The following is a 57172-nucleotide window of genomic DNA, read 5'->3' as shown; positions in this document are numbered from 1 at the left end:
GGCGCGAAGTAGCAGCCGCGGTCGAGCATGCCGTGGAAGAAGGTGTTGAAGGCCTTCGTGTCGGCCTTCATCACGTCGGCGAAGCCCTGCGGGCGCTCCGGGAGGAAGTAGATGCCGAACATGCCGCCGACGGAATCGGCGCAGAAGGGCACGCCCGCTTCCTTCGCCGCGGCCGTGAGGCCGGTGACGAGGCGGGCGGTCTGGGCGCCGAGGCGGTCGTAGAAGCCCGGGGCCTGGATCTTCTTCAAGGTGGCCATGCCGCAGGCGACCGCGACGGGGTTGCCCGAGAGCGTGCCCGCCTGATAGACCGGGCCGCACGGGGCGATCTTCTCCATGATGTCGCGACGGCCGCCGAAGGCCGCGACCGGCATGCCGCCGCCGATCACCTTGCCGAACATCGTGATGTCAGGGGTCACGTTGAAGAGCGACTGGGCGCCCTTCAAAGCAACGCGGAAGCCCGTCATCACCTCGTCGACGATCAGGAGCGCGCCGTACTGCGTGCACAGACGCCTCATCGTGTCGATGAACTCCTGCGTGCCGCGCACGAGGTTCATGTTGCCCGCGAACGCCTCGACGATCACGCAGGCGATCTCGTCGCCGTACTTCTTGAAGGCGTCCTCGAGCTGCTGCGGGTTGTTGTACTCGAGCACGAGCGTGTGCTCGGTCACCGAGGCGGGAACGCCGGCGGAGGAGGGATTGCCGAAGGTGAGAAGACCGGAGCCGGCCTTGACGAGCAGAGCGTCGGAGTGGCCGTGGTAGCAGCCCTCGAACTTGATGATGCGGTTGCGACCCGTGAAGCCGCGCGCGAGGCGGATGGCGGACATGCCGGCCTCGGTGCCGGAACTCACGAGGCGCACTTCCTCCATCGCGGGGATGAGGCGGGTGAGCTCCTCGGCGATCTCGACCTCGGCGCGCGTGGCGGCGCCGAAGGAGAGGCCGCGGTCAACGGCGGCGTGCACGGCCTCGACGACCTCGGGGTCGTTGTGGCCGAGGATCATCGGGCCCCAGGAGCAGACGTAGTCGATGAAGCGCTTGTCTTCGGCGTCCCACATGTAGGGACCCTGGGCGCGCTCGATGAAGCGCGGGGCGCCGCCCACCGAACCGAAGGCGCGGACGGGCGAGTTGACGCCGCCGGGGATGACTTTCTGTGCGCGTTCGATGAGCGCCTGGTTGCGATCCATGCTTGAAACTCCTGGAAGGATGATTGGCGGAACAAAGCCGGGGAAGCGGCGGGAAGCCGTCACCCGGGTCCGGCGAGGAAAATTCTGTGTCAGGCGCGATTCTAAGGAGCGACGGATTAGCAGAACGTTAAAAGGGCGGCCTGAAGGCCGCCCTCTGAGGAAAAATGCGTCGGATTCTGCGTGTCCGGGGTCAGAACGCGAGGCCGAGGCCGATCGTGAAGGAGGTCGGCATCGAGCGGAGCGTGTAGTCGGACGCGCGGTCGGGCGTGACGCCCTTGAAGCGCGCCCAGTGCGTGTCCATCGAGCCCGTGATGAAGAGGTTGTCGAGCGCAGCCCAGGTGAAGCCTAGCGTCGTGGAGGGGTGCACGCTCGAGTCGCTGCCGGTGACGCTCTTGCCCCAGGACCAGCCGAAGCCGGCGCCGCCGAAGAGGCGGAAGCGACTCGTCACGTCGAGGTTGTAGGCGACGGTGAGCGACCACGTCTCGAAGCGAACGCCCTCGGTGCCGCCCCGCACGGCGCGGTCGATCAAGTGCTTCGAGCGAGAGTACTTGATGTCGGTCTGCCAGTTTCTGCCCGAGTAGTGGCGGATGCCGACGCCCCAGACCGGGCCGTTGCCGATCTTCGAGGGCGAATATTCCTCGCCGTTGTCGGTGTATTGCCCACCCCAGGAGCCGTAGACGAGCGTGGGGGACTTCACCCACGGGCTCGAGGCCGGCAGAGGCATCTTCCTGCTCTCCGTGTCATCCGTGGTGATGGACGTGTAGAAGAAGAGCACGTTAGTGAACGGAATAAAGGTGCCGTAGAACGAGATGTTGTCCGTGCCGATCTTCGCCACCGGAAGCGGCCCGCCGAACGGGATCCAGCCGTAGTCGCCGCGGGCGGTGATGCCGACGAGATAGCCCGCGCCCACGTGGAGGCCCGTGCTGCCCAAGGGCCAGCGGGCCACCCACTGGTAGCCCACCATCGGCTCAAAGCGGTAGTTCGAGTCCACGAAGCTGATCGCGAAGAACATGCGCTCGTTGCCGCGGTCATCGATCACCTGGCGCGCGATGCCGACGCCCATCGGCCATTCGTTTTCCTCGGCCCTGTCAGGCCAGTCCCAGGCGACGTGGTTCGTGTAGGTCGGGATCACGAGCATGGTCTGCCCGTCCATGATCTTCGCCGCGCCTTCCTTGGTGTCGCTCCAGAAGCTCGCCCAGTCGCCCGGACGGTCGGCGGAGGATCGTGCAAGGCCTGCGGGCGTGGTGTCGATGATTTCGGTCCAGACGCTCGCCTCGGCAGGGAGGGCGGCGGCGAGAAGCGCTGCGGAGACGGCGGCTCCGAGGGAGTGGATGCTGCGCATGATGGGAAGAACTTGAGGTCGATTCTGTGTAATTGGAATTCGCGGCGCACGAAGGTGCACCGCCATGGCCTCAATGGTATCTCTAAAGCGCATCCGGATTGCTCGGAATGAAGGATGCGAGTAAAGCTGCGCTCCCGGAGCGCGCGGCTCCCCGCGCGGTCTTCGGCGACGGCCGTGTCACAGGACTCCGCAGGGTTCGGCCAGGCAGCCTTGTTGGAATTCGAAGGGTTCCGGAGGCCGCCGGGGAGGAGAAAAATGCGCTGAAATCGGCGCTTCGCGTCAGAACGCGAGGCCGAGGCCGATCGTGAAGGAGGTCGGCATCGAGCGGAGTGTGTAGCCCGAGCCCCGGTCAGGCGTCACGCCTTTGAAGCGCGCCCAGTGGGTGTCCATCGAGCCCGTGATGAAGAGGTTGTCGAGCACCGCCCAGGTGAAGCCGAGCGTCGTGGTTGGGTGGACGCTCGAGTCGCTCCCGGTGAGGCTCTTCGCCTCGGACCAGCCGAAGCCGGCGCCGCCGAAGAGGCGGAAGCGGCTCGTCATGTCGAGGTTGTAGGCGACGGTGAGCGACCACGTCTCGAACCGAACGCCCTCGGTGCCGCCCCGCACTGAGCGGTCAATGTTGTGCTTCGAGCGCGAGTACTTCACGTCTGTCTGCCAGTTCCGGCCCGAGTAGTGGCGCAGGCCCACGCCCCAGACCGGGCCGTTCCCGATCTTCGAGGGCGAATACTCCTCGCCGTTGTCCACATACTGCCCTCCCGAGGAGCCGTAGAGGAGGGTGGGGGACTTCACCCAGGGGCTCGAGGCGGGCAGAGGCATCTTCCGGCTCTCCGAGTCGTCCGTGGTGATGGTCGTGTAGAAGAAGAGAACGTTCGAGATCGGAATGAAGGTGCCGTAGAAGGAGACGCTGTCCGTGCCGATCTTGGCGACGGGAAGCGGTCCCGCGACGGGGATCCAGCTGGAGTCGCCGCGGGCGGTGATGCCGACCAGATACCCCGCGCCCACGTGGAGGCCCGAGGCGCCGAGCGGCCAGCGCGCGACCCACTGGTAGCCCACCATCGGCTCGGGGCGGTAGTTCGAGTCGACGAAGTTGATGAGGAAAAGCAGGCGCTCGTTGCCGCGGTCATCGATCACCTCGCGAGCGAGGCCCATGCCCATCGGCCAGCCGTTTTCCTCAGCGCGGTCTTCCCAGTCCCAGGCGACGTGGTTCGTGTAGGTCGGGATCACCAGCGTGGTCTTTCCGTTCTCCATGATCATCCTGGCGCCTTCCACCGTGTCGCTCCAGAAGCTCGCCCAGTCGCCCGGGCGGTCAGCGGAGGATTTCACGAGGCCTGCGGGCGTCGTGTCGATGATTTCGGTCCAGACACTGGCTTGGGCCGCAGAGGCGGTGAGAAGCGCTGCGGAGACGGCGGCTCCGACGGTGAAAATGCTGCGCATGATGAGCGAACAACCGTTCAGTTGGGAATGGGGTTGCCATTCTCGCACATTGCGGCGCTCGCGGGAGATCCTGCAGACGGTATTCGAAACTGCCGCCGGGTTGCTCCGAAAGGCCGATGTGAGTAAAGTTGCGCTCCTGCAGCGCGCAGTTCCCCGGGCGGTCGTCGGCGACAGCAATGTCGCGGGAGGAAAGTCCGGACTCCGCAGGGCACCGTAGGAGGTAACACCTCTCCGCCGAAAGGCGCGGATCAGAGCAACAGAGACGAGCCGGCTTCGGGCCGGGTGAAACGGGCAATCTCTACGGGGAGCAACATCAAATAGGCAGCCGACGGACCGGCCCGGTCCGGCTGCGGGTAGATGGCTTGAGGCGGCGCGTGAGCGCCGTCCTAGACGAATGGCCGCCGACGGGGAGTCCGCTTCCCGCCGACAGAATCCGGCTTACACGGGAACCCACCGCGCTGCACACCCCTCTTCCTCTTCTCAGGCCTCAGTCCCTGCGCGTTTACAGGGGACTTCCACCGGCCTTTAACGTGCCCTGGCCCGCCCTCATCCCTGCGGATGAGCCACCCCGGGCACGACCTTACGCAACTGTTTGCAAATTCGGCGGTCCCGGATCGCTCGAATATGTCACTGCCTGTGCCCGGGTGTGGGAAAATATGGGATTAAGTGGGAAAGTTTCTCCCTCTCCAGCGTTTCTTCAGCTTCCCCATCGGTATCCCGGAACGATGTTCCAAGGCACGTCCAACATCCTGCTCGACGACAAGGGGCGCCTCGCACTGCCGAGGCACCTGCGCGGCGAGATCGAGGCCCGCGGCGGCACGCTCGTCGCCACGCGGCATCCCGACGGCTGCCTTGTGCTCTATCCCCGGGAGGCCTGGACGCCGAGGCGCGAGAAGCTACTCGCGCTCCCCTGGAGCGCACGCGGCTTCGTGCGTCTCGTGCTCGGGAGCGCCGTGGAACTCAAACCCGACGCCGCCGGACGTGTGCTGATCCCGTCGGAGCTGCGCGAGGCAGCCGGACTCGGACGCGAATGCGCGCTCGTCGGTCTCGGAGAGCATTTCGAGCTCTGGGACCGCGCGCGTCTGCGCGAGAACGAGGCCGAGGCGCTCGCGGCCGGCGTGGACGCGGGGGACTTCACCTTCTGAAAACGACTGCCTTCCCTGCGGGGGAAGGCCGCTCACAAAAATTTCGATCACCCTCATCGCCCCGAAATGTCCGTCTTCGTTCATCTGCCCGTACTTCGCCAGGAAGCCCCGGAAGCGCTCGTCGCGCGTCCGGACGGGCTCTATGTGGACGGAACCTTCGGGCGCGGCGGGCACAGCCGCCTGATCCTCGGGCGGCTCTCGCCCGAGGGGCGCCTCATCGCCTTTGACCGCGATCCGGAGGCGATCGCGGCCTCGCGCGAGATCACCGATCCGCGCTTCTCGATCATCCACGCGCCCTTCTCCTCGATGAGGGAAAAGCTCGCCGAAACCGGCATCACGCAGGTTGACGGCGTCTTCCTCGACATCGGCGTCTCGTCGCCGCAGATCGATGACCCGCAGCGCGGGTTCTCGTTCCGCTTCGACGGGCCCCTTGACATGCGCATGGACACCACGACGGGCGAGACCGCGGCCGAGTGGCTCGCGCGCGCGGACGCGGGCGAGATCACGCGGGTGCTCGCCGACTACGGCGAGGAGAAGTTCGCGCGTCGCATTGCTCAGGCCATCGTCGAGCGCCGGAAGACGGCACCGCTCGCGACCACCTCCGAGCTCGCGAAGCTCGTCGAGGCGACGGTGCCGCGCAACCGCCGCGATGCGATGCAGCATCCCGCGACGCGCACCTTCCAGGCGATCCGCATCGAGGTGAACCACGAGCTCGACGAGCTCGAGCGTGCGCTCGCCGCCGCGAGCGCGATCCTCGCGCCCGCCGGCCGCCTCGCCGTGATCAGCTTCCATTCGCTCGAGGACCGCATCGTGAAGAGGTTCCTCGATCGTGCGGCGCACCCCGAGCGCGCCATCGATCCGAGGCTCCCGATGCCCGCGGGCTTCAACGCCGAGCCCTGGTTCGAGGCGCCCCGCCGCATCCTCCCCTCGAAGGAGGAGGCCGAAACGAATCCGCGCGCCCGCTCGTCGGTGCTGCGCGTCGCCGTGCGCACGGCGCGTCCCTGGGAGGACGCGCCGGGGGAGGTCCGGTGACGACCGTATCGCGCAAGGAACTCGGCTGGGCCGCCTTCATGGGCACCGTGCTCGTGGGGAGCGCCTTCATGCTTGTGCAGCTGCACTGCCAGGCGAGGCAGCTCTATGTCGAGCACGAGCATGAGCTCGACATCCACCGCAGGCTTCTCGATGACAAGGCCGACCTCGAGATGAAGGTCCGCCGCGCGTCTCTGCCCGGAAACATTGGCGCGGGCGCGGCGATGCTCGACCTCGAGGGCGTCACGGCCGTGAACACGGTGACGCTCGTCGAGCAGGCCGACGGCAGCATCGACTTCCTGCCGGAGACCCGCCGCCAGCTCGATGAGTTCCTCGCCGCCGAGGCCGGGGACGACGCGGACGGCAAGGGGGAGAGGAAATGACGGAACGTGAACGCACGGCCGCCGACCGCATCCTCTCGGTGCTCCGCAACATCGTCATCGATGCGATTGACTTCGTCTTCTCGGGCGTCGAGCGCGCCTGGGACGTGGTGAAGGCCTTCGCGCAGCGCGACAGCTCCGCGCGCGAGGCCGCGCCCGCGAGCGCGGCGAGCCCGCTCATCGTGATCCAGATCCCGCGCAAGCGCACCTACTGGGCCTTCGGCCTCATCACGTTCTTCTTCCTCTGCCTCATCGGCCGCGCCTTCTGGCTGCAGGTCGTCTCGAACGAGTTCCTGCAGGACGAGGGCGAGAAGCGCTATGCGCGCACGCTCACGATTTCGGGCGTGCGCGGCGAGATCCTCGACCGCAACGGCGTCGTGCTCGCCGCGAGCCAGCCCGTGCGCAGCATCTGGGCCGACCCGACCTTCACGAAGAAGGTGCCTGCGGAGGACCTGAAGAAGCTCGCCGAAGCCCTCGGCATGAATCTCAGGACACTGCGCGGGAAGCTCAACAACGCCTCCTCGCCCCAGTTCGTCTACCTCGCCCGCGGCTGCGACGTCCGCACCGCCGAGGAGGTCCGCGGCCTCGGGATCCCGGGCGTGGGCATCTCGCCCGAGGTACTCCGCGCGTACCCGGACGGCCCCGTGACGGCCCACGTGATCGGTTTCACGGGCCGCAATGACCACGGCCAGGAAGGGATCGAGCTCGCGAGCGACCGCGTTCTCTCCGGCAGCCCCGGCGCGCGCCGCGTGATCCGCGACCCGAAGGGCCGCATCATCGACGACATCTGGCAGAAGGAGGCCGTCCCGGGGAAGGACGTCACGCTCTCGATCGATTCGCGCGTGCAGTTCCTCGCCTACCAGTCGCTCGCCGCGCAGGTCGAGAAGACCGGGGCGCTTGCCGGCGCCGTCGTCGTCGCCGACGTCGAGACGGGCGAGGTGCTTGCGCTCGCGAACGTCCCGACCTACGACCCGAACGACCGCTCGACGATGCTCTTCGAGCAGATGCGCAACCGCGTGCTCACCGACCAGTTCGAGCCGGGCTCGACGATGAAGCCCTTCGCGATCGCGAAGGCGCTGGACATGGGCCTCGTCGATCCGACGACCACCGTGCAGACCGCTCCCGGCAAGCTCACGATCAACGACCGCACGATCGGCGACACGCATGACTACGGGCTCCTCACGGTGAGCGAGATCGTCGCGAAGTCCTCGAACATCGGCACCGCGAAGATCGCGCTCGAGATGACGCCGCAGACGCTCTGGGACATGTACGCCGCGCTCGGCTTCGGTCAGGCGCCGCGCATCGGCTTCCCCGGCGCGACCGCGGGGCGTCTCAGGCCCGCGAAGTCCTGGCGCCCGATCGAGCAGGCGACGATTTCCTACGGCCACGGCGTGAGCGTCTCGCTCATGCAGCTCGTGCGCGCCTACACGGCGATCGCGCGCGACGGCGACGTGATCGACCTCACGCTCTACAAGAGAAAGCTCGGCGAGACGGTCACGGGCGAGCGCGTCTTCAAGGGCGAGACCGCGCGCCGCATCCGCGCCATGATGATGAAGACCGTGGGCACGGGCGGCACCGCGAGCCGCGTCAGGGTCGAGGGCTACACGGTCGCGGGAAAAACCGGAACGGCCAACAAGGTGAAGAACGGCCGCTACACGAAGGACACCGTGGCAAGCTTCGTCGGCATCGTGCCGGCGGTGAACCCGAGGTTCATCGTCGCGGTGATGATCGACGAGCCGACGAAGGGCAGCCGCTACGGCGGAACCGTGGCGGGCCCCGTCTTCAGCGAGGTCGCGGAGGGCGCTCTGCGCACGCTGATGGTGACGCCCGACGAGGACCATCTTTCAGGCGGAGGCGGCTTCCTCGCCAGGATCAGGAATTAATTGGAAAGAGGCGCGGCGCGGCCCGGAGAACCCGGGGCGCGCCTCGTGCGTCAGGGACGCCGCGCCGAATTCAGGAACGAAGAGAACCGAGAAGAGATACGAATGGACATGACGAACGAAAAGGTCGCCGAGTGGATGCTCTCCCTCGTGCATGAGGGAGCGAAGCTGAGGCTCGACAGCCGCGAGGTGCTCCCGGGCGACATCTTCTGCGCCATCCCCGGCACGAAGGCCGACGGACGCACCTTCATCCGCGTCGCGGAGGCCCGCGGCGCCGCGGGCGTGATCTACGAGACGGACGGCTCGGCGCGCGCCGAGCACTATCCGCTCGCCTCCCTCGGCGTGGCGAACCTGCACGAGCGGCTCGGCGCCATCGCGGCGCTCTTCTACGGCGACCCGTCGGCGAAGCTCATGGGCGTCGCGGTCACGGGCACGAACGGAAAGACCACCACGACGACGTGGCTCAGCCAGCTCCTCACGAAGCTCGGCGCCCCCTGCGGTGTGATCGGCACGGTCGGCAATTTCTTCAACGGAAAGCGCATCCCGGGCCCGCATCTCACCACCCCCGACGCGATCTCGCTCGAGGGCATCTACGCGCAGCTCGTCGCCGAGGGCGCGAAGGCCTTCGCCGTCGAGGCGAGCTCGGAGGGGCTGCTCCAGGGGCGTCTCTCGGGATCGCACATCCGCGTGGGCATGTTCACGAACCTCTCGCGCGACCATCTCGACTTCCATCACACGATGGAGGCCTATGCCGACGCCAAGGCGATTCTCTTCTCCTGGCCCGGCATGGAGGCCGCGGTCGTGAACGCCGCCGACCCGGTGTCGGTGCGCTTCGCCGCCCTCGCACGAAAGAACGGCACCGCCGTCTGGGTGTGCGGCCGCGAGGGCGCGGCGCGCGCCTTCGCCGAGAAGGAGGGCGCCGCGCACTGGCTTGACGCCCGCGCGATCCGCCCGGCGGGCCACGGACAGGCGTTCACGCTCTCGATTGACGGGCAGGACCATGAGGTGAGCTTCCCCGCCATCGGCACCTTCAACGTCGACAACGTGATCGAGGTCATCGCGTCCGCGGTCGCGCTGGGCTTTGACGCCGCCGAGACCGTGCGCCACGTCGCCGCTCTTGAGCCCCCGCCCGGGCGCATGCAGCCCGTGGCCGCCGAAGGGATGCCGCTCGGCATCGTGGACTTCTGCCACACGCCGGACGCCCTTGAGAAGACGATCGAGAGCCTCATCCCGGGCGTGCGCGCCCGCGGGGGCCGTCTCTGGACGGTCTTCGGCTGCGGCGGCGACCGCGATTCCGGCAAGCGCCCGATCATGGGCGGCATCGCGGCCCGTCTCGCGGACGAGGTCGTGATCACGAGCGACAACCCCAGGACGGAGGATCCCGAGGCGATCGTCGCCGCGATCGCGGCGGGCTGCGCGGGCGCGAAGAACGTCCGCACGATCACGGACCGCCGCGAGGCCATTCACCGCGCGGTGCTCGAGGCCGCTCCCGAGGACCTGATCCTCGTGGCGGGCAAGGGCCACGAGAGCGAGCAGATTCTCGCCGACGGCCCGCACCATTTCCTTGACGCCGAGGTGCTCCGCGAGGCCTTCAACGAACGCCGCGCGTCGCTCTTCCGTGCCCGCTCCTGAGCGGGGCGGCTTCATTCCCGCAGGAAAAGGACAGGAAGAAAGAAATGCAACAGGTCGAAACGCTCGGCTGGATCGCCGAGGCCCTGGGCGGAATGCTTCTTCAGGTCGTCGCGCCCGAGGGCGCGATGGCGCGCTTGTGGTCGCGCATCACGACGGACTCCCGCGCGGCCGCGCCGGGCGACGTGTTCGTGGCGCTCAAAGGCGAGAAGTTCGACGCCCATGACTTCGCCGCGGGCGCGGCGCGGCAGGGCGCCGTCGCCGTCGTCTGCGAGCGCGAGGTCCCCGGCGTCGCCGAGGCCGGTGCCGTGCAGTTTGTCGTGAAGGACTCGCTCGCCGCCTACGGCCGCATCGCGCAGGTCTGGCGCGCCCGCTTCTCGCTCGCGCTCACCGCCGTGGTGGGAAGCAACGGAAAGACCACGACCACCCAGATGGTGGCCGCGATCCTCGCCGAACGCTGGGGCGAGGGGCGCTTCCATGCGACCCGGGGGAACTTCAACAACGCCGTGGGCGTGCCGAGGACGCTTCTCGGGCTCGCCTTCGAGCACCGTGCGGCCGTCATCGAGGCCGGCATGAACCACCGCGGGGAGATGGCTCCGCTCGCAGACATGATCCGCCCGACGATCGTTCTGGTGACGAACGCGCAGCGCGAGCACCAGGCGAACCTCGAGACCGTGGCCGAGTGCGCCTTCGAGAACGGACTCATGATCACCGCGCTCCCCGAGGGCGGGTGGGCGGTCTATCCCGCCGACGACCCGAGCGCGGACGTGTGGCAGTCGCTCGCGCTCGCGCGAGGCGTGCGCACGGTGACCTATTCCTTCGACCCCGCGGTCGCCGCCGACTGGCAGGGCACCTTTGAGAAGGGCGTCCTCACCGCGACGGGCCCGCAGGGACAGAAGCTCTCGATCGCCCTCTCGATCGCGGGCGAGCACAACGCGAGAAACGCCTTGGGCGCCGCCGCCGCGTGCCTCGCGCAGGGCATCGGCATCGACGTCATCGAGCGGGCGCTCGCCGCCTTCCGGGCGCTTCCCGGCCGCGGCGCGCGCGAGACCGTGAAGTCCTCGGTCGGTGAGTTCACGCTCATCGATGATGCTTACAACTGCAATCCCGACAGCGCCGTCGCGTCTGTGAAAATGCTTGGGATGGAGACCGCTCCGCGCATCTTCCTCTTCGGCGACATGGCCGAGCTCGGCGACCGAGCTCCGCTCTGGCACGCCGAGGTCGGTGCGGCCGCGAAGGCCGCGGGCGTCGACATCCTCTGGACGGCGGGGCCGCTTTCGCGCAACGCCGCTCAGGCGTTCGGCGGCGACGGCGGCCGGGCGTTCGACAAGCGCGATGAACTTGTGGCCGCCCTGCGGGAGCTTCCGCTCGCAGGCGCGACCGTGACCGTCAAGGCGAGCAATTCATCGGGCTTCTCGAAGGTCGTCGCGGCGCTCCGTGCTCTCTGACAAAAGAAAAATTTTTATAAAGCTGACAAACAATCATGCTGCTTGAACTTTTCCGCTCGCTCTCGTCGAGCTGGTCCGCTTTCGGCGTCTTCAACTACCTGACGCTGCGCGCGATGCTCGCCTGCCTCACGGCGCTCGCGATCGGCTTCGCCTTCGGGCCCTGGATGATCCGGGAGCTGAAGAAGCTCCACTTCGGCCAGGCCGTGCGCACGGACGGCCCGAAGACGCACCTCGTGAAGGAGGGAACGCCGACGATGGGCGGCGCGCTGATTCTTCTCGGCATCACCGTGTCGACCCTCCTCTGGGCCGACCTCTCGAACCGCTTCATCTGGGTCGTGCTCTTCGTCACGCTCGGCTTCGGCGCCATCGGCTGGATCGATGACTATCGCAAGGTCGTCTACCACAACCCGCGCGGCATGAGCGCGCGCGAGAAGTTCGGCTGGCAGTCCGTGATCGGCGTGATCGCGGCCTTCTACCTCGCCTTCGCGCTCGCCGTCGAGCCGGGCGGCACGCTCGCCGAGGCGGCCTCGAACTGGTACGCCGACCGCTTCCCGCTCGATCTCTCGAGGAACCTCCACCTGCTCGTGCCCTTCTTCAAGGACATCATGCTGCCCTTCGGGCTGATCGGCTTCCTCGTCTTCACCTACATCGTGATCGTGGGCTCGAGCAATGCGGTCAACCTCACCGACGGCCTCGACGGCCTCGCGATCCTGCCGACGGTCTTGGTCGGCGCCGCGCTCGGCATCTTCGCCTACGTCTGCGGTCGCCCGGACTTCTCGAACTACCTCCTCATTCCGTTCATCCCGGGCGCGGGCGAACTCGTCGTGATCGCCGGCGCTCTGATCGGCGCGGGCCTCGCCTTCCTCTGGTACAACGCGCACCCCGCGCAGGTCTTCATGGGTGACGTGGGCGCGCTCGCGCTCGGCGGCTGTCTCGGCACCATGGCGGTCGTCACCCGCCAGGAGATCGCGCTCGCGATCATGGGCGGCGTCTTCGTCGCGGAGACGCTCTCCGTGATGATCCAGACCACGTACTTCAGGCTCTCCCACGGCAAGCGCGTCTTCCTGATGGCCCCGATCCACCATCACTTTGAGCTGAAGGGCTGGAAGGAGACGCAGGTCGTCACCCGCTTCTGGATCATCACCTTCATTCTCGTGATCGTCGGTCTCTCGACCCTCAAGATCCGCTGATGAAGGCCTGTTTTCACTGAGTACAAGTTTTTTTGGGACAAGTTCGAATGCTCGAAGCTGAGGATCTCGCCTACCGTGAACTTCATGCGGCCGAAGGGGCCGGGCGCCGCGCGCTCGTCGTGGGGCTCGGCGCCTCGGGACGCGCCGCCGCCGCCTATCTCGTGCGGCAGGGCTGGACCGTCGAGGTTTGGGACACCCGCGCGACGGTGGCCGGCTCGGACGCCTTTCGCGAATCCAACCCCGCGGTGACGGTTCATCTCGGGGGACTCCCGCAGACCGTTCCCGAGGGCGTTGACCTCGTCGTGATGTCGCCCGGCATCTCGCCCCTCTTCGGCGCCGCGGCGCCGCTCTGCGCGTCGGCGCGCGAGGCCGGCGTCCCGGTCGCGGGTGAGATCGAGCTCTTCGCGCAGCACCTGGCGCACCTGCGGGCGACGAAGGGCTATGAACCCAAGGTCGTCGCCATCACGGGCACGAACGGAAAGACCACGACCACGTCCTTGACCGCCCGGCTCGTCGCCGGCTCGGGCCGCACGGTGGTCGCCGCGGGCAACATCGGTCCCAATGCCATCGCGGAACTCACGCGCGCCGAGGACGCGAGGGAACTCCCTGACGTCTGGGTGCTCGAGCTCTCGAGCTTCCAGCTTGAGACCACGCACACGCTCTTCTGCGACGCGGCGGCGCTTCTGAACATCACCGAGGACCACATCGACTGGCACGGGTCTCTCGAAGTGTATGCGGCCGCCAAGGCCCGCATCTTCTCGCCCGGCACCGTGCGCGTCGTGAACCGCGAGGATCCGCTCGCGCTCGAGTGGGGCACGAAGGGCGCCCTGGAGACGGACCGCATCTGCTCCTTCGGCGGCGGCATCCCGAGGAAGAAGGGCGAGTTCGGCCTCGACATGGCCGCGCACGCCTCGCAGGGCTGGTGGCTCGCCGCCTTGGACGAGTACGAGATCGAGGTGCTCTACCTCCCCGAGCAGGAACTGAAGATCCGCGGCCGCCACAACACGATGAACGCGCTCGCCGCGCTCGCGCTCACGGCCGCGATCGGCATCGAGCGGCAGTCGGTGCTTGTGCCGCTGCGCACCTACACGGGCGAGCCGCACCGCGTCGAGCTCGTGCGCACCGTCGCGGGCCGCGACTTCATCGATGACTCCAAGGGCACGAACGTCGGCGCCGTCGCGGCGGCCGTCACCGGTCTCGCCGGCCAGGGCCGCCGCATCCGCATCCTGATGGGCGGCGACGGCAAGGGTCAGGACTTCGGGCCGCTCGCCGAGGTGCTCAAGGGCCGTGCCGACGCCGTCGCGCTCATCGGCAAGGACGCCGACCCGATCGGCGAGGCGATCGCGCCCGCCGGGGCCGAGATGAGGAAGTTCCCGACGCTCGAGGCGGCCGTCGACTGGCTCTGGGAGGGAAGCGCCGAGGGCGACATCATTCTGCTCTCGCCCGCCTGCGCCTCCTGGGACATGTTCCGTGACTACGCCGAGCGCAGCGCCCGCTTCAAGGCCTGCGCCGAGGCGATCGCCGCCCGTGAGGGCAAGGAGCCCGAGGCGTGAGTCAGTGGGATGACGACTGGGACGGCACATCATCCGCCGTCCCGGGGCTCAACTGGGAGGTGCTGCTCTGCGTGGCGGCCCTCCTTGCGTTCGGGACGGTGATGGTCTTCTCCGCCACGAGCTCAATCGGCTCGGGGGCTTCGTTCGCGCAGGCGAATATGGGAGAGCTCCGCCGTCACCTGACGAGCATCGCGGTCGCGCTCTGCGCGGGCGCGGTCGTCTATCGCGTGCCGCTCTCGTTCTGGCTGCGCTACTCCAACTGGATCGGCGTCGCCTGTCTGCTGCTTCTCTGTCTCATCTTCGTGCCCGGCGTGGGCAAGAGCGTGAACGGCGCCCGAAGGTGGATCGCCCTCGGCGGCTTTTCGATTCAGGTTTCCGAACTCGTGAAGGTGGGCGCGCTCATCTTCGCCGCGGCCTTCACCGTGAAGCAGCAGAATTTCATGCACTCCTTCTCGAAGGGGTTCCTCCCGATCGCGCTCCCCGTGCTCTGCATCGCGTACCTGCTGATGCAGCAGCCCGACCTCGGCGCGACCGTGGTGATCGCCGCCGAGACGATGGGCGTGCTCTTCCTCGGGGGACTCGCGCTCCAGATCTTCTTCTCGGTGGGCGCGGTCGTGGTCGCGGGCGTGGCGCTGATGATCTACTGGACGCCGTGGAGGCTCTCCCGCGTGCTCGCTTATCTCGACCCCTGGTCGAAGGACTACGTGCTCGGCCAGTCCTACCAGCTCTCGCACTCGCTCATCGCCTTCGGCCGCGGCGAGCTCTTCGGCGTGGGGCTCGGTGGGTCGGTAGAGAAGCTCAACTATCTTCCCGAAGCCCATACGGACTTCATCATGGCCGTGATTGCAGAGGAAACCGGGTTTTGCGGTGTTATCCTCGTGCTCTTCATTTTTTACTGGCTCATCCGCCGGGCGTTTGAGATCGGCCGGCAGTCGATCAAGCTCGAGCGCTACTTCGCGGGACTCCTCGCGCAGGGCGTCGGGCTCTGGTACGGCGTCCAGGTGATCATTAACGTCGGCGTCGCCTCCGGGGCGCTGCCCACGAAGGGACTGACGCTGCCCTTCGTGAGCTTCGGCGGCTCGGCGCTGCTCTCGTCGATGATCGCCATCGGGCTGCTGATGCGGGTGGACCGTGAGAACAAGATTCTGATGCGTGGAGGTCAGGTGTGACTAAGCAGGACAACAATCAGGCACTCGAAACGAACGACAGCCGGGTGCTCGTCATTGTCGCCGCCGGCACGGGCGGTCATGTGATGCCCGGCCTCGCCGTGGCGCGCGTGATGCGCGCACGCGGCTGGAAGATCGAGTGGATCGGCACCACCACCGGCATGGAGGGCGGGCTCGTCGCACGCGAGGAGATCCCGTTTCATCCGCTCAATTTCCAGGGCGTCCGGGGCAAGGGCCTCTCGGGCGCGATCCTCGGGCTCCTCAAGATGGTGAAGGCCATCTGGCAGAGCCGCTCGATCCTCAAAAAGATCCGTCCCGACCTCGTCTTCTCGACGGGCGGCTACGTCGCCGTCCCCGTGGGCTTCGCCGCGCAGAGCATCAAGCGCCCGATCGTGCTGATGAACTGCGACGCCGACATCCTGATGTCGACCAACACGCTCATGCCCTTCACCGACGCGCTCGCCTGCGGGTTCGCGGGCGGCGCGCGCACGTTCGCGGGCCCGAAGGGCCATACGACGGGGAACCCCGTGCGCGCCGAGATCGCCGCCGTGCCCGCTCCCGAGGAGCGCTTCGCCGGCCGCGAGGGCCCCTTGAAGCTCTTCGTCTTCGGCGGCAGCCTCGGTGCCCAGGTTCTGAACGACGTGATCCCCGAGGCGCTCGCCCTCATCCCCGAGGAGAAGCGCCCCGTGGTGCTCCACCAGACGGGCCGCAACCGCGACAAGGAAGTCCGCGAACATTACGAAAAGCTCGGCGTCAAGGCCGAGGTCGTGCCCTTCATCGATGACATGGCCGCGCGCTACCGCGAGAGCGACCTCGTCATCTGCCGCTCGGGCGCGACGAGCTGCTCTGAGCTCTGCGCCGCCGGCGCCGCCGCCGTCCTCGTGCCCTTCATCGCCAAGACGACGCGCCACCAGCTCGGCAACGCCAGGTACCTCGCCGACCGCGGTGCGGCGGTCTTGGTCGAGCAGTCCGGCTTCACCGCGGAGAAGGCCGCAGAACTCATCGGCGGCATGACCCGCGAGAAGGCCCTCGGGATCGCGAAGGCCGCGCGTGCGATCGCCGCGCCCGACGCCGCCGGGAAGGTCGCCGACCTGATCGAGCAGACGCTCGCGGCCCGCATCGCCGCGGCGGCCGCGAAGAAGTGATCCCAAGCGGCTCTCCGGAAAACAAGAACCGAACACACACCGAAGAAGACATTCAAGTGAAGTTTCTCGTCAACCATCTGCATTTCGTAGGCATCGGCGGCGCCGGCATGAGCGGCATCGCCGAGGTGCTCCTCAATCTCGGCTACGTCGTGAGCGGCTCCGACATCGCCCGCACGGCGGTGACCGAGCGTCTCCAGCAGCTCGGAGCGCGCGTCGCCTGCGGCCATGACAAGAAGAACATCCGCGGCGCGGACGCCGTGATCATCTCCTCGGCGGTGAAGGCCGACAATCCGGAGGTGGTCGCCGCCCGCGAGCTCGGCATCCCCGTGGTGCCGCGCGCCGTGATGCTCGCCGAACTGATGCGCCTGAGACGCGGCATCGCGATCGCCGGCGCCCACGGCAAGACCACGACCACCTCGCTCACGGCGTCGCTGCTTGCGGCGGGCGGCCTCGACCCGACCTTCGTGATCGGCGGGAAACTGAACAGCGCGGGCGCCAACGCCCGTCTCGGCACGGGCGAGTTCCTCGTCGCCGAGGCCGACGAGTCCGATGCCTCGTTCCTCAACCTCACTCCGGTGATCTCGGCGGTGACGAACATCGACGAGGATCACATGGACACGTACGGGCACGACTTCGAGAGGCTCAAGAGCGCCTTCGTCGACTTCCTCGAGCGCCTGCCCTTCTACGGCGTCGCGGTGCTCTGCGTCGACGACGAGAACGTCCGCTCGATCCGCCCGCGCGTCACGAAGCCCGTGATCGGCTACGGCCTCTCGCCCGAGGCGACGGTGCGCGCGATCGACATCGAACCCGCGGGCACGCAGATGCGCTTCACGGTGCTCCGCCCCGACCATCCGCCGCTTCCCGTGGTGCTGAACTTGCCCGGTCTGCACAACGTGAGGAACGCCCTCGCCGCGGTCGCGATCGCGACCCTCGCGGGCGTCAAGGACGAGGCGATCCGCCGCGGCCTCGCGGAATTCCGCGGCGTCGGCCGGCGCTTCGCGCAGTGGGGCGAGATCGCCGCGCGCGATGACGAGGGCCGCGTGAAGGGCACCTACACGTTGATCGACGACTACGGCCACCATCCGCATGAGATGGCGGCGACGCTCGCCGCGATCCGCGGCGCCTATCCGGGCCGGCGTGTGATCGTCGCCTTCCAGCCGCACCGCTACACGCGCACCCGCGACTGCTTCGACGCCTTCGTGAAGGTGCTCGAGGACGTCGACGGCCTGGTCCTCGCCGAGGTCTATCCCGCGGGCGAGGCGCCCATCGAGGGCGCCGACAGCGCGCACCTCGCGCAGGCGATCGCCGCGCAGGGCTTCCACAAGCCCGTCGTGGTGCCCGTCGAGGGCGTGCCCGAGGCCATCGCCCAGATCGCGCGCGACGGCGACGTCGTCGTGACGATGGGCGCGGGCTCGATCGGCCGCGTCGCGCCGAAGATCGCCGGCCGCGCCTGACGGACAGGCAGAAGAGAACACATTGAATTCCCCTCGGAACCGTGAGAAGGCACGGAGAGGGGAGCCGCCGTCCGGGAGAAGCGGGCGGCGTGAAGAAGAAAAATTTCAGAAAGGAAGAATCCAAATGGTGAATGAACTGAAGCGCGTCGTCGTCCTCATGGGCGGCATCTCGTCCGAGCGCGAGGTCTCGATTCTCTCGGGCACGGGCGTCACCGAGGCGCTCCGCTCGAAGGGTCTCGAGGTCGAGACCTGGGATCCGGCCACGGACAGCGTGGGCGCGCTCGAGGAGGGCGGCTATGACGCGGCCTTCATCGCGCTCCATGGCAAATTGGGCGAGGACGGCTCCGTGCAGGGCCTGATGAACTGCATCGGCCTCCCCTACACGGGCCCGGGCGTCGCGGCCTCCGCGATCGCGATGGACAAGGAGATGACGAAGACGCTCTGGCGCGACGCCGGCGTCGCCGTCCCCGCGGGCGTCTGCATCACCGCGGCCGATGCGACCGACGAGAAGCTCGCGCAGATCATCCGCGACTTCGGCGCCACGGGTCTCGTGGTCAAGCCCGGCCACGACGGCTCGTCGATCGGCGTCACGAAGCTTGATGCCGGGAAGCTTTCGGTCGAGGTGCTCCGCGAGGCTGTGAAGCACGCCGCGGACTATGACGCCGGCGAGGTGCTCGTCGAGGAGTACATCCGCGGCCGCGAGCTCACGATCGCCCTGGTGGACGGCAAGGCCCTGCCCGTGATCGAAATCATCGCCCCCGAGGGAAGCTACGACTTCCAGAACAAGTACTACACGGACAGCGTGCGCTACGAGTGCCCGGCGAAGTTGACCGACCAAGAGACGCGCGAGCTGCAGGACGCCTGCGAGCGCGGCTTCGCCGCCATAGGCTGCCGCGGCTGGGCGCGCGTCGACGCGATGCAGCGCCCGGACGGCAGCTTCGCGCTCCTCGAGATCAACACCTCGCCCGGCATGACGCCGCACTCGCTCGTTCCGATGGCCGCGCGTGCCACGGGGCTCGACTACGCGGGTCTCTGCATGAAGGTGCTCGGCCTCGCCGAGACGGACTGAGCTTTACTTCCGAAGCTGATCCAGGGGCGAGATGGCTGACGAGGCGCTCATCGCGATCAAACAGGGAGGCGGCGCGCTGCGCCAGATCCCGCTCGGGGAGGACCCGGAGGAGGCGGCCGCCCGGCGACGCGCGGGGGGCCTGAGGCGTTTCCTTGCCTTCCTCCTCGTGGTTCTCCTCGGCTGCGGCATCTGGTACGGCGTCGAGCACATCCCGGAGCTCGAGCGCGTGGACTACGTGAGACTCAAGCGCCTCGAGATGGAGGGCGACACCGCGAAGGTGCCGCTCGTGCGCCTCAAGGAGGCCGTGGAGCCCGTGCTCGAGGGCCGGAGCTTCTTCACGGTGAACCTCGAGGAGGTGCGCACCGCCGCCGAGACGGTGCCGTGGGTGAAGCGCGCCGCCGTGCGGCGCATCTGGCCCGACCGGGTGATCGTGCGGGTGGAGGTCTACGAGGCCGTGGCGCAGTACGAGGACGGGCGCCTCGTGAGCATCGAGGGAAAGCTCTTCGCCGCGAATCCCGACGAGGGCGCGGAGGCGGGGGCGCTCCCGAGCTTCTCGGGCGCCGCCGAGGAAGTGCCGGAGATTCTGCGCCGCTGGCGCCGCTTCTCCTCGCTTTTCTCGGGGCTCCCCTTCCGCATCACGGAGATCGCGCTCTCCGACCGCGGCGGGTGGTCGCTCACGGTGCAGGGGCCCGAGGTGCCGCCCACGCGGATCGAGCTCGGGCGCGACCGCTCCGGCACGGCGCTCGAGGAGCGCCTGCGGCAGGTCGCCGCCGCCTGGCCGAGAATGGTCGAGGTCTTCGGCGGACCGCCCTCGGCGATCGACGCGCGCTACCGCCGGGCGATCTCCGCGAGGAAGACCGACCGCGCGGCGCTCGAGGCGTACCTCGCCGAGAACACCCGCCCGGCGCAGGCGCCGGAGTCCGCGGAAACGACAGGACAGCAGAACGAGGACGGGGATGACGCGGACGACGCCGCGGACTCCGTGAACCAGACAACGGGCGGCGGTAATACCGCGGCCGAGACGAATTCGCAGCGAGCCGAATGAAACAGCAGAGGGAAAGTCAGGAATTCTTCACCGCGCTTGACGTGGGCTCGGACAGGGTGATCTGTCTCGTGGCCCGCCCCGGCGCGGAGCCCGGCACGATGCGCGTGATGGGCATCGGCGACCAGCGCTCGCGCGGCGTCGCCAACGGGTGCGTCAACATCGTCTCCGAGGCCGTGGAGGCAATCCGAGAGGCGATCCGCGAGGCGCAGGCCACCGCCGAGGTGCAGATCCTCGGCGTCTGGACCGCGATCGGCGGCGGAACGCTCGAGAGCGCGAACTGCTCGGGACAGACGGTGCTGCGCGGCCGCGAGGTGACCCGCGAGGACATGGATCTCGCCGAGGAGAACGCAAGACAGTCGGCGATCCACGGCGCGCGGGGCGGCACGATGCTCAAGCTCATCCCGCAGGGCTTCCGCTGCGGCGACGTGGTGAGCGACCGTCCCGAGGGACTCGTCGGCGAAAGGCTCGAGGCGAACGTGCACGCGCTCTACGGGTCCTCGTCCAATGTGAAGAACCTCAAGCGCTGCATCGAGCGCGCGGGCGTCGAGCTCCTCGAGTACGAGCCCCATCCCTGGGCCGCGGCGAAGGCCGCGCTCACCGAGAGCGAGCGCATGGTCGGCACGGCGCTCATAGACATCGGCGCGGAGACGAGCTCGATGATCGTCTTCACCGACGGGCTCGCGCGGTTCTCCTGCGTGCGCCCCTTCGGCGCGTCGCTCTTCACGGGCGATCTCTCGGTCGTGCTCGGCATTGACCTCGAGGAGGCCGAGGAGCTGAAACTCAACGCCGGCGACTGCCGCCGTGACGAGGTGCTGCCCGACGAGCTCGTGCAGTTCGACCGCCGCGGCGTTCCCTCGCGCTCCTACTCAAGGGACCTGCTCGTGCAGACGCTCTCGACGCGCGCGATCAACGTGCTGCGCAACTACCGCGACGTGCTCGTGAAGGCCGGTCACTTCGATGACATACGGCTCGTCGTCCTCACGGGCGGCGGCGCGAAGCTCCCCGGCTTCGTCGAGGAGGCGCAGAAGTTCCTCGGCAAACGCGTGCGGCTCGGCATCCCGCTCGGGGTGGAAGGTGAGACGCCTCTCCTGCAGAAGCCGGACTCGGCCGTCGCGGCGGGACTCATACGCTGCGCGATCGAGCAGCGGATCTACGGCCCCGAGCGCGCCTACGGCGCGCGCCGGTCACTCTCCTTCATGGGGAAGCTGAAGACCTTCTTCGTGGGCGATTACTGAAACCGATGTATACACGCGGGCAAGCGTCATTTCCGTGCGCTTCGGGCGCTCTCGGGGAACAGACCTTCCCGGCTATTTTCTATAATCAAAAGTTAAACCGTTTCTCCACAGGTAGCTAAAGAGCCATGCCTTTTGAAGTCCTTCCCGAATTCGATCCGCTCAAGACCGTCATCAAGGTGATCGGCGTCGGCGGCGGCGGCGGCAATGCCGTCGAGCACATGATCACCCACGGCGCGAAGAGCATTGAGTTCATCGCGGCCAACACGGATCATCAGGCGCTGCAGCGCTCGAAGGCGCACGTCAACATTCAGCTCGGCAGCACGGGCCTCGGCGCGGGTGCCCGCCCCGAGATCGGCGCCGCGGCCGCGCAGGAGAAGCGTGAGCAGATCGCCGATGCGATCCGCGGCGCGAACCTGCTCTTCATCACCGCCGGCATGGGCGGCGGCACCGGCACGGGCGCCGCGCCCGTGATCGCCGAGATCGCCCGCGAGCTCGGCATCCTCACGGTGGCCGTCGTCACGAAGCCCTTCAGCTTCGAGGGCGCCCGCCGCATGCGCACCGCCGAGACCGGCATCGAGAACCTGAAGGCCAAGGTCGACTCGATGATCGTGATCCTGAACGAAAAGCTCGAGGAGCAGTGCCCGCCCAACGCGACGATGGTCGAGTGCTTCGAGACCTCGAACGAGGTGCTCTACAAGGCCTGCGTCGGCATCGCCGAGATCATCCACACGCCGGGCACGATCAACGTCGACTTCGAGGATCTGAAGACCGTCATGAGTGAGCGCGGCAGCGCCATCATCGGTCTCGCCACCGCCTCGGGCCCGGACCGCGCGAAGGTTGCGGCCGAGCAGGCCATCGCCTGCCCGCTCCTCGAGGGCGCGAACCTCCAGGGCGCCCGCGGCATGCTCGTCTACTTCACGGGCAACGACTCGCTCACGCTCGCCGAGATCCGCGAGGGCATGAACGTTCTGAACACCTTCGTCGAGAAGCAGGCCAACGTCATCTTCGGCTCGGCCATCTCCGAGGAGATGGGCGACGAGGTGCGCGTCACCGTCGTCGCGACCGGCCTTGACCGCCCGATGGACCTCGACACCGGAGCCGCGCCCGACCTTGGCACGCAGCTCGCGGGCGGCGTCGCCCCCACGATCGGCGGCACGGGCTACGTTCCCCCGACCTTCGGCCAGGCGGCCGCGGCCGCGACCTCGGGTGAGGCGCCGCGCGTCCCGACCATCGACGGCCCGGCAAAGACCGAGGCCCCGAAGAAGGAGCCCGCTCCCACGGTGACCTCCTCGACGGGCTACACGATCCCGACCTATCTGCGCTCGGGCAGCTGAAGAAGCGGAGCCCCGTCATGTTCTGTCAGCGAACGCTCGGCGAATCCGTCGCCGCAGTGGGCATCGGACTGCACAGCGGCCGCAAGGTCCGTCTCGTGCTCCGTCCGGCGCCCGTGAACACGGGCATTCTCTACCGCCGCGTGGACCTTTCCCCGGCGGTGGACATCCCGGCGCAGCCGCTCAATGTGAACGACACCCGCATGGCGACCACGGTGAACATCGGGCGCGCGGCCGTCGCGACGATCGAGCACCTGATGAGCGCCTTCAGCGGCTTGGGCGTCGACAACTGCATCGTCGAGGTGAACGCCCCCGAGATCCCGATCATGGACGGTTCGGGGACGAGCTTCGCGTACCTCATTCACAGCGCGGGACTCGTCGAGCAGGACGCGCCGAGGAAGTTCGTGCGCATCAAGCGCCCGATCGAGGTCCGCGAGGGCGACAAGCTCGCGCGGCTCGAGCCCCACGAGGGCTTCCGCCTCTCCTTCCGCATCGCCTTCGGACATCCCGCGATCGACGCGACCGACCAGACGGCCGACATCGACTTCTCCAAGGTCAACTACGAGCAGAGCGTGGCGCGCTGCCGCACCTTCGGCTTCGTGCAGGACGTGGAGATGCTCCGCCGCATCGGCCTCGCCCAGGGCGGGTCGCTCGAGAACGCGATCGTGATGGACGAGTTCCGCGTGCTCAACCCGGGCGGCCTGCGCGAGTCCGGCGAGTTCGTGAAGCACAAGATCCTCGACGCGATGGGCGACCTCTATGTGCTCGGGCACCCGCTTCTCGCGCACTACGTCGCCGAGAAGTCCGGCCACGGGCTCAACAACCAGCTGCTGAGGAAACTCCTCTCCGAGCCCGACGCCTGGGAGGAGGTGACCTTCGAGCACGCGAAGGACTGCCCCGTCGACTTCTGGCCGCAGCCCGCGGTCCAGTACGCGAACGACGACGACCTGAAGGACCCGATCTTCCGGTGAGGAACCGGCAGGACAAAGTCAATCAAGGACAATGAAGCCGCTCGTGGTGAAGTGCCGCGGGCGGTTTTCGCTTTCTCCTGCCGCCTTTCTCATTGATCGGTTGAGATATGCATCCGTTCTGTGTATTTATGAATCCTTCTGCATCCTTATGACCACGGATATGCATCCTTGAGAGAACAGCACTCATGAAGATCAGTCTCGACACGACCCGCATGAAATTCTCCGGGGACCTCGTCCGGCTCATCGGCGAGATCGATGAGTTCAAGGGCGCCTGGAAGGTGCGTGAGTCGTCTGCTTCAGCGCGCTTCGCAGCGCTCAGGCGCACGGCGTTCCTTGAGAGCGTCACGGCCTCCACGCGCATCGAAGGCAGTGCGCTCGACGAGCGGCAGGTCGCGAAGGTGCTCGCCGCCCCGGACCGCCCGTGCCTCTCGCCCGACGAGGCGGACGTGATCGGCTGCGCCGAGGTCATGGAGAAAATCCTCGGCTCTTGGGGAGCCATGCCGGTCACCGAGGAGACCGTCCTCAAACTGCATGCGATCCTCACGGGGCACGGGGAAGCGGACGCCGCACATCGGGGCCGCTGGAAGACGGTCGACAACAGCGTCGCCGCGTTTGATGCGGAGGGCCGCTGCCTCGGGGTCGTTCTGAGGACCGCCCCGGCCGACGAGACGCCCGCGCTGATGCGGGAGCTCCTCGAGTGGTATCACAGGCAGGCGGAGGACCCCATGGTGCATCCGCTCGTCGCGATCGGCATGTTCGCTGCCGCGTACCTTGCGATTCATCCGTTCGCGGACGGCAACGGCCGTCTCGCCCGGGCGCTCACCACATTGTTGCTGCTCAAAAGCGGCTACGGGTTCGTCGCTTATGCGTCGCTCGAGCGCGGGATGGAGACGCGCAGGCGGGGCTACTACCTCTCCCTCAGGAGGACACAGACGACACTCGGTTCGGAGGAGCCGCAGTGGGAGCACTGGCTCAGGTTCTTCCTTGACGTGCTCAGGTGGGAGACCCAGCGGCTTGAGAAACGGATCGAGGACGGAGACTGGTTGCTCTCGGACGTGCCGCAGCTCTCGTTCCGGATCCTGATGCTCGCCCGCGAAGTACGAAGCTTCAGGATGGCCGATCTCGTGAGGAAGACGGGGGCGAGCCGCATCACGCTGGGCAAACACCTGAGGAAACTGGTCGAGTCCGGAAGACTCGCCCGGCACGGCGTCGGCAAGGGGACCTTCTATACCTTGACCGACGGCTGACGGTCACTTCTTCGCGAGATCCGCGGAGAACCTGTCGGCCTCCTCAAGCACGGCCTTCGCGCGCCGGGCAACCTCGGCGGGGTTCCTCAACGGATTGTGGCGCAAAGCCTCAACCGCCCTGAGCTCCTCGTCAATGGCTCTGAGGCGCGCCTCCAGGGCGGCCCGGCGCTCGCCGCGGGCGAGCATGCGGGTGCGCGCGAGACGGAGCGTCTCGTCATTGACGCAGTCCTCCTCGGGCGGAATGAGTTCGGGGACGGGCTTCTTCGGCAGCCGGTCCTCCCAGACGGGAAGGATGTCGCGGGTGGCCTCGAGAAGCTCGACCGTGTGGTCGTCAAGGTCCCCGACCGGCACGGTCTCGGGGAAGAGCGACGGCTGGGCAGCGGACGGGGCCCCGGCGGCCTTTCCGTGACCTGCGGGCTTCCCGGCATTCAGATCCGGGACTACGCCGGGGAGCTCCTCGGCCGAGGCCTTGTCAAAGTCGGGAGCCGTGAGCGCCGGAGAGATCTTCTCCGCTGCAGCCGCGGCGAGGGCGAACGCATGGCGGAGCGCCTTCTCGCGGCCGTCGAGCTCCGTGCCCGGGACGGCCCCGTCGCGGGGAGACTGAAGAACCTTGCGGACGTTGGCGAGCGCGGTCTCGGCCTCGGCGAGCGCGGCTTCCTTTTCCTTCCAGACGGCGAGGCGGGCGAGGAGCCGTTCGCGGAGCCCTGCCTCCTCTTTGGAGACCGCGGCCTCCTCCTCGCTCGGGATGATCAGCTCGTTCGGGTGGCTCCCGAGCGCGACGCGCACCTCTCGCAGGAACTTCTTCAGTTCATCGGCGGCGCGCTTCTGTCCGATCTCGCGCTGGCTGAGATTTGCGGCGCTCTCGCCGTGGGCCGCGGCCTCGGCAAGGATCTCCACGGCCTCGGCGAGGGTCTCCGACTCGGCGGACTCGACGCCGAGGCGCTCCATGTCGGCCGTGCGGCGCGCGTCAACTGATTTGAGCGCCGCGAAGTCCGCGGCGAGCGCGCTCGCGGTGAACTTCCTCGGGATCCGGAGCACGGCGCGGTCGTCGTCGAGCGCCTTCTCCATCGCCGCGAATCCGTCGTCAATCTCGTGGAGCCGGTCCTCGATTGCCTGCCGCTCCTCCCAGACGAGGAGCCTGCGGGTGCTCTCCGGGGTGAGCGCGTTCTTGATTGCCTCCTGCTGGTCGGCGGCGCCGCGCCGCGTGCCGCGTGCGGTGAGCGCGGCGAAGCGGGCGAGCTCCGCGGCAAGCCGCTCGTCGTGCTCGGGCGTCTCCTCGGGAGAGGGGAGCCTTTTGAGCGCCTTCGCGATGAGCTCGCGGGCCGAGCGGACGGATTTCTTCAGCGCCGGCGTCTGGTCGCGCAGGTTGGCGCGGAGCGCCGCCGCCGCGGGCGAGGCCGTGCCCGTCTCGGAGAGTGCGGTCGCGACCTCCTCGTCGGCCTCGGCCGAGGTCGACTCCGTCTTCACCTTCTTCTTTCTCGCCTTCTCAAGCTCGGCCTCCGCGGCGCGGTCGTCGAGCACGCGGATCGACTCCTCGGCCGCGCGGATCGCGACGGTGATGTCCTTCGAGAGGGCGATCACCTCGTCGGCGAGCGGGCGGAAGTTCTCGGGCAGGCCCGTCTCCTCGGCAAGCACGCGGGCCTCGAGGTCGTCGAGCCGCGCGGTGAGCGTCTTCATGGCGGAGGTCGCCGCGTCCGCGGCTGCCTCGGCCTCCTGACGGCGCGCGAGGCGGGCAAGCATGCGCTCGCGGACCGCCGCGAACTCCGGGTTCCCCCGGGTCCTCTCCTCCGAGGGAATGAGGTTCATGCCGGGCGCATTCGGGAGCTTCTCCGTGATGGCGCGGGCGAGGGCGCCGAGGCGCGTCAAGCGCTCGCGCTGCGAGCCCGCAGACTGCAGCACGCAGAAGGGGAGCTCGCCCTCCGAGGGCTCGAGCGTTCGCGCGAGGGCCTCGATCTGGGCGCCGAGATCGCGGTTCATGAGGCTCTTCGCGGCATTGTGCAGCTCAGCCGCCGCGATGATCGACGGCGTGCGCACGGGCTCGGGCTTCTCCTCCTCCTCGACGGGGCGCCGGCGGCCGCGCACGCGGAAGTTGATGCCCGTGACGGGAACGCCGTCGGCGACGAGTTTCTCGAGGAGCCGGTTCTGAAGGTTCTTGAGGCGCGTCTGGACCGCGGCGCTCTCAAGCACGAGCACCACCTGGTTCTGCTCGATTCTCACGCCCGTCCCGTTCGAGAAGTCCAGGGGCAGGCCCATCGATCGCACGATCGGCTGGATCGATCGGCCGGCGCGGCAGGCGAGCTCGTAGGACGCGATGAGGTCCTCGGTGCGCTCGCCGCCCTTGAGCGAGGCCTGCGGGGAGCGGAAGCCCCGGCTGCGGATCTCGAAGTCGGCGGGAAGTCTGCGCAGTTTCGGCACTTAAAGGACGTCCTTCTTCGAAGAGGGGTTACGGGCGGGCGGAAAGAAATGGATGCCTTTCCGCCGAATTGAGGAGCTCCGCTTAAGGGAGACGCCGCAGAGAATCTGCGATAATCCTGCGGTTATGCTTCCCGGGCGGAAATGTATGCGCGGGCGCGACGGGCATTCGAGCCGCCGCGGCCTCAGAAGCGTACGGGCAGCGGCGCAGTTGAAACGCGCCCCGGCCGCTCATGAACGGAAGTCTATCAATGCACCGCCGGAGCGGGTTCCCTCGGGAAGAGGTGAGCCCTCAGGCGCATGATGCGCCCCTCAGCAATGAGGGCGGCGCGCGAATTCCTCGATCAGAGTAACGATGTTTGACGAACTTTTAACCAAGATCTTCGGCAGCCGCAATGACCGGCTGATCAAGCAGTATCAGCGCAAGGTCGCGCAGATCAACAAGCTCGAGCCTGCCATGCAGGCGCTCTCGGACGCAGAGCTGCAGGGCAAGACACAGGAATTCCGTGACCGCATCGCCCAGGGCGCGACCACCGACGACCTGCTCCCGGAGGCCTTCGCCGTGATGCGCGAGGCGAGCCGCCGCGTGCTCGGCATGCGCCACTTCGACGTGCAGCTGATCGGCGGCATGGTGCTGAACGACGGCAAGATCGCCGAAATGCGCACGGGCGAGGGCAAGACCCTCACCGCGACGCTCGCCGTGTACCTCAACGCCCTTCCCGGCAAGGGCTGCCACGTCGTCACGGTGAACGACTACCTCGCCTCGCGTGACGCGGACTGGATGGGCCGTGTCTACAACTGGCTCGGCCTCACCGTCGGCAAGATCCTCACGCAGCAGGACACCGAGACGAAGCGCGCGGCTTATGCGTGCGACATCACGTACGGCACGAACAACGAGTTCGGCTTCGACTACCTGCGCGACAACATGGAGTACGACATCAAAGGCCGTCGTCAGCGCGGGCTCTACTACGCGATCGTCGACGAAGTGGACTCGATCCTCATCGACGAGGCGAGAACGCCGCTCATCATCTCGGGCCCGGCCGATGACAACACCGAGCTCTACCAGCGCATCAACGAGATCCCGCCGATGCTGACGCGTCAGGCCGAGGAGAAGGGCGAGGGCGACTTCTGGGTCGACGAGAAGGCCCACCAGGTCTACATCTCGGAAGCCGGCCACGAGAAGCTCGAGCAGATCCTTGCGCAGCGCGGCCTCGTCTCCGAGGGCGAGTCGCTCTATTCGCCGAAGAACATCATCCTGATGCATCACCTGATGGCGTCCTTGAAGGCGCACAACCTCTTCCACCGCGACCAGCAGTACGTCGTGCAGAACGGCGAGATCGTCATCGTCGACGAGTTCACCGGCCGACTGATGCCGGGCCGCCGCTGGAGCGAGGGCATCCATCAGGCCGTCGAGGCCAAGGAAGGCGTGCGCATCCAGCAGGAAAACCAGACGATGGCGTCGATCACGTTCCAGAACTACTTCCGTATGTACGAGAAGCTCTCTGGCATGACCGGCACGGCCGACACCGAGGCCTACGAGTTCCAGGACATCTACGGCCTCGAGACCGTCGTGATCCCGACCCACCGCAAGATGATCCGCATCGACGAGCAGGACAAGGTCTACCGCACCGTCGGTGAGAAGTACGCCGCGATCGTCGCCGACGTGAAGGCCTGCCACGCCAAGGGCCAGCCGGTCCTGCTCGGCACCACGTCGATCGAGAACTCCGAGGTCCTCTCGAAGCTCCTCACGAAGGAAGGCATCCCGCACAACGTGCTGAACGCCAAGCAGCACGAGAAGGAAGCCCAGATCGTCCTCGAGGCCGGCCGTCCCGGCATGGTGACGATCGCCACGAACATGGCCGGCCGCGGCACCGACATCGTCTTGGGCGGCGGCATCAACAAGGCCGTCGACGAGATCGAGCTCAATCCGGAGCTTTCCGACGAGGAAAAGAAGGCCCGCGTCGCCGCCGTGAAGGCCGACTGGCAGGTTCTGCACGAGGAAGTCGTGAAGGCCGGGGGTCTCCGCATCATCGGCAGCGAGCGCCACGAGTCCCGCCGTATCGACAACCAGCTCCGCGGCCGTTCCGGCCGTCAGGGCGACCCGGGCTCGTCGTGCTTCTACCTCTCGATGGAGGACCAGCTCCTGCGCATCTTCGGCGGCGACCGCATGCGCGCCATCGCCGACCGCCTGAAGCTCGAGCCGGGCGTCGCGATCGAGTCGAAGATGCTCACCCGCATGATCGAGTCGGCGCAGCGCAAGGTCGAGGGCCGCAACTACGACATCCGCAAGCAGCTCCTTGAGTTCGACGACGTCCAGAACGACCAGCGTCACGAGATCTACGGTCTGCGCAACGAGATTCTCGAGGCCACCGACGTCTCCGAGCTCACGAAGAACCTGCGCGAGGGCTACTTCACCGATCTCTTCCGCAGCTTCGTGCCCGAGCAGACCGTCGAGGAACAGTGGGATCTCAAGGGCCTCGGCGAGAAGCTCGTCAACGACTTCGGCATCGACATGCCGTTCCAGAAGATGCTCGACGAGAACGATCAGACGACGGACGACGATCTGCTCGCCGCGCTCATCGCCCGCGTGAACGAGATCTACGAGGCGAAGGAACAGCTCGTGGGCCACGAGGGCTTCGCCGGCTTCGGCCGCTCGGTGCTTCTGCAGGTCATCGACCAGCTCTGGCGCCAGCACATCGCCGCTCTCGACGCGCTTCGTCAGGGCATCTATCTGCGCGGCTACGCCCAGAAGCAGCCGAAGCAGGAGTACAAGCGCGAGGCCTTCAGCATGTTCGAGCGCCTGCTCGACACGATCCGCGAGACGACGACCTCGGTGCTCATGCGCGTCGAGATCCGCATGCCCGAGGAGGCCCAGGCCGCCCAGGACGCCGCGATCGCCCAGGGCGAGGCCCGTGCCGACGCCGCCCAGGCCGCTCAGCCCGCTCCCGCCCCGACCGACACGGCCACCGACGACGAGCGCCTGCGCGAGCTCTTCCGCCACGCCGGCCGCAATGACCCCTGCCCCTGCGGTTCGGGCCGTCGCTTCAAGGACTGCCACGGCAGGCTCGCCTGATAGCAGGATCGTGACTGCCTGACCGGGGACCTCCTCCGAGGCTCCCGGAAGAACGCCCGGCTTTTCCGGTGTGCTTTCGAAAAGAAATGCATCGGCGGCCGGGCGAAGTTTTTTCTTCTCCTTCCCAAAAGGAAACTCCCATGCGCTTTTCCCAGGACTTCAACGTGAGCGGCCTCGTCTGGCGCTCGGCGCCCTCGGGCAAGGCGCACATTGCTTTCCTCCCCGCGACCGCGACCTGGACCGCCCGGACCGCGAGGGCGGGCCTCGGCCAGGGCGTTGTCGCCGAGGACGGGATGCCACTGCTCCTCACGCAGGCCGCGGGCGACCGCGAGCGCACGATCTGCACGCGGCTCGTGGTCACGCTCTCCGAAGGCATGACGGGCATGGGCCCGGTCTCGACGGGCGCCGCGGAGGGTTTCCGGCACGGCGCCGCGGAGCTGCTCTCGGTGGCGGAGACGAACCTCGTCACCGCCGCGGCCGGCCCCGCGATGGTTCACGCGCCGATGGCGGCGCGCTGGGAGGACCTGAAGGCGGCGCTCGCGGCCGAGGAAAAGGCGGCGCCCGCGGGCGCGGGATGCGAGTTCGTGGGCGTGCCCTTCTTCACGGGCGAGGGCCCGGTGGAGATCGGCGCGGGGTCGCTCACCGCGCCGCGTTTCGGCTCGCGCGTGTGGATCGTCGCCACGAACGCCGCGGTGACCCGCCCCGTGCTTGAGTGGCTCATCGAGGCGCTCTGGCTCGCCGGCCCCGCGGCGGAGCGCGCCTGCGAAGGCCCTGCGCCCGGGGACGCGCTTATCGTGCTCGCGCTCGGCACGCACGGGCTCCTCGAGATCGATTCCGTGGAGGATCCGCGACTCGAGCCCCTGCAGGCGGGCATGCGGATTGCGCTCGAGCAGCTCGCGCGACGCACCGCTGCAAGGGGAACTCTCGCGGTACAGCTCGAGGGGACGGAAAGCCCCGCCGAGGGCGCGCTCATGATGGCGCGCCTCGCGCAGGCGCTCGCCGGCGTCCGCTCGGAGATCGAGGGCGCGGAGAACGCCGCGGAGACGCTCTCCGACCGCATCTGGGCGGCGCTCCTCACCTCGGAGGCCGTGGGACTCGAGCGTACGCCTGTGCGGGCGATGGTGGGCGACGAGGTCTTCCTCACGGGCATGCGCCCGGCGGGAAAGCTCTCGCCGGAAGCCGTCGCGGCCTGGCTCGCGGGCGGCAAGCCGCTCCGCGTTGAGCTCGGCCGTGGCCGCTCGGGCGGCGTCTTCCGCGTCCGGGCCTAGGCGGACGGGCAGGTGCGCAGAGCCTCACCGTGAGCTGTCGCTTCGCGCCGAACGCGGGCTAGAGAAAAACAGATCGCAATCAGTGTCATCGCGAACCAGCCGGCGAACCCGAGCGCGATCATCGTGAAGTCTGCATCCCGCCCGAAGCTCATGATGACGAGGTTCGGGATGCCGGTGCCGAGGTAGCTCACGAGGTAGACCGCGGCGAGGAGCCGCGCGCGTTCCTCGATCCTTGAGCCCGCGAGCAGGATCTTGAGCGAGAACGCGTTGAGGCCGCCCTGCGCGATGCCGCAGATCATCACGGAGATGAGGAAACCCGCGGCGCAGGTTTCCGCGATCGCGAGAAAGGCGAGGCTTCCCGTGACGGCGTAGAGAATCCCGAGCGGAAGGTAGAACCTGAGGGGATTGAACTTCGAGACGGCGAACCCTGCGGCGGCGTTGGGGACGATGAGCGCGAGATAGACGACGCTCGCGAGCATCGCAACCGGCGCGTCCGCGCCCCAGAGCTCAAGCGCAACGCGCGCGGAGAACCCCTGGAAGAAGCAGGTGAGCGCGTTGGTGCTGACGAGTCCGACGCCTGCGAGCAAGAGTTTTCTGCCGCTCCCGGCAGGCGGAATGAAGCCGGGCCGCAGGAACCCGCCGAAGCCGCGGGCGGGAAGCGTCTCCGAGGCGGCGAGAACAAGTGCGGCCGAGAGCACCTGAATCACGAGAAGCCCCGCGAAGATGCCGACCGGGCCGGCGAGGCCGCCCGAGAGGAGCGCGCCTCCCGCGACCGTGGCGATGATGAAGCCCGTGAGCGGTCCGGCGGCGCTCACAGCAGTGCCGAGCCAGGGCGCGCGGTCGGGCGCGCTGTCGACGGCCCAGCTCATCGCGGCCGTGCTGACGAGTCCGCAGGCAAAGCCCTGAAGCAGCCGCCCGATCATGAGGAGCACGGCCGAGTCGGCGAAGAGGAAGCAGAGCGTCGCCGCGCAGCCGAGGGCCGCCGAGATCATCACCGCCATGCGGCGGCCGACCGCCTCGGAGAGGCGCGCGAGCGTCAGCAACGTAAGGAAACAGCCGACGACATAGGCGATCACCGTCATGCCGACTTCGGCGGTGTCGAGACCGAACTCCGCCGTCCAGAGCCCCATGAGCGGCACGGGAAGCGCCGAGGCGCCGAAGGCGAGGAGGATGGAGAGCGTGGCCGCGGCGAAGGTGAGACCGCGGCGCGGGATGCTGTCAGGCTGCATGGTTCCGGGACCGAAGAGATGTCGGAGGTCAGTCTAGGAACCACGGATGGGATTTTCGATGGCTGAAAATCCGTTTTTCTACACTCAGAATCCAGATTCGTCGGGCGGCGCATAGGGCCCGAGGCGGGCCGAGAGCAGCTCGCGCGTCTTTTCGCGGCTCTCGACCGGCGACATGCCTTCAATGCGCCGGAAGGCGTTGGAGAACGTGTTGGCGGACGAGAACCCGAGCTTCGCGGCGACGGCCTTGACGGGCTCGTCCGTGTCGCGCAGTCGCCGGACGGCGAGCCGCACGCGCCAGCGCATCAGGTATTCGAGGGGCGGCACGCCCATGGCCGTGCGGAAGTGCTCGGCAAAGCGCGAGCGCGACATGCCCGCCTCGTGCGCGAGGTCGGCGAGTGTCCAAGCGCGCTCGGGCGCGTCGTGGATGCCGATGAGCGCCCGGCGCAGACCGGGGGCGCGCATCGCCCGGAAGAGCCCCGTGCTCACGACCGACTCGTGCTCGAGCGCGAAGCGGAGCACTGAGAGCATCACGAGGTCAATCAGGCGCTTCACGGCCCACTCGCCGCCCGGGCGCTCCTCCTCGCGCTCGGCATGGATCTCGCGCATCAGCCGCCCGATCGATTCGCCCCCGGCCTCGCGCGGAATGACGAAGTGGGCGGGCAGAGCCGCGAAGAAGAGCTCCGCCACCGCGGGGTCGGGCATCATCTTGCCCGCGAACGTGATCACGTCGTCGCCGCCGTACTGCGCGAGTCCGTGCTCGCGCCGGTAGGGAACGGTTGAGGCGAGCACCGCCTCCGCATCGGCCGAGGTGGCGAGCACGTAGTTGTGGGGCCGCAGGAGCGCGATGCAGTCGCCGGGCGCGAGCTCGAGGCGCGGCACGCCCTCGCCCGGCGAGCAGAAGAAGGCGCCGCGCTCGACGCTGATGAGCTTGAGGCCGTCGAAGCCGGGGAAGAGCCAGGCGAGGCCCGTGCGGGCGGAGAAGCCCGTCGTGACGTAGCAGCGCGGCGAGAGCGCCTCCAGGAATCCGGAGAGAAGGTCGGTCATTTGAGGTTCCTCTGCGCGAGATAAGCAATCGGTCGAGGCAAAAATCTCGCGAATAGGAGACAATGAAGATTGCGCGCGCAAAATGCAAGAACATGCGCGCACACATGGAGAATATTGTGAGCGACAAGGTTGTTGATGTCGCCGTCGGCGTGCTGATTCGCGAAGACGGCAAGATGCTTCTGGCTTCCCGCCCCGAGGGCAAGCCCTACGCCGGCTACTGGGAGTTCCCGGGCGGCAAGCTTGAGGACGGCGAGTCCGTTCATCAGGCGCTCGCGCGTGAGCTCAGCGAGGAGCTCGGCGTGGCGCTGGCGGATTCCACCCCCTGGTTCGTCAAGGAGCACCGCTATCCGCATGCGCACGTGCGTCTTCATTTCCGTCGCTCGCACGAGTTCGTCGGCACCCCGGAGCCGAAGGAAGGCCAGCAGTGCGGCTTCTTCGCCGCGAGCGAGCGCACGCCCGGCGTGATGCTCCCCGTTGACCTTGCGATCGTCAACCGCGTCGAGCTCCCCGAGGTCTTCGAGGAGGACGCCGACACGCTGACGCTCTCGCGCCACGCGCTTCAGGCGACGATCATCCGTGACCGTCACTACCGCTGGGTCGGCGCCCGCGCCGAGACGCTCGACGACGTGCTCAAGGCCGTCGCCATGGACTATGACTTCGTCATCGTCCCGCCCGAGGCCTTCGACAGCCTGCTTGACAAGGGCGAGCCGCGCATCCCGACCTATGTGGACGGCGCTCCCGCCGCTGACCTCGCCAAGTGGCAGGCACGCGGCGCGCACGGCGTGAAGCCGGTGCTTTAAATCACTCTCCGGAAGGCTCCGTCACGGACGGAGCCCCGCGAGAAATTCCCCGCCCGGGGGAGAAAATCCGGGCGATCAGCGACGGCGCCCTCGGGCGCCGTTTTTGCGGGCGCCCTCACGGGCCGCGTTCTTCGCGGCCAGCTCGGCGGCGCGCAGGGCGGCGTCCTCGAGGTCCTCGGGCGACATGCGGTCGGCGCTGCCCGGCTCGCCCGCGATACGGTAGCCGTCGGTCCCCCATTCGCCGAGGTCGATCAACTTGCAGCGCTCGCTGCAGAACGGGCGCCAGGGGTTCGAGGGGGAGTACTCCGCGGTCGTGCCGCAGACGGGGCAGGGGACTTTCATCGTTTGAGAAGCAGAAGCGCCCGACCGGGCGCTTCAGAAAATGGTTTCAGCTTGGGAGAGAAGGACTTTCTCAGTGGCAAAGGCCGATCTGAAAGTCTATCTCCTCGGTCGTGTAGTGGAGGATGTGCTGTTCGTCCGGGCGCGAGAGGCGGATGAAGAGGGCGAACTTGTTCGCGCTCACCTCGGGGATCAGGTTGCTCCCGGAGCGGATCCAGATGCGGCAGAGGCTGTAGTTGCGGCCGTTCACCGGAACCTGTGCCACGCCCTTGACGGCGTGGGCATTGTGCATCTCGGTCGTGCTGCGCAGATGGCGCAGGATGATCGCCACGGCATTGATCGTGGGGGAGAGGGTCGCGGAGAGCTCGCGGAGCTCGCGGCGGCGTTCCTCGGCGGACTGGGCGAGCCAGAAATGCAGGAACGGCATGTCGAACTCGCACGTGCCGCCCGGCAGGGGCTGGCGGTTCCGCACGAGCTGCAGCCACTGCAGGTCGCGGATGTTCTGGCCCGAGCGGCCGACGATCTGCGTGACCTGCCGGGAGACGAGCTTCAGCTCCTCGATGCGGCGCGTGAGCTCGTCGCTTGTCACGGCGTCCCCTGCGCTCTGGGCGCGCTGCGCCTCGAGGTCGCGCTGCTCGCGCGAGAGCTCCTTCACAAGGTCGTTCTTCAGGTCGCTGCGGGCGGCGACGTCCGAGAGATCAAAGAGCGTGCCGATCGCGGACTGGTGGGCGATCGGGGAGTTCTGCTCAACGAACCACAGATAGCGACGGGCGAGCGTCTCGAACCTCAGATAGAAGCGAACCTTCTCGCTGAAGGGAAACTCGTAAAGAAGCTGGCCGGATGTCTGCATGTGGCGTGGGATGGGCTGAGGGGAGGCCGCGCTGACAGTGAAATGTTGGTTGCAACCTCTCAATCCTACCCTAGAGAGGCGAGGCTTGTGTGATTTCTTTAAATGTGGAAAACATTTCAGAGACTATTCAAGAGTGTCTCGCCGTAGCGATGCACACGGGCCTCGAACTCCGCTCTGCCGCAGTCGTTGACGATGATGTCGTCGGCCGCGAGAAGCCTGTCGCGGCGCGAAACCTGGGCGGCCAGAAGTCTTCGGGCTGCGTCGGGCGAAAGACCGGAGCGGGTGCCGAGGCGGGCGATCTGAATCTCCTCGGGCGTGTCAATGACGAGGATGCGCTGAGCTCTTGCACGGGCCGCGGGACTCTCGATGAGGAGGGGGCAGTCATAGACCGCGATGGGAAAGGTGCGGAACGCTTCCGCGAACTGCTCAGCGACGATTTTCTCTAGCCTCGAGTGAATGATCGCCTCGAGGTCGCGGCGGGCCGCCGGGTCGCGGAAGACAAGCTCGCGCATGCGCGCACGGTCAAGCGCACCGTCAGGCGCCGCCATCTCCGCGCCGAAACGCTCGACGATCGCCGGCATCGCGCCGCCGCCCGCGGCGGTGAGCGAACGCGAGACCGCGTCGGCGTCAACAATGGGGAAGCCCATCTGTGAGAGCACCGCGGCCGCGGTGCTCTTTCCTGAGCCCGCTCCGCCCGTGAGTCCGAGTACCCAGCCCATGCGCACCTCCGAATTCCGAGAGAGAAAAGACCGGCCGACGAGCGGCCGTCTGCGAAAGTGTATCGCCCGGAGCCGTCCTGCCCCGTTGTGAGCATCCTTGTGAGCAAAAAACTTTCGCTGTGCAGTGATCCGGACAGAATTGTGCAAGTCCGCGCGAGGTGGAATTCCGCAACTGCATGATTTTCAGGCAAAGAAAAAGGCGCCGTTCCATTGGAACAGCGCCTTTTTGAAATCCTGGTCGGGGTGAGAGGATTCGAACCTCCGACTCCTACGTCCCGAACGTAGTACTCTACCAGGCTGAGCTACACCCCGATTTCTTTACCGTTCTCGCTTATCGATCACGTCGAACAGTGAAGGACAGCAATTCTAGCAGACTTGAGTTGAAAATGGAAGGGGGAAGTTTCGAAAGAGCCTTTCGGCCTCGCTCGAGCTCCGCTTCCGCTCGCGTCTTGCATCGGTCAAGAGCTCCGCACTTTATCACAATCGAAGTGATTTTGTCAAAGTCTCCGTGACCGGCCTTCACCGCCTCCTCGATCAGAGCACGGTCCTCGGGGGCGGAGAGGTCGCGGGCGTAGATGAGCGGGAGCGTCATCTTGCCCTCGGCGAGGTCGCCGCCGAGGTTCTTGCCGATGTCGGCCGCGACACCCGTGTAGTCAAGGATGTCGTCGGCGATCTGGAAGGCGTTGCCGAGCGCGAGCGCGTACTCGGCGACGGCCTCCTCCTGCTCGGAGGGGCAGTCGGCGATTGCCGCAGCCATGCGGGCGCCGGCCTCGAAGAGGCAGGCGGTCTTGCGCTCGATCACGCGGAAGTAGCGCGCCTCGTCGACCGTCGGGTCGTGGGCGTTCACCATCTGGATCACCTCGCCCTCGGAGAGGCGGTTCGCCGCGTCGGCGAGCGCCTTCATCACGCGGAGGTTCCCCGCGCGGACCATCATCTGGAAGCTGCGCGTGTAGAGGAAGTCACCGACCAAAACCGCGGCGCCGTTGCCCCAGCGGGCGTTGGCCGTCGGGCGGCCGCGGCGCATCTCGCTCTTGTCGACCACGTCGTCGTGCATGAGCGTGGCGGTGTGCAGCAGCTCGATCGTCGCGCCGAGGTAGTTGCAGAGATCACCCTTGTAGCCGAGCGCGCGGCAGATGAGGATGAGGAGCGCGGGGCGCATGCGCTTGCCGCCGGCGCTCGTGATGTAGTCGCTGATCTCGTGCATGCGGCTCACGTCGCTCGCGAGCTCGGCGCGGATGCAGTCATCCACGGCCTTCATGTCGGCGGCGATCGGCGCGAGCAGTTTGCGAACAAGCGCCTTGGGATCCTCGGAGGGAGAGGTCTGGGTCGTCATCAGTTGTCCGTTGAATTCGGTTCGGGTTGGGCGGGCAGGGAAGGCCCGCCGGAGAAATTCCGTCAAACGAAAGAAAAAGTATAGCGAAGGCATCTGCCGCAGGCGGCATGCCCGGAAGCAAACTGCGACAGGGGATCCGGGGCTGCGGGAGGAATACGGAACACTGACCCGGACACGCCCGAGGGGCGGGATCCGGGGCGCCCCGGACGGCGTTTCCGGGGCGGTCCCGCGGGGCGGCGGAAAAACTAAAAAAATTCGGCCGTTGCGCTTGACGCGCGGAATGCGCGGGTGAAATAATGCGCGTCTTTCCACGCATTGGGCGTTCCCGCCGTGCGGTTCCGGGGATCCGCTCCGGCCACGAGGGCACGCCGAGTACAAAAAGGCTCTGCAAACGCAGACCGATCTGCCTCCGGGCAGTGAGGGAAGCCGAAGCAGGGCGGCGAGGTTTTATCCAATGTACGCAATCATCAAGACCGGCGGTAAGCAGTACCGCGTGAGCGTCGGCGATCTCGTTCAGGTCGAGCTTCTCGGCCAGGACGCCGACACGGAAGTGACCTTCAGCGAAGTGCTCGCCGTCTCCGGCGAGGACGGCCTCAAGGTCGGCAAGCCCGTCGTCGAGGGCGCCTCCGTCAAGGGCACGATCGTTCGCATCGGCCGCACCGACAAGGTCCGCATCTTCAAGTTCCGTCGTCGCAAGCACTCCATGAAGTCGGGCGGTCATCGCCAGTACTTCGCCGAGGTCCGCATCGACGCGATCAACGCTTGATTCAATCAATCCTTTTCTTTCTAGAGCACTGAAAAATGGCACATAAGAAAGGCGGCGGCTCCACCCGCAACGGTCGTGATTCCAAGGCGAAGCGCCTTGGTGTGAAGGTTTTCGGCAACGCGGCCATCAACGCCGGCGGCATCATCGTCCGTCAGCGCGGCACGCAGTTCCACGCCGGCGACAATGTCGGCACGGGCAAGGACTACACCCTCTACGCTCTCTGCGACGGCATCGTCCGTTTCGAGGTGAAGGGCGCGTTCCATCGCCAGTACGTTCACGTCGAGCCGACGGCCCTCTGATCTCCCGCATCACTGACGAGATCAGCCGGCCGGAAGTAACCGGACACACCGCCTGAGAGAAACGTCTCGGGCGAGGAAAGTCCGGTTCCGGACACGCAAGAAAAGCCCAGCGCGGATCTCCGGCTGGGCTTTTTTCTTCGCTATCTCAGCAAACACCAAATTCTCAACCCCGACCAATCGAGGTTCAACTGTGAAATTCGTCGACGAAGCCAGAATCGAGGTCCAGGGCGGCAAGGGCGGCAACGGCGCCGCGAGCTTCCGCCGTGAGAAGTTCATCCCGAAGGGCGGTCCTGACGGCGGCGACGGTGGTCGCGGCGGTTCCGTCTGGGCCATCGCGGACCGCAACATCAACACGCTCGTGGACTACCAGTACACGCGCAAGTTCTTCGCTCCCGCCGGTGAAAACGGCCGCGGCGCGGACTGCTACGGCGCGGGCGGCAAGGACATCGAGCTGCGCATGCCCGTGGGCACCATCATCCGCGACACGGACACGGGCGAGGTGATCGCCGACTTGGCCGAACACGGCGCCAAGGCGCTGCTTGCCGCGGGCGGCAAGGGCGGCTTAGGCAACCTGCACTTCAAGAGCTCGGTCAATCGCGCGCCGCGCCAGTTCACCCCGGGCGAGCCCGGCCAGTACCGCTCGCTCGAGCTTGAGCTCAAGGTCCTCGCTGACGTGGGTCTGCTCGGCATGCCGAACGCCGGCAAGTCGACGCTGATCTCGGCCGTCTCGAACGCCCGTCCGAAGATCGCCGACTATCCCTTCACGACGCTGCACCCGCATCTCGGCGTCGTCCGCGTGGGCCCGGAGCAGAGCTTCGTGCTCGCCGACGTCCCGGGTCTGATCGAGGGCGCCGCGGAGGGCGCGGGTCTCGGTCACCTCTTCCTGCGTCACCTCTCGCGCACGAAGGTGCTGCTCCACGTGATCGACGCCTGCCCGTTCGACGACTCGGTCGACCCCTTCGAGCAGGCCCACGCGCTCGTCGCGGAGCTCGAGAAGTACGATCCGGAGCTCGCCGCGAAGCCGCGCTGGGTTGTGCTCAACAAGATGGACCTCGTGCAGGAGGAGGACCGCGAGGAGCTCGTCGAGAAGTTCCGCACGGCCTTCGCCCGTGAGCACGAGCCCGTCTTCGCCGTCTCGGCCGCGACCCGCGAGGGACTCTCCGAGCTCATCAACAAGCTCGCCGAGAAGATCGACGAGGACCGCCGCCGCGAGCGCGAGTTCCTCGATGACGAGCGCTTCACCGAGGTCGCCGCGGAACCGTTCGATCCGACCGCGGACTGACATCTCCTCTCACGCAACCTGCACTGACACACCGGGAAGGCTAACCAATGGCATCACTTCTCACTGACGCGAAACGCATCGTGGTCAAGGTCGGCAGCGCGCTCGTCACGAACGAGGGGCGCGGCGTCGACATCAAGGCGATCGAGCTCTGGGCACGCCAGATTTCGGAACTGAGGCGCATGGGCCGCGAGGTAGTCCTCGTGAGCTCGGGCGCCATCGTCGAGGGCATGAAGCGCCTCGGCTGGACCGAGCGACCGTCGCGCGTCTGTGAACTGCAGGCTGCAGCCGCCGTGGGCCAGATGGGCATCGTGCAGGCCTACGAGGAGCACTTCGCCCGCCACGGCATCGGCACGGCGCAGATTCTGCTGACGCACGCGAACCTCGCCGACCGCGAGCAGTACCTCAACGCCCGCATGACCCTCATTGAGCTCCTCTCGCTCGGCGTCGTCCCCGTCATCAACGAGAACGACACCGTGGTGACCGAGGAAATCAAGGTGGGCGACAACGACACCCTGGGCGCGCTCGTCACGAACCTGATCGAGGCCGACGTCCTCGTGATCCTCACCGACCAGAGGGGCCTCTACACGGCCGATCCCCGCTCGAACCCGGAGGCGAAGTTCGTCTCCGACGCCGTCGCGGGCGACCCGGCCCTCGAGGCCATGGCGGGCGGTGCCGCGAGCAAGCTCTCCAAGGGCGGCATGATCACGAAGATCCTCGCCGCGAAGCGCGCTGCGCGCTCCGGCGCCGGCACGATCATCGCCTCGGGCCGCGAGGAGAACGTCCTCGTGCGCCTCGCCACGGGCGAGCAGATCGGCACGCACCTGAAGCCCGCCGCCTCGGTGCTCCACGCCCGCAAGCAGTGGATCGCCGACCACCTTCGCTCGTCGGGGAAGCTCGTCCTTGACGCCGGCGCCGTGCGGGCGCTGCGCGACGGGCACACGTCGCTTCTTCCCGTGGGCGTGCGTTCGGTCGAGGGCGAGTTCGTCCGCGGCGAGTGCGTCAGCTGCATCGACGACGAGGGCCGCGAGGTCGCCCGCGGGCTCGTGAGCTACTCGAGCGATGACGCGAAGCGCATCTGCCGCGCCCACACCGAGGACATCGTGCGGATCCTCGGCGCGTGCGACACGCCCGAGATGATCCACCGCGACAACCTCGTGGTGCTCTGACCTTAAAATATCCCGATTCTTTTTCCGTCCGCGCCTGACCCCGAGGGGAAAGGCGCGGTTTCACTGCAATGACGGTCCTGCGGACTCTTCTTCAGAGAGACCCGCGGGAGCTCAAGTTCCATTCCTATGCGAGCCCGTTCCTTTTTCATTTCGACTCTCAAAGAGGCCCCCGCTGACGCTGACGTCATCAGCCAGCAGTACATGATCCGCTCCGGCATGATCAAGAAGCTTGCCGCGGGCGTCTACACCTACATGCCGCTCGGCCTGCGCGTCATCCGCAAGATCGAGCGCATCATCCGCGAGGAGATGAACCGCGCCGGCGCGATCGAGCTTCTCATGCCGATGGTGCAGCCTGCCGAGCTCTGGCAGGAGACCGGCCGCTGGGAGAAGTACGGCCCCGAGCTCCTTCGCATCAAGGACCGTCACATGCGTGACTTCGTGATCCAGCCGACCTCCGAGGAGGTGATCACCGACGTCGCCCGTCAGGAGATCAAGAGCTGGCGCCAGATGCCGGTGAACTTCTATCACATCCAGACGAAGTTCCGCGATGAGCGCCGTCCCCGCTTCGGCGTGATGCGCGGCCGCGAGTTCACGATGAAGGACGCCTACTCGTTCGACCGTGACGAGGAAGCGGCCGGCAAGTCCTACGACAAGATGTACGCCGCCTACCAGCGCATCTTCAGCCGCATCGGCCTCGTCTTCCGCGCCGTGCGCGCCGACACGGGCTCGATCGGCGGCTCGCGCTCGCACGAGTTCCAGGTGATCGCCAACGCCGGCGAGGACGTGATCGCGTACTGCCCGGACTCGGACTACGCCGCCAACATCGAGCTCGCCGACGCGGGCTCCGTGCTCCCCGGCCGCGCCGCCCCGGCGCAGACGATGGAGAAGCGCGCCACTCCGGGCAAGGAGAAGTGCGAGCTCGTCACCGAGTACCTCGGCATCCCGTTCCTCTCCTCGATCAAGAGCGTCGTGCTCGCCGCCGACCGCGTGGACGAGAAGGGCGAGCCGCTCCCGGCGAAGATCGTCCTTGTGCTGCTGCGTGCCGATCATGACCTGAACGAAGTGAAGGCCGGCCATATTCCTGAGCTCAAGGAAGGCTTCCGCTTCGCCACCGACGCCGAGATCCTCGCCGCCTTCGGCTCGAAGCCGGGCTACCTCGGCCCCATCGGCCTCTCCGAGGACGTCGCCGTCTACGCCGACAAGACCGCCGCCGACATGAGCGACTTCTGCTGCGGCGCCAACGAGGAGGGCTACCACTACACGGGCGTCAACTTCGGCCGTGACCTCCCCGAGCCCAAGGTGATGGACCTGCGCAATGTCGTCGAGGGCGATGCCTCGCCGGACGGCAAGGGCACGCTGCGCCTGCAGCGCGGCATCGAGGTGGGCCACGTCTTCTTCCTCGGCACGCGCTATTCCGCTCCGATGCAGTGCAACTTCCTCGACGAGAACGGCCAGCCGAAGCCCGCCCAGATGGGCTGCTACGGCATCGGCGTCACCCGCGTCGCGGGCGCCGCGATCGAGCAGCGCCATGACGACAAGGGCATCATGTGGCCCGATTCGATCGCTCCGTTCGAAGTCGTCATCTGCCCGATGAACTACTCGAAGAGCGAGGCCGTGCGCGCCGCCGCCGACAAGCTCTACGAGGACCTCCTCGCGCGCGGCGTGGACGTCATCCTCGACGACCGCGACATGCGCCCGGGCGTGATGTTCGCCGAGTGGGAGCTCATCGGTGTGCCGCACCGCGTCGTCATCGGCGACCGCGGCCTCAAGTCCGGCGAACTCGAGTACGCCGACCGCGAGAACCTCGCCGAGAAGACGATGGTGAAGGCCGAGGAGGCCGCCGACTTCGTCGCCTCGCGCATCAAGCGCAATTGATTTGAACCCTGACAGTGCCCCGGCGGGGCACTGAGCAAGTTCTTTGAACGGGTCTGTCCTCCGGGGCGGGCCCGTTTCCGTCTGGGGCGGCCGCAAAAGGAAGGCCCGGCATCCATGAAGCTGAATGCCGGGCCTGAAGTCAGAAGTGAACGCTGACGAGCATCAATGCTGCTTGTCCTCTACCGCGTCGAACGAGAGCGTGATCTCGCGCGGGATCAGCTCGCCGCCGCGCGGGCGCGGAAAGTTGCAGAGACGGATGCCGCGCTCGACCGCACGGTCGTAGCCGGGCATGCGCGAGCCCTTGAGCTTCTGCGGCTCGCCCTGCTTCTCGCCCGTGGGGAGGAGCCTGAGGCGGTATTCCGCGGTGATCTCGCCGCGCTTCGTCGTGGCGGGCACGTCGAAGACGATGTTCTGACGGATGCAGGCGCGCACCTGGCTCGTCCACGTCGCCAGAGCCGTGCCGGTGAGGCGCCGGACGTTCCTCTGGTCGCCGGTGGTGAGACCGGACCGGGCGGCGTCGGGATCGGCCTTGGCGGCGAGGCGAGCGAGCTCCTGCTGACGGAAGCGCTGCGCGATGCGGCGGCGCTCGGCCTCCTCGCGGGCCTTGCGCTCGGCGGCGGCCTTCTCCTCGGCGACACGCTTTTCCTCGGCGATGCGCTTCTCTTCAGCGAGACGCTTCTCCTCGGCAACGCGTTCCTCCTCGGCCTTTCTGAGTTCCTCGGCGATCCGCTTCGCCTCGGCCTCGGCGGCGGCCTTCTCCTCAGCGATGCGCTTCTCCTCGGCAATGCGCTTTTCCTCGGCGATCCGGGCTTCCTCGGCACGGCGGGCCTCCTCGGCCTTGCGCTCCTCCTCGGCCCTGCGGGCGGCCTCGGCGAGGCGTTCCTGGGCGAGGCGCTCCTCCTCGAGACGGCGCTGCTCCTCCTCGGCGCGGCGGCGCTCGGCCTGGATGGCCTCCTCGCGCATGCGCTCGATCTCCTCGGCGCGGGCGCGCTCAAGGGCGAGGCGTTCGGCCTCGGCACGGCGGGCCTCCATCTCCTGGCGGGCCTCCTCGGCGATCCGCTCGTCCTCGAGGCGCTGAGCTTCCGCCGCCTGCTCGGCCGCGGCAAGCTCCTCGGGCGTGGGGCCCTCGGGCTCGGGCGGCGGCGCGGGCTCGGGTTCAGGCTCAGGCTGCGGCTCGGGTTCGGGCTTGGGCTCCGGTTCGGGGGCGGGCTCAGGCTCGGCGGGCTTTTCCTCCTCGACCTGTTCCTCGTCCTTTCCCTGTTCCACCTCGGGCTGCTTCTCGGCGACGCCCTGGAGGTCGTCGCCCGCGGAAACATCCTCGGGTGCCCAGAGCTCGGCGTACACCGTCTCGGAGGTCGTGTTCCACTGGATGCCGTAGACGAGACCGACTGCGAGCAGTGCATGGGCGAAAACGGAGAGCACGGCCGCCGGAAGGGTGTCCCTGCGGTCGTCGCTGCGGAATCGCTGTGTGGTCTGGTCCTCGATCTGAAGTGTCATCTCGTTCGGCCCTCGGGCGGTCAGCGCGTGGCGGCCGGACGCTCGACCTTGAGCGAGAGTCCGACGCGCTCGATCTCGGCGCGCTGGAGCGCCTTCATCACGTTGATGACATCCTCGTAGCGGACGTCCTTGTCCGCGGAGATGACGACGGGGGTCTTGGTGTCATCGGCCTGCGCCTCGCGCACGGCGTTCACCAGCCCCGGCATGTCGGTCGGGATCATGAGCTTCCCCGAACGGAGCGCCATGCGCCCGTCCGGGTAGACGATGACCTCGACGATCTTCTCGGGGGCGTTCGACGCCTTGTTGACCGAGGGGAGGTTCACCACGCTCGGGTTCACGAAGGGCGCGGCGACCATCAGGATGACGACGAGCACGAGCATCACGTCGATGTAGGGGACGACGTTGATCTCGGCCATCATGCCGCGGCGGCGGCTGGAATTGCGGAGCGACATGGCGGTCAGCCGCGCGACTGGCGCTCAAGGATGTTGAGGAACTCCTCGCTGAAGCCCTCGACACGGTTGGAGAGCCGGCCCGTGCGGTTGTTGTAGTAGTTGAAGGCGGCCACCGCGGGGATGGCGGCGAAGAGGCCGATGGCGGTGGCGACGAGCGCCTCGGCGATGCCCGGGGCGACGACGGCGAGGCTCGCGTTCTCAAGGCTCGAGAGGCCCGTGAAGGCGTTCATGATGCCCCAGACCGTGCCGAAGAGGCCGATGTAGGGGGAGGTCGAGCCGATCGACGCGAGGAGCGGCAGGCCGCTCTCGAGATGGTCCATCTCGCGGGTGTAGACCGCGCGCATGGCGCGCGAGACGCGGTTGGCGAGGTCGCCGCCCGTGGCGGGCGACTGGCGCTGCTTCATGAACTCGTTCATGCCCGCGGCGAAGATGCGCTCCTCCATGCCGGCGGTGTCGCGGGAGCGGTTGGCGGTCTCAAGAAGCTTCGTGAGCTCGGTGCCGCTCCAGAAGCGCGACTCGAAGTCGTCGGTCTGGCGCGTGGCGCGCGTGATCTGGAAGAACTTGCGGAAGATGACCGTCCAGCTCGCGAGCGAGAGCAGGACGAGGATCGAAAGCACGACCTTCACGACGATGCTCGCGTTGGAGATCAGCGTGATGATCGAAAGATCTGCGGTGGCGTTCATGACGAGAAAAGACGAAATAAACGAAAGGACTGGATTGTTCGGAAAAAGGGAATCTTCAGGCGGGAAGCTGAAAATCAGCTCTCCGACTCGGCGGCCGCGGCGTCGAGGAGCGCGCGGATGCGCTCGTAGAGCTCGTCGGGCATGGCGGCCGGGGACATCGTGCTTCTGCTCACGCAGCCGACGCGGACCTCACCCTCGGTGATGAGTTCGTCGCCGCGCATGACGTTCTGCTCGAAGACGATCGAGGCACGGCGCAGGGCCGTCACGCGGGTGACGACGGTGAGCCGGTCATCGAGCTTCGCGGCGCGCCGGTAGCGGATCGTGACGCTCGCGGCGACGAAGAGGTATCCGTTCGGATCCGTGAGCGCCGCGGCCTGCGAGACGTTGAGCTTTCGCATCAGGTCGGAGCGGGCCCGCTCCATGTACTTGAGGTAGTTGCTGTGATAGACGATGCCGCCGGCATCGGTGTCCTCCCAGTAGACCTCAACCGGGAAACGGGCCACGAATTCTGACATGTGCAATGAGTAAAGACGAAGTTCCTGAGAGATCGGCCCTGCCGGGCCGAAAGCATCCCGTAGTATAGGGGGTTGCCGCCATAGGGAGACCTCGGAGACCCCGTCGGCAAAGTTTTGCAAAAAGGAAAAGAAGAGATCAAATGCCGGAATCGAATTCCACGCGGGCGCGCGGAGCGCTCGCGCGTCTCGCGGAGCTTTCGCTCCCGAAGGCGGCGCTCATTTTCGCCGCGGTGTCGGCCGCGGTCGCGCTCGGTGCCTCGGCGCTCCTTCCCGATGCGCCGACGAGCCCGAGGCCGCTCGCCGAGTACGCGACGAAGACCCTCTACACGGCCTTCAGCGGCCGGAGCCCCCGCACGCTCGACCCGCAGCTCTCGTACTCGATGGACGAGTCTCCCTACACCTATGCGATCTGCGAGCCACTCTACCAGTACGCGTACCTCAAGCGCCCCTACGTGCTCGAGCCGCGCACGGCGACCGATCTCCCCCGCCCCGAGTACTACGACAAGGCAGGGAACCGCCTCCCTGACGACGCGGCAGCCGAATCGATCGCCGAGTCGCGCTATGTGATTCACATCCGTCCCGGCATTCAGTACGCCCCGCACCCCGCGTTCGCGAAGGACGGAGAGGGAAAATTCCTTTACCACCATCTTTCGGCCGAGGAGGCCGCGCGCGTGCGCAGCCCCTTCGATCTGCCTGAGACCGGCACGCGCGATCTCACCGCGCGCGACTACGCCTGGGGCATCCGCCGCATCGCGAGCCCGCGCATCGTGAGCCCGATCTTCAGCTCGATGGCCTCGCGCATCGTGGGCTTCACGGAATACAGGAAGGCCATCTCCGAGCGCTGGAAGGCGATGCAGGCCGAAGGGGCGGGCCAGGCCGCGTTCCTCGACCTCATGAGCGAGCCCTGCGCGGGCGTGAACGCCATCGATGACCACACGCTTGAGATCCGCGTCTTCGGCAAGGATCCGCAGTTCCCGTACTGGCTCGCGATGACCTTCTTCGCGCCGGTGCCGCCCGAGGCGGACGCCTTCTACACGCAGCCGGGGCTGAGAGCGAACAACGTGTCGCTCGACACCTGGCCCGTCGGCACGGGTGCCTTCCGCATGGCGGAGTTCCGGGAGAACCGCCGGCACGTGCTCGAGAAGAACCCCCTCTACCGCCACGGCTTCTATCCCTGCGAAGGAGAGAAGGGCGACCGCGAGGCGGGGCTCCTCGAGGACTGCGGCAAGCCCCTGCCCCTCGTCGACCGCATCGTCTTCGAGGCCGAGAAGGAGTCGATGCCGCTGCAGACCAAGTTCCTCGCGGGCTACTACGACAGCCCCTTCCTCGAGCGCGTGGACTCGGGGCTCGGTTTCCTCGTCGCCATGGAGGACGATCCGGAGAAGGCGAGCCTCTACACCGAGCGGGAGCTGAAGTTCCCGAAGACCGTGCAGACCTCGCTCTGGTACATGGGCTTCAACTGGCTCGACCCGGTGGTGGGCGCGGGCAAGACGCCCGAGGAGGCGGAACGTAACAGACTTCTCCGTCAGGCGATCGCGATCGCGCTCGACTGGGAGGAGAACATCGCGATCTTCCAGAAGAACCAGGGAATGCCCGCGCACGGGCCGATTCCGCCCGGGCTCTTCGGCTGGCGCGATGACGGCCCCTCGGCCTTCAATCCGGTCGTGTACGAAAAGGACGCGGAGGGCCGCGCCCAGAGGCGCTCGATCGAGGAGGCAAAGAAACTGCTCGCCGAGGCCGGCTACCCCGACGGCCGGGACGCGAAGACGGGCGTGCCGCTCGTGCTCTACTTCGACTACCAGAATGCCGCGCAGGGCGGCAGCGCCTACCTCGAGTGGTTCCAGCGCCAGTTCAGGAAGCTCGGCATCCAGCTCGAGATCCGTGCGACCGACTACAACCGCTTCCAGGAGAAGATGATGAAGGGCGCCGCCCAGATCTTCCTCTGGGGGTGGGTCGCGGACTATCCCGACGCGGAGAACTTCCTCTTCCTCTTCTACGGTCCCGGCGGCAAGGTGCGCCACCAGGGCGAGAACGCCGCGAACTACGAGAACGCGGAATATGACGCCGCCTTCCGGCGGATGCGGCTTCTTGAGGACGGCCCCGAGAAGGCCGCGCTCATCGACCGCATGATCGAGATCATGCAGCAGGACGGGCCGATTCTCTTCGGCTACTTCCCGCCGGGGGCGGCCGCGTTCCAGTCCTGGGTGGGAAACGCGAAGCCCTCGGGCATGGTGCATAACCTCCTGCAGTACTACAAGGTCGACGCGGAGAAGCGCGTCGCCAAGATCGCCGAGTGGAACCACCCCGTCGTGTGGCCGCTCGCGGTCTTCATCTTCGCGCTCCTGATGCTCGTGCGCGGGGCGGCGGGACTTGTCGCGCGGCGCGAGGCTGCGAGGCTGCGGCCTGTCCCGGGCGGAACCGCTTCGACTGACCGGAAGGAGGCAAAGAAATGCTGAGCTATCTCCTGCGACGCGTCGCCTACGGCGTGCTGATTCTGCTCGGAGTCAATCTCCTCACCTTCGTGCTCTTCTTCGCCGTCAACACGCCCGACGACATGGCGCGATTGAACCTCGGCGGCCGCCGCGTGACGGCCGAGGCGATCGAGGCCTGGAAGGCCTCGCGCGGGCTCGACAAGCCCCTCTTCATCAATGCGCAGGCCACCGGCGTCGGGAAGGTGACCGAGACGGTCTTCTTCACGAAGAGCGTCCCGCTCCTCTTCCTTGACTTCGGCCGGAGCGACTCGGGCCGCGACATCGGCTACGAGATAAAGACCCGCATGTGGCCCTCGCTCGCGCTCGCGGTGCCGACGTTCCTCCTCGGCCTCATCGTGATGGTGTCGTGGTCGCTCTTCGTCGTCTTTTTCCGACGGACGAAGGTGGAGGCCGCGGCGATCGGGTTCTCGGTCGTGCTGATGTCGATCTCGGGGCTCTTCTACATCATCGTCGGGCAGTGGCTCTTCTCGAAGGTGATGCAGCTCGCTCCCGTCTCGGGATGGACGGACGGACCGGGGATGGTCACCTTCCTCATCGTGCCCGTCGTGATCGCGGTCTTCTCGCGCATGGGAAGCGACACGCTGCTCTACCGCGCGATGTTCTTGGAAGAGATGAGCCGCGACTACGTGAGGACGGCCCGCTCGAAGGGCTTGACCGAGGGCGAGGTGCTGCGCCGCCATGTGCTCCGGAACGCCGCGCTCCCCATCATCACGTCGTCGGTCGCCGTGATCCCGATGCTCTTCATGGGGAGCCTCATCATGGAGAACTTCTTCGGCATCCCCGGGCTCGGCAGCTACACGCTCGATGCGCTCGGCGCCCAGGACTTCTCGATCGTGCGCACGATGGTGTTCCTCGGAACCCTTGCCTACATCATCGGCCTCATTCTCACGGACGTGGTCTATGCGTGGGTGGATCCGCGCATCCGCCTCTCGTGACCCTGTGATCCCCGACACTGAATCAAGAACAAGAAGATAGAGACCATGCTTCCCGTCATCCTGCCAACGGACATCGTCGCCTGGGGCCTCGTCGTGCTCATTGCCCTCGCGATCCGGCACGTGCGGCGTTCCGAGGAACTCTCGCGCCGCTGGCGGCGCGTTTTTGACCGGCCCGCGGCCGCCGCCTCGGCCGCGGTGCTCGCGGTCTTCCTCGTGACCGCCCTCATGGACAGCGTGCACTGGCGCGAGGAGCTCCCGCCCGCGCCCGGAGCGGCCGCCGACGCCCCCGCGGCCTACTCGCCCGAGGTGACCTCGCTCCTCGACGTCGTGGTCCTCAAGGGCCTCAATGCCGCCGGGGACGAGCGGAGCTACTCGAGACCCTTTGCGCTCAGAGAATTCGACCGCACGACGGTGCTCGTGGACGGCAAGCCCGTGCGCGACTACCAGCCGCTCAAACACGCCGGGAAACTGCCGCCCTGGCGGAGCCGCGCGGTCGAGCTCGCCCGCCTCTCGCTCCTCGCCGCCATCGCCGGGGGCGTGCCGGCCGTCTTCGGCTGGATCGGTCTCGGCGCCTTGGTTGCGCGCCGCCGGCGCGTGAGCCTCCCCGAGGGTTTGAAGGCCCTCGCCAACCGTGACGGCAGTTTCCCCTGGCGGCCCGCCGTGATGACGCTCACGGTGTTCTGGCTGCTCGGCGTCTGGCTTGCCCTCGTCTGGCCCAACTGGCACGTGCTCGGCACGGACGCCGTGGGGAACGACGTCCTCTACGAGGCCGTGAAGAGCATCCGCACGGGCATCGTGATCGGCACGCTCGCGACGCTCGCGACACTGCCGTTCGCGCTCACGCTCGGCATCGCCGCCGGCTATTTCAGGCACCGCGTCGACGACGTGATCCAGTACATCTACACCACGATCTCCTCGATCCCGAGCGTGCTCCTGATCGCCGCCTCGGTGCTGATGATCCAGGTGTTCCTCGACAAGAACCCGCAGTGGTACCAGACGAGCCTCGAGCGCGCGGACCTGAGGCTCATGCTCCTCGCGGTCATCATCGGCATGACGGGGTGGGCCACCTTGGCGAGGCTGCTGCGCGCCGAGACGATGAAACTCTCGACCCTCGACTTCGTGACGGCAGTGCGGGCGCTCGGCGTGAAGCCCTTCACGATCATGCGCCGGCACATCCTGCCCAACGTCATGCACATCGTCCTCATCGTGACCGTGCTCGACTTCTCCGGGATCGTGCTCTACGAGGCCGTGCTCTCCTACGTGGGCGTCGGCGTCGATCCGACGATGCACTCCTTCGGCACGATGATCAACGCGGCGAGAAGCGAGCTCTCGCACTCGCCGATGATCTGGTGGAACCTCGCGGCGAGCTTCGCGTTCCTCCTCGCGCTCGTGCTCTCCGCGAACCTCTTCGCCTCGGCCGTGCGCGACGCCTTCGATCCGAGGGCGGCGAGAAGCGCTCCGAAATCTGAGAAAGCCGTGAAGGATGATGACGACGGGAAGAAGGAGGAAAAGTGATGCAGACGAATTCCGACCTTCTTCTTCAGGTCCGCGACCTCACGATCGAGCTCCCGCTCGAAGGGGGCGCGGTGCGCCCCGTGCGCAACGTCTCCTTTGAACTCAGACGCGGCGAGGCGCTCGCGCTCGTCGGCGAGTCGGGGTGCGGGAAGAGCATGTGCGCGCTCGCGCTCACGCGCCTTCTCCCCGAGGGCGCGCGTGCGCCGTCGGGCGAGGTGTGGCTTGAGGGCCGTGAGCTCCTCTCGCTTACCGAGGCCGAGATGCGCGGGGTGAGGGGCGCGGGCATCGCGCTCATCTTCCAGGAGCCCGCGACGAGCTTCAATCCGGTCGCGACCGTGGGCGCGCAGATCGTCGAGATGATCCGTGCGCACCGGGATCTCGACCGCGCGGGCGCGAAGGCAAAGGCGCTCGAGTGGCTCGGCCTCGTGGGCGTGCCGGATCCGGAGCGCTGCTACTCGGCCTATCCGCATGAATTGTCGGGAGGCCTCAAGCAGCGCGCCATGATCGCGATGGCGCTCTCGGCGGAGCCGGCGGTGGTGATCGCTGACGAGCCCACGACGGCGCTCGACGTGACCGTGCAGGCTCAGGTGCTCGAGCTTCTCGGGCGCCTGAAGCGCGAGCGGGGACTCACTCTGCTCCTCATCACGCATGACCTGGCGCTGCTGCCCGGCATCGCGGACCGCGTCGCGCTCATGTACGCGGGCGGGATCGTCGAGACCGCCCCCACGGCCGACTTCTTCCGAGCCCCCGCGCATCCCTATGCCCAGGCGCTCCTCGCGGCGCTCCCGAAAGGGAACGCGGGTGAGCGCGCACTCCGCCCGATCGAGGGATCGGTGCCGTCGCTCCTTGGGCGAATCGAGGGCTGCCCCTTCGCGCCGCGCTGTGCATTGGCCAGGCAGAAGTGCCGCCGGAACGCCCCGGCCGCGACAGCGCGCCCGGACGGAAAGGGCGAGGTGAGGTGCTTCCTCGCGTGCGAGAGGAACACCGCTCCGGTGCAGCCGGCGGCCCCGGAGACTTCGGCCGTCAATGACGCTGTCGCCGGAGAGCCGGTGCTCACGCTCAAAAACATCACGGTGAAGACCGCTCCGAAGGGCTTCATCGGCTCGGTGAAGGCGGCGCTCGGGCACCACGAGGGCCGGGTGATTCTTCCCGATCTCTCGCTCACGCTCCTGAAGGGCGAGACGCTCGCCTTGGTCGGTGAATCCGGGAGCGGCAAGACGACCGCAGCGCTCGCGGCGCTCGGACTCCTCTCGGACGGCCTGCTCGCCACCGGTGAGGTGACGCTGGGCACTCAGACGATGGCCGTGAGCGCGCCGCGGCCGATGGAATTCCGCCGCAGGATCCAGGTGGTCTTCCAGGACCCGTTCTCCTCGCTCGACCCCCGCATGACCGTGGGCGAGATCATTGGCGAGGCGCTCGCCGCGCTCCGTCCCGAACTCGACAGGGAGGCGAGAAAGGCGCGCGTCGATGCGCTTCTGGCTGAGACGGGGCTTCCGGAGGGAAGCGCCGCGAGGTTGCCGCACGAGTTCTCGGGCGGACAGCGCCAGAGAATCGCGATCGCGCGTGCGCTCGCGGCGGAGCCCGAGGTGGTGCTGCTTGACGAGCCGACCTCGGCGCTCGACGTCTCCGTGCAGGCGCAGATCCTGAATCTGTTGCTGAAGTTGAAGCGCGAGCGAGGACTCAGCTTCCTCCTCATCACCCACAACTTCGGCGTCGTCGAGTACTTCTCGGACCGCATCGCCGTGATGCAGGGCGGCAGGATTGTCGAGGAGGGCACGCGTGAGGAAGTGCTCACCCGCGCGAAGCACCCCTACACGCAGAGGCTTCTCGCGAGCGTGCCGCGGCTCGCGGACTGAAAGCTGAAGTAGTTTTAAAACGAATCAGGCCTCCGTCATCCCCTGGGATCGGAGGCCTGATGCCTGGTGCCTGCTGGGAAATCAGAAGCCGAGGCGGTCGAGCCATTCCTTCACGCGCTCCGGAGCCGTCTCCATGCGGGTGCGCGAGATCGTGAGGCCGTCGCGGTTCACCTTTGCCTTCGGGGCGAGTTCGGCGAGCGTCTCGATCGTGCCGGCGAAGCCGCTGCCGCCGTGGGTGCTGAAGGGGATCACGCGCTTGCCCGAGAGGTCGACACTTTCCAAGAACGTGTAGACCGGCATCGGATAGTCGGCCCACCAGATCGGGGACCCGAAGAAGACCGTGTCGTACTTGGAGAGGTCGGGGAGCGACTTCAGCGCGGGGCGGAGGTTGGCGCGCTGCTCCTCGGCGGCCTGGTCCACGAGCGTCCTGTGATTGAGCGGATAGGGTTTCGCGGGCTCGATACGGAAGATGTCCGCCTTCGTGCGCTCGGCGATGAGCTGGGCGACGTACTGCGTGTTGCCGAGCACCTTGCCGTCGACGACGACGCAGGAGTTGTCCTCGTCACCCGTCATGGGGCCGACTTTGTCCGTTTCGGGCATGGTGAAGTAGACGACGAGGATGCGGCCGGCCGCGGAGGGAGCGGAAAAGGCCGGGCGGGCCGAGAGACCGAGCGCACCCGCGGCGGCAAGAAGGAGGGCCGAGCGGCGCTGCATCGGCGAATTCAGGATGATCGACGAGAAGGCAGTGATGCGGGTCATGGCGGTGTCCTCAGAGCGGTTGCGGAAGGCCAGGGGCCTTCCTCTTTGAGGAAAAGTCTCGCATCCGGGGCGTTTTCGCTATTGACGCTGTCGTCCGCCGCTTTGCCTGAAACTGCCGAAGTTCACCCGCCGGTGAAAGAAATGTTTCGAATTTGTGAGCCGAGTGACAGGCTGTTCGGAAAAGACCGTCAGTGTTCCGCCGGACAGGAAATTAAGGGCTGTGTCAACTTCGTTTGCTAGGGTGAAAGCAGAAAGGCTGCTCCGGGTTGAAGTGCCGGAGCAAGGGGTTTACACATGTTCTTTCTGATGGCTTTCAAGCTCAACCGGGAGACCGGTCTGCAGATCAAGGCGCTCTCCGACATGGAGAAGCGTTTCATGCTCAGCATCATGACGCAGAGTCGGGATCAACATCTTTCCTGGAACGAAGACGTGGTGCTGACGCCCGAGGACATGCGGCGCGTCGGCTGCACCTGGGAGACCGAGGCCGAGTTCGCCGAGGTCTGGGACGCCTTCAAGGCAGCCGGACACGCGCTCTCCGAGCATACTTTCACGCTCGAGAAGCCCTACTCGATGTTCCATTTCTGCACCAGGCCCAAGGCGGACGATGCCGCACGGACGATCACCGTCCAGCTCACTATCTATGCGATGCGGATCTCAATTTCGCTCCACCTGCGCTACTTCGAACTCGTGCGCGCGGGAAAGCCCGCCGACATGGACTCGATCCTCGCGCTTCCCGGGATTCTCGGGAAGTAAGGCACACTAGCGTGATAAGCCTCGCCCGGACCCGCGGGGTCCGGACGACGGGGCCTCATACGCCCGTGAAGAGCGAACTCGTCATGCCCGCGAGGTTCGGGGGCGTGAGCCGGAAGTGCTCCCAGGCGAGCGGCGCCGCGACGCGGCCGCGCGGCGTCCTCTGGAGGTACCCCTGCTGAATGAGGTAGGGCTCGACCACGTCCTCGAGCGTGTCGCGGTCCTCGCCGATCGCGGCGGCGAGGTTGTCGATGCCGACCGGACCGCCGTTGAACTTCTCGAGGATCGTGAGCAGGAACTTGCGGTCGATCGAGTCGAGGCCGGCGGGATCCACGTCAAGGAGTGAGAGGGCGGCGGCGGCCACCTCTCGGGTGATCTCGCCGTCGTGCTTCACCTCGGCGTAGTCGCGAACTCGGCGCAGAAGGCGGTTGGCCACGCGCGGCGTGCCGCGGGAGCGGCCGGCGATCTCGGCGGCGCCGCCGGCGTCGATCTCGACGTTCAGCAGCCGCGCCGAGCGCCGCACGATCGTGATGAGCTCGTCGGGCGTGTAGAACTGCAGCTGGTTCACGATGCCGAAGCGGGCGCGCAGCGGGTTCGTGAGCGACCCCGCGCGGGTCGTGGCGCCGATCAGCGTGAAGGGCGGGAGGTCGAGCTTGATCGAACGGGCCGCGGGGCCCTCGCCGATCATGATGTCGATCTGGAAGTCCTCAAGCGCCGGGTAGAGGATCTCCTCCACGACGGGCGAGAGGCGGTGGATCTCGTCGATGAAGAGAACGTCGTTCTTCTCGAGGTTGGTGAGGATGGCGGCGAGGTCGCCGGGGCGCTCGAGCACGGGGCCCGAGGTCTGGCGGAGGTTGACGCCCATCTCGGCGGCGACGATGTGCGCGAGCGTGGTCTTGCCCAAGCCCGGGGGCCCGAAGAGGAGCAGGTGGTCGAGGGCCTCGCCGCGGCGGCGGGCGGCCTCGATGAAGATCTGCAGCTGCTCCCTCACCGCCCGCTGACCGACATAGTCCGCGAGCCGCGTCGGCCGCAGCGCGCGGTCGATGTTCTCTTCATTCGGATTGGCGCAGGCACCTCCAATGAGGCGCGAGGAATTCTCGGACATGGTCATCGGTCAGTGATGGGTGAAAAAGGAAGGCCGGTCAGTGCGCGAGGCTCTTGAGCGCGAGCCGGATGCCGTCGGAGACGCCCGCGTCCTCGGGCACCTTCTTCGCGGCGGCCTGCGCCTCGCGGTCAGAGTAACCGAGGGCGACAAGAGCGGCGATGATGTCGGCGCGGGAACCCACGGAGGACGACCCCGCGCCCGCGGCGAAGGCCGCGCCCGTGAGCTTGCCCTTGAGTTCCAGCACAAGGCGCTCGGAGGTTTTCTTGCCGATGCCGGGCACGCGCGTGAGAAGGGCCGTCTCGCCTGACGCGACCGCGTCGGCGAGCTGGTCGGCGGTCATGCCGGAGAGCACCGCGAGCGCGATGCGCGGGCCCACGCCCGAGATGCGGATGAGCGCGCGGAAGGCGGCCTGCTCGGCGCGGGTGGCGAACCCGTAGAGCAGGTGCGCGTCCTCGCGGACGACGAGGTGCGTGAAGAGCGTCACTTCGCTCCCCACGGCGGGCAGGTTGCAGAAGGTCGACATCGGCACGTCGCATTCGTAGCCGACGCCCATGCAGTCAACAAGCACCTGCGGGGGATTCTTTTCCAGAAGCTTTCCGTGAAGGCGTCCGATCATTCGGAACCTCCTCCTTTTCGTTCAATGAGACGTGTCCAGGCGCTGCGGGCGCCCTTGCCGGCCGCGCCGCGGCGGGCGGTGGCGTAGATGCGGCTCGTGCCGCCCGACTTTTCGAGCGCTCTCAGCCTCATCTGCGAAGCCGCGCAGAGCGCGCAGGCGAGCGCGTCGGCCTCGTCGGTCTTGGGCTCGTGCGGGAGCACGAGGAGGCGCGCGACCATCGTCTGCACCATCTGCTTGTCCGCGCGGCCCGTGCCCGTGACGGCCTGCTTGATCTCGCTCGGCGTGAACTCCTCGACGGGAAGCCCCGCCAAATCCGCGGCCGTGAGCGCCGCGCCCCTCGCCTGACCGAGGAGCAGCGTGCTCTGGGGGTTGATGTTGACGAAGACGCGCTCGCAGGCAGCGTGCGTGGGCGAGTGGGACTCGATCACGCGCGCGAGTTCGCGCGCAATCACCCCGAGCCTGGCCGAGGTCTCGCCCGCGGGCACGTCGATGACGCCCGAGGCCACCCAGGTCTGCCGGGGGCCGTCGATCGCCACGACGCCCCAGCCGGTGTGGTTGAGACCGGGGTCAAGACCGAGGATGCGGACCATTCCGATCGCTTGGGATATCAGCGGGGCATGCCGGGGAAACCGCCGCCCGTGCCCACGTCCATCACCCGCGTGCCGGGTCGG

Annotated in this window: 48 protein-coding genes, 1 tRNA gene and 1 other RNA gene (1 of these 50 running past the window's edge); 31 read left to right on the top strand and 19 right to left on the bottom strand. The window is 67.3% G+C overall.

The window, feature by feature from the left end:
• From hemL to Q4F91_RS02440, 3 genes are all read right to left on the bottom strand, one after another.
• A protein-coding gene (hemL, locus tag Q4F91_RS02450) for a glutamate-1-semialdehyde 2,1-aminomutase (protein WP_303334192.1) crosses the window boundary here: on the bottom strand, nt 1-1181 show its 5' portion. Its footprint begins 103 nt before the window's first position; 1181 of the gene's 1284 nt are visible here — the first part of the coding sequence; the start codon lies at nt 1179-1181; the stop codon falls past the left edge of the window.
• A 190-nt stretch (nt 1182-1371) separates the two neighbouring features.
• On the bottom strand, nt 1372-2523 hold the full coding sequence (locus Q4F91_RS02445; protein ID WP_303334191.1) for a hypothetical protein: 1152 nt from the start codon (nt 2521-2523) through the stop codon (nt 1372-1374).
• A 279-nt stretch (nt 2524-2802) separates the two neighbouring features.
• Nucleotides 2803-3954: a hypothetical protein gene (locus Q4F91_RS02440; protein WP_303334190.1), complete on the bottom strand. Its 1152-nt coding sequence runs from the start codon at nt 3952-3954 to the stop codon at nt 2803-2805.
• Nucleotides 3955-4099: 145 nt separating this feature from the next.
• Between Q4F91_RS02440 and rnpB the strand changes: the two genes are divergently transcribed.
• The 18 genes from rnpB to Q4F91_RS02350 all read left to right on the top strand — a co-directional run bounded on the left by rnpB (nt 4100) and on the right by Q4F91_RS02350 (nt 24871).
• Nucleotides 4100-4409: RNase P RNA component class A (rnpB, locus tag Q4F91_RS02435), an RNA gene on the top strand.
• 270 nt (nt 4410-4679) lie between these two features.
• Nucleotides 4680-5099, top strand: a complete 420-nt coding sequence (locus tag Q4F91_RS02430) for a division/cell wall cluster transcriptional repressor MraZ (protein ID WP_303334189.1) — start codon at nt 4680-4682, stop codon at nt 5097-5099.
• Nucleotides 5100-5165: 66 nt separating this feature from the next.
• The gene (gene rsmH, locus Q4F91_RS02425) at nt 5166-6131 is read left to right on the top strand and encodes a 16S rRNA (cytosine(1402)-N(4))-methyltransferase RsmH (protein ID WP_303334188.1); all 966 of its coding nucleotides are present in this window, start codon (nt 5166-5168) and stop codon (nt 6129-6131) included.
• Nucleotides 6128-6511: a hypothetical protein gene (locus Q4F91_RS02420; protein ID WP_303334187.1), complete on the top strand. Its 384-nt coding sequence runs from the start codon at nt 6128-6130 to the stop codon at nt 6509-6511. The genes rsmH and Q4F91_RS02420 overlap by 4 nt, the downstream gene beginning before the upstream one ends.
• On the top strand, nt 6508-8391 hold the full coding sequence (locus Q4F91_RS02415; RefSeq protein WP_303334185.1) for a penicillin-binding protein 2: 1884 nt from the start codon (nt 6508-6510) through the stop codon (nt 8389-8391). The genes Q4F91_RS02420 and Q4F91_RS02415 overlap by 4 nt, the downstream gene beginning before the upstream one ends.
• Nucleotides 8392-8493: 102 nt before the next feature.
• Nucleotides 8494-10020 (top strand): UDP-N-acetylmuramoyl-L-alanyl-D-glutamate--2,6-diaminopimelate ligase, encoded by a 1527-nt coding sequence (locus Q4F91_RS02410; protein WP_303334184.1) that lies wholly within the window; start codon nt 8494-8496, stop codon nt 10018-10020.
• 44 nt (nt 10021-10064) lie between these two features.
• Nucleotides 10065-11465, top strand: a complete 1401-nt coding sequence (murF, locus tag Q4F91_RS02405) for a UDP-N-acetylmuramoyl-tripeptide--D-alanyl-D-alanine ligase (RefSeq protein ID WP_303334183.1) — start codon at nt 10065-10067, stop codon at nt 11463-11465.
• Between the two features lie 35 nt (nt 11466-11500).
• A complete protein-coding gene (mraY, locus tag Q4F91_RS02400; RefSeq protein ID WP_303334181.1) occupies nt 11501-12655 on the top strand; it encodes a phospho-N-acetylmuramoyl-pentapeptide-transferase in 1155 nt (384 codons plus the stop codon).
• A gap of 47 nt (nt 12656-12702) precedes the next feature.
• On the top strand, nt 12703-14208 hold the full coding sequence (murD, locus tag Q4F91_RS02395; RefSeq protein WP_303334180.1) for a UDP-N-acetylmuramoyl-L-alanine--D-glutamate ligase: 1506 nt from the start codon (nt 12703-12705) through the stop codon (nt 14206-14208).
• A complete protein-coding gene (ftsW, locus tag Q4F91_RS02390; RefSeq protein WP_303334179.1) occupies nt 14205-15377 on the top strand; it encodes a putative lipid II flippase FtsW in 1173 nt (390 codons plus the stop codon). The genes murD and ftsW overlap by 4 nt, the downstream gene beginning before the upstream one ends.
• Nucleotides 15374-16519 (top strand): undecaprenyldiphospho-muramoylpentapeptide beta-N-acetylglucosaminyltransferase, encoded by a 1146-nt coding sequence (gene murG / locus Q4F91_RS02385; protein WP_303334178.1) that lies wholly within the window; start codon nt 15374-15376, stop codon nt 16517-16519. The genes ftsW and murG overlap by 4 nt, the downstream gene beginning before the upstream one ends.
• A gap of 56 nt (nt 16520-16575) precedes the next feature.
• On the top strand, nt 16576-17973 hold the full coding sequence (murC, locus tag Q4F91_RS02380; protein WP_303334177.1) for a UDP-N-acetylmuramate--L-alanine ligase: 1398 nt from the start codon (nt 16576-16578) through the stop codon (nt 17971-17973).
• Between the two features lie 124 nt (nt 17974-18097).
• Complete coding sequence (locus Q4F91_RS02375; protein ID WP_303334176.1) at nt 18098-19042, top strand: D-alanine--D-alanine ligase; 945 nt, start codon at nt 18098-18100, stop codon at nt 19040-19042.
• A 31-nt stretch (nt 19043-19073) separates the two neighbouring features.
• Nucleotides 19074-20087, top strand: a complete 1014-nt coding sequence (locus tag Q4F91_RS02370) for a cell division protein FtsQ/DivIB (RefSeq protein ID WP_303334175.1) — start codon at nt 19074-19076, stop codon at nt 20085-20087.
• The gene (gene ftsA, locus Q4F91_RS02365) at nt 20084-21322 is read left to right on the top strand and encodes a cell division protein FtsA (protein ID WP_303334174.1); all 1239 of its coding nucleotides are present in this window, start codon (nt 20084-20086) and stop codon (nt 21320-21322) included. The genes Q4F91_RS02370 and ftsA overlap by 4 nt, the downstream gene beginning before the upstream one ends.
• 125 nt (nt 21323-21447) lie before the next feature.
• Entirely contained in the window at nt 21448-22656 is a 1209-nt protein-coding gene (gene ftsZ, locus Q4F91_RS02360) for a cell division protein FtsZ (protein ID WP_303334173.1), read from the top strand.
• A 17-nt stretch (nt 22657-22673) separates the two neighbouring features.
• Nucleotides 22674-23624, top strand: a complete 951-nt coding sequence (lpxC, locus tag Q4F91_RS02355; protein WP_303334172.1) for a UDP-3-O-acyl-N-acetylglucosamine deacetylase — start codon at nt 22674-22676, stop codon at nt 23622-23624.
• A gap of 185 nt (nt 23625-23809) precedes the next feature.
• Complete coding sequence (locus Q4F91_RS02350) at nt 23810-24871, top strand: Fic family protein (RefSeq protein WP_303334171.1); 1062 nt, start codon at nt 23810-23812, stop codon at nt 24869-24871.
• 3 nt (nt 24872-24874) lie between these two features.
• Here Q4F91_RS02350 and Q4F91_RS02345 read toward each other — a convergent pair whose 3' ends face one another.
• Nucleotides 24875-27286: a hypothetical protein gene (locus Q4F91_RS02345; RefSeq protein WP_303334170.1), complete on the bottom strand. Its 2412-nt coding sequence runs from the start codon at nt 27284-27286 to the stop codon at nt 24875-24877.
• A gap of 352 nt (nt 27287-27638) precedes the next feature.
• Here Q4F91_RS02345 and secA point away from each other — a divergent pair, with 352 nt between their 5' ends.
• Nucleotides 27639-30356, top strand: coding sequence for a preprotein translocase subunit SecA (gene secA, locus Q4F91_RS02340; RefSeq protein ID WP_303334169.1), 2718 nt, complete (start codon nt 27639-27641; stop codon nt 30354-30356).
• 140 nt (nt 30357-30496) lie between these two features.
• Complete coding sequence (locus Q4F91_RS02335; protein ID WP_303334168.1) at nt 30497-31624, top strand: sugar ABC transporter permease; 1128 nt, start codon at nt 30497-30499, stop codon at nt 31622-31624.
• Here the strand turns inward: Q4F91_RS02335 and Q4F91_RS02330 are convergent.
• Nucleotides 31621-32853 (bottom strand): MFS transporter, encoded by a 1233-nt coding sequence (locus tag Q4F91_RS02330; protein WP_303334167.1) that lies wholly within the window; start codon nt 32851-32853, stop codon nt 31621-31623. The genes Q4F91_RS02335 and Q4F91_RS02330 overlap by 4 nt on opposite strands.
• An 84-nt stretch (nt 32854-32937) precedes the next feature.
• Entirely contained in the window at nt 32938-33897 is a 960-nt protein-coding gene (locus Q4F91_RS02325) for an AraC family transcriptional regulator (RefSeq protein ID WP_303334166.1), read from the bottom strand.
• 104 nt (nt 33898-34001) lie between these two features.
• Here Q4F91_RS02325 and Q4F91_RS13550 point away from each other — a divergent pair, with 104 nt between their 5' ends.
• Nucleotides 34002-34697 (top strand): NUDIX domain-containing protein, encoded by a 696-nt coding sequence (locus Q4F91_RS13550; RefSeq protein WP_368660966.1) that lies wholly within the window; start codon nt 34002-34004, stop codon nt 34695-34697.
• A 75-nt stretch (nt 34698-34772) separates the two neighbouring features.
• Here Q4F91_RS13550 and Q4F91_RS02315 read toward each other — a convergent pair whose 3' ends face one another.
• From Q4F91_RS02315 to Q4F91_RS02295, 5 genes are all read right to left on the bottom strand, one after another.
• Nucleotides 34773-35039 (bottom strand): DNA gyrase inhibitor YacG, encoded by a 267-nt coding sequence (locus Q4F91_RS02315; RefSeq protein ID WP_303334165.1) that lies wholly within the window; start codon nt 35037-35039, stop codon nt 34773-34775.
• Between the two features lie 70 nt (nt 35040-35109).
• Complete coding sequence (gene zapD, locus Q4F91_RS02310; RefSeq protein ID WP_303334164.1) at nt 35110-35886, bottom strand: cell division protein ZapD; 777 nt, start codon at nt 35884-35886, stop codon at nt 35110-35112.
• Nucleotides 35887-36002: 116 nt separating this feature from the next.
• On the bottom strand, nt 36003-36605 hold the full coding sequence (gene coaE, locus Q4F91_RS02305; RefSeq protein WP_303334163.1) for a dephospho-CoA kinase: 603 nt from the start codon (nt 36603-36605) through the stop codon (nt 36003-36005).
• A gap of 235 nt (nt 36606-36840) precedes the next feature.
• Nucleotides 36841-36917 (bottom strand) — tRNA-Pro (locus Q4F91_RS02300).
• Between the two features lie 19 nt (nt 36918-36936).
• On the bottom strand, nt 36937-37938 hold the full coding sequence (locus Q4F91_RS02295; RefSeq protein WP_303334162.1) for a polyprenyl synthetase family protein: 1002 nt from the start codon (nt 37936-37938) through the stop codon (nt 36937-36939).
• Between the two features lie 454 nt (nt 37939-38392).
• On the opposite strand from Q4F91_RS02295, the gene rplU reads away from it, so the two are divergent.
• The 5 genes from rplU (at nt 38393) to Q4F91_RS02270 (ending at nt 43326) form a co-directional block, all read left to right on the top strand.
• On the top strand, nt 38393-38704 hold the full coding sequence (gene rplU / locus Q4F91_RS02290) for a 50S ribosomal protein L21 (RefSeq protein WP_303334161.1): 312 nt from the start codon (nt 38393-38395) through the stop codon (nt 38702-38704).
• Nucleotides 38705-38739: 35 nt separating this feature from the next.
• Nucleotides 38740-39003, top strand: coding sequence for a 50S ribosomal protein L27 (gene rpmA / locus Q4F91_RS02285; protein ID WP_303334160.1), 264 nt, complete (start codon nt 38740-38742; stop codon nt 39001-39003).
• 190 nt (nt 39004-39193) lie between these two features.
• Entirely contained in the window at nt 39194-40285 is a 1092-nt protein-coding gene (gene cgtA, locus Q4F91_RS02280) for an Obg family GTPase CgtA (RefSeq protein ID WP_303334159.1), read from the top strand.
• A gap of 47 nt (nt 40286-40332) precedes the next feature.
• On the top strand, nt 40333-41451 hold the full coding sequence (proB, locus tag Q4F91_RS02275; RefSeq protein ID WP_303334157.1) for a glutamate 5-kinase: 1119 nt from the start codon (nt 40333-40335) through the stop codon (nt 41449-41451).
• A 126-nt stretch (nt 41452-41577) separates the two neighbouring features.
• A complete protein-coding gene (locus tag Q4F91_RS02270) occupies nt 41578-43326 on the top strand; it encodes a proline--tRNA ligase (protein WP_303334156.1) in 1749 nt (582 codons plus the stop codon).
• A 162-nt stretch (nt 43327-43488) separates the two neighbouring features.
• On the opposite strand, the gene tolA is transcribed toward Q4F91_RS02270, so the two are convergent.
• From tolA to ybgC, 4 genes are all read right to left on the bottom strand, one after another.
• A complete protein-coding gene (tolA, locus tag Q4F91_RS02265) occupies nt 43489-44823 on the bottom strand; it encodes a cell envelope integrity protein TolA (protein WP_303334155.1) in 1335 nt (444 codons plus the stop codon).
• Nucleotides 44824-44843: 20 nt separating this feature from the next.
• Complete coding sequence (locus tag Q4F91_RS02260) at nt 44844-45275, bottom strand: ExbD/TolR family protein (protein ID WP_303334154.1); 432 nt, start codon at nt 45273-45275, stop codon at nt 44844-44846.
• A 5-nt stretch (nt 45276-45280) separates the two neighbouring features.
• A complete protein-coding gene (gene tolQ, locus Q4F91_RS02255; RefSeq protein WP_303334153.1) occupies nt 45281-45958 on the bottom strand; it encodes a protein TolQ in 678 nt (225 codons plus the stop codon).
• Nucleotides 45959-46032: 74 nt separating this feature from the next.
• Entirely contained in the window at nt 46033-46461 is a 429-nt protein-coding gene (ybgC, locus tag Q4F91_RS02250) for a tol-pal system-associated acyl-CoA thioesterase (RefSeq protein WP_303334151.1), read from the bottom strand.
• Between the two features lie 152 nt (nt 46462-46613).
• Here ybgC and Q4F91_RS02245 point away from each other — a divergent pair, with 152 nt between their 5' ends.
• The 4 genes from Q4F91_RS02245 to Q4F91_RS02230 are packed head-to-tail and all read left to right on the top strand — an operon-like array spanning nt 46614 to nt 53271.
• Entirely contained in the window at nt 46614-48929 is a 2316-nt protein-coding gene (locus Q4F91_RS02245) for an ABC transporter substrate-binding protein (protein ID WP_303334150.1), read from the top strand.
• Nucleotides 48923-49900: an ABC transporter permease gene (locus Q4F91_RS02240; RefSeq protein ID WP_303334149.1), complete on the top strand. Its 978-nt coding sequence runs from the start codon at nt 48923-48925 to the stop codon at nt 49898-49900. Before Q4F91_RS02245 ends, Q4F91_RS02240 begins: the two co-directional genes overlap by 7 nt.
• Before the next feature lie 45 nt (nt 49901-49945).
• The gene (locus tag Q4F91_RS02235; protein WP_303334148.1) at nt 49946-51415 is read left to right on the top strand and encodes an ABC transporter permease; all 1470 of its coding nucleotides are present in this window, start codon (nt 49946-49948) and stop codon (nt 51413-51415) included.
• Nucleotides 51415-53271 carry an ABC transporter ATP-binding protein gene (locus Q4F91_RS02230; protein ID WP_303334146.1) on the top strand — a complete coding sequence of 619 codons (1857 nt, stop codon included), beginning with the start codon at nt 51415-51417 and terminating at the stop codon, nt 53269-53271. The genes Q4F91_RS02235 and Q4F91_RS02230 overlap by 1 nt, the downstream gene beginning before the upstream one ends.
• An 81-nt stretch (nt 53272-53352) precedes the next feature.
• Here the strand turns inward: Q4F91_RS02230 and Q4F91_RS02225 are convergent, their stop codons facing one another.
• Nucleotides 53353-54030, bottom strand: coding sequence for a flavodoxin (locus Q4F91_RS02225; RefSeq protein ID WP_303334145.1), 678 nt, complete (start codon nt 54028-54030; stop codon nt 53353-53355).
• Between the two features lie 306 nt (nt 54031-54336).
• On the opposite strand from Q4F91_RS02225, the gene Q4F91_RS02220 reads away from it, so the two are divergent.
• Nucleotides 54337-54783, top strand: a complete 447-nt coding sequence (locus tag Q4F91_RS02220; RefSeq protein ID WP_303334144.1) for a hypothetical protein — start codon at nt 54337-54339, stop codon at nt 54781-54783.
• 55 nt (nt 54784-54838) lie between these two features.
• Here the strand turns inward: Q4F91_RS02220 and ruvB are convergent, their stop codons facing one another.
• From ruvB to ruvC, 3 genes are read right to left on the bottom strand one after another with little or no spacing between them, the layout of a single operon-like run.
• A complete protein-coding gene (gene ruvB / locus Q4F91_RS02215; RefSeq protein ID WP_303334143.1) occupies nt 54839-55885 on the bottom strand; it encodes a Holliday junction branch migration DNA helicase RuvB in 1047 nt (348 codons plus the stop codon).
• A 37-nt stretch (nt 55886-55922) separates the two neighbouring features.
• Nucleotides 55923-56501 (bottom strand): Holliday junction branch migration protein RuvA, encoded by a 579-nt coding sequence (gene ruvA / locus Q4F91_RS02210; RefSeq protein WP_303334141.1) that lies wholly within the window; start codon nt 56499-56501, stop codon nt 55923-55925.
• Nucleotides 56498-57091, bottom strand: coding sequence for a crossover junction endodeoxyribonuclease RuvC (gene ruvC / locus Q4F91_RS02205; RefSeq protein WP_303334140.1), 594 nt, complete (start codon nt 57089-57091; stop codon nt 56498-56500). The genes ruvA and ruvC overlap by 4 nt, the downstream gene beginning before the upstream one ends.
• Nucleotides 57092-57172: the final 81 nt, after the last annotated feature.

The organism is Sutterella sp. (assembly GCF_030539355.1).
Classification (GTDB): Bacteria; Pseudomonadota; Gammaproteobacteria; order Burkholderiales; family Burkholderiaceae_F; genus Sutterella.
Note: the sequence above shows the minus strand (reverse complement) of the source record. Positions and strands in the feature narration are given on the sequence as shown.

Coding starts and splice junctions, on each gene's coding strand:
- Q4F91_RS02445 (WP_303334191.1), bottom strand. CDS start 2,523: ATGCGCAGCATCCACTCCCTCGGAGCCGCCGTCTCCGCAGCGCTTCTC.
- Q4F91_RS02440 (WP_303334190.1), bottom strand. CDS start 3,954: ATGCGCAGCATTTTCACCGTCGGAGCCGCCGTCTCCGCAGCGCTTCTC.
- Q4F91_RS02430 (WP_303334189.1), top strand. CDS start 4,680: ATGTTCCAAGGCACGTCCAACATCCTGCTCGACGACAAGGGGCGCCTC.
- rsmH (WP_303334188.1), top strand. CDS start 5,166: ATGTCCGTCTTCGTTCATCTGCCCGTACTTCGCCAGGAAGCCCCGGAA.
- Q4F91_RS02415 (WP_303334185.1), top strand. CDS start 6,508: ATGACGGAACGTGAACGCACGGCCGCCGACCGCATCCTCTCGGTGCTC.
- Q4F91_RS02410 (WP_303334184.1), top strand. CDS start 8,494: ATGGACATGACGAACGAAAAGGTCGCCGAGTGGATGCTCTCCCTCGTG.
- murF (WP_303334183.1), top strand. CDS start 10,065: ATGCAACAGGTCGAAACGCTCGGCTGGATCGCCGAGGCCCTGGGCGGA.
- mraY (WP_303334181.1), top strand. CDS start 11,501: ATGCTGCTTGAACTTTTCCGCTCGCTCTCGTCGAGCTGGTCCGCTTTC.
- murD (WP_303334180.1), top strand. CDS start 12,703: ATGCTCGAAGCTGAGGATCTCGCCTACCGTGAACTTCATGCGGCCGAA.
- Q4F91_RS02375 (WP_303334176.1), top strand. CDS start 18,098: ATGGTGAATGAACTGAAGCGCGTCGTCGTCCTCATGGGCGGCATCTCG.
- Q4F91_RS02370 (WP_303334175.1), top strand. CDS start 19,074: ATGGCTGACGAGGCGCTCATCGCGATCAAACAGGGAGGCGGCGCGCTG.
- ftsA (WP_303334174.1), top strand. CDS start 20,084: ATGAAACAGCAGAGGGAAAGTCAGGAATTCTTCACCGCGCTTGACGTG.
- ftsZ (WP_303334173.1), top strand. CDS start 21,448: ATGCCTTTTGAAGTCCTTCCCGAATTCGATCCGCTCAAGACCGTCATC.
- lpxC (WP_303334172.1), top strand. CDS start 22,674: ATGTTCTGTCAGCGAACGCTCGGCGAATCCGTCGCCGCAGTGGGCATC.
- Q4F91_RS02350 (WP_303334171.1), top strand. CDS start 23,810: ATGAAGATCAGTCTCGACACGACCCGCATGAAATTCTCCGGGGACCTC.
- secA (WP_303334169.1), top strand. CDS start 27,639: ATGTTTGACGAACTTTTAACCAAGATCTTCGGCAGCCGCAATGACCGG.
- Q4F91_RS02335 (WP_303334168.1), top strand. CDS start 30,497: ATGCGCTTTTCCCAGGACTTCAACGTGAGCGGCCTCGTCTGGCGCTCG.
- Q4F91_RS02330 (WP_303334167.1), bottom strand. CDS start 32,853: ATGCAGCCTGACAGCATCCCGCGCCGCGGTCTCACCTTCGCCGCGGCC.
- Q4F91_RS02325 (WP_303334166.1), bottom strand. CDS start 33,897: ATGACCGACCTTCTCTCCGGATTCCTGGAGGCGCTCTCGCCGCGCTGC.
- Q4F91_RS13550 (WP_368660966.1), top strand. CDS start 34,002: ATGGAGAATATTGTGAGCGACAAGGTTGTTGATGTCGCCGTCGGCGTG.
- Q4F91_RS02315 (WP_303334165.1), bottom strand. CDS start 35,039: ATGAAAGTCCCCTGCCCCGTCTGCGGCACGACCGCGGAGTACTCCCCC.
- zapD (WP_303334164.1), bottom strand. CDS start 35,886: ATGCAGACATCCGGCCAGCTTCTTTACGAGTTTCCCTTCAGCGAGAAG.
- coaE (WP_303334163.1), bottom strand. CDS start 36,605: ATGGGCTGGGTACTCGGACTCACGGGCGGAGCGGGCTCAGGAAAGAGC.
- Q4F91_RS02295 (WP_303334162.1), bottom strand. CDS start 37,938: ATGACGACCCAGACCTCTCCCTCCGAGGATCCCAAGGCGCTTGTTCGC.
- rplU (WP_303334161.1), top strand. CDS start 38,393: ATGTACGCAATCATCAAGACCGGCGGTAAGCAGTACCGCGTGAGCGTC.
- rpmA (WP_303334160.1), top strand. CDS start 38,740: ATGGCACATAAGAAAGGCGGCGGCTCCACCCGCAACGGTCGTGATTCC.
- proB (WP_303334157.1), top strand. CDS start 40,333: ATGGCATCACTTCTCACTGACGCGAAACGCATCGTGGTCAAGGTCGGC.
- Q4F91_RS02270 (WP_303334156.1), top strand. CDS start 41,578: ATGCGAGCCCGTTCCTTTTTCATTTCGACTCTCAAAGAGGCCCCCGCT.
- tolA (WP_303334155.1), bottom strand. CDS start 44,823: ATGACACTTCAGATCGAGGACCAGACCACACAGCGATTCCGCAGCGAC.
- Q4F91_RS02260 (WP_303334154.1), bottom strand. CDS start 45,275: ATGTCGCTCCGCAATTCCAGCCGCCGCCGCGGCATGATGGCCGAGATC.
- tolQ (WP_303334153.1), bottom strand. CDS start 45,958: ATGAACGCCACCGCAGATCTTTCGATCATCACGCTGATCTCCAACGCG.
- Q4F91_RS02245 (WP_303334150.1), top strand. CDS start 46,614: ATGCCGGAATCGAATTCCACGCGGGCGCGCGGAGCGCTCGCGCGTCTC.
- Q4F91_RS02240 (WP_303334149.1), top strand. CDS start 48,923: ATGCTGAGCTATCTCCTGCGACGCGTCGCCTACGGCGTGCTGATTCTG.
- Q4F91_RS02235 (WP_303334148.1), top strand. CDS start 49,946: ATGCTTCCCGTCATCCTGCCAACGGACATCGTCGCCTGGGGCCTCGTC.
- Q4F91_RS02230 (WP_303334146.1), top strand. CDS start 51,415: ATGCAGACGAATTCCGACCTTCTTCTTCAGGTCCGCGACCTCACGATC.
- Q4F91_RS02225 (WP_303334145.1), bottom strand. CDS start 54,030: ATGACCCGCATCACTGCCTTCTCGTCGATCATCCTGAATTCGCCGATG.
- Q4F91_RS02220 (WP_303334144.1), top strand. CDS start 54,337: ATGGCTTTCAAGCTCAACCGGGAGACCGGTCTGCAGATCAAGGCGCTC.
- ruvB (WP_303334143.1), bottom strand. CDS start 55,885: ATGTCCGAGAATTCCTCGCGCCTCATTGGAGGTGCCTGCGCCAATCCG.
- ruvA (WP_303334141.1), bottom strand. CDS start 56,501: ATGATCGGACGCCTTCACGGAAAGCTTCTGGAAAAGAATCCCCCGCAG.
- ruvC (WP_303334140.1), bottom strand. CDS start 57,091: ATGGTCCGCATCCTCGGTCTTGACCCCGGTCTCAACCACACCGGCTGG.